Annotated in this window: 55 protein-coding genes and 1 tRNA gene (1 of these 56 only partly in view); 43 read left to right on the top strand and 13 right to left on the bottom strand. The window is 59.2% G+C overall.

Annotated features, from left to right (window positions below):
• The 4 genes from typA to dusA form a co-directional block, all read left to right on the top strand.
• On the top strand, positions 1-364 hold the final stretch of the coding sequence (gene typA, locus AB3X39_RS06405) for a translational GTPase TypA (RefSeq protein WP_369416529.1). It extends 1,466 nt beyond the left edge of the window; 364 of the gene's 1,830 nt are visible here — the last part of the coding sequence; its start codon lies off the left edge, out of view; it ends in the stop codon at positions 362-364.
• A gap of 481 nt (positions 365-845) precedes the next feature.
• The gene (locus AB3X39_RS06400) at positions 846-2,096 is read left to right on the top strand and encodes an AAA family ATPase (protein WP_369416528.1); all 1,251 of its coding nucleotides are present in this window, start codon (positions 846-848) and stop codon (positions 2,094-2,096) included.
• Positions 2,093-2,824 (top strand): RloB family protein, encoded by a 732-nt coding sequence (locus AB3X39_RS06395; RefSeq protein ID WP_369416527.1) that lies wholly within the window; start codon positions 2,093-2,095, stop codon positions 2,822-2,824. The genes AB3X39_RS06400 and AB3X39_RS06395 overlap by 4 nt, the downstream gene beginning before the upstream one ends.
• A gap of 112 nt (positions 2,825-2,936) precedes the next feature.
• Positions 2,937-3,959: a tRNA dihydrouridine(20/20a) synthase DusA gene (dusA, locus tag AB3X39_RS06390; RefSeq protein WP_369416526.1), complete on the top strand. Its 1,023-nt coding sequence runs from the start codon at positions 2,937-2,939 to the stop codon at positions 3,957-3,959.
• 6 nt (positions 3,960-3,965) lie between these two features.
• Here the strand turns inward: dusA and AB3X39_RS06385 are convergent, their stop codons facing one another.
• The 3 genes from AB3X39_RS06385 to AB3X39_RS06375 form a co-directional block, all read right to left on the bottom strand.
• Positions 3,966-5,621: a PhoH family protein gene (locus AB3X39_RS06385; RefSeq protein ID WP_369416525.1), complete on the bottom strand. Its 1,656-nt coding sequence runs from the start codon at positions 5,619-5,621 to the stop codon at positions 3,966-3,968.
• A gap of 134 nt (positions 5,622-5,755) precedes the next feature.
• Positions 5,756-6,235 carry a peroxiredoxin gene (locus AB3X39_RS06380; protein WP_369416524.1) on the bottom strand — a complete coding sequence of 160 codons (480 nt, stop codon included), beginning with the start codon at positions 6,233-6,235 and terminating at the stop codon, positions 5,756-5,758.
• 136 nt (positions 6,236-6,371) lie between these two features.
• On the bottom strand, positions 6,372-6,746 hold the full coding sequence (locus AB3X39_RS06375) for an Mth938-like domain-containing protein (RefSeq protein ID WP_369416523.1): 375 nt from the start codon (positions 6,744-6,746) through the stop codon (positions 6,372-6,374).
• Positions 6,747-6,814: 68 nt separating this feature from the next.
• On the opposite strand from AB3X39_RS06375, the gene AB3X39_RS06370 reads away from it, so the two are divergent.
• The 4 genes from AB3X39_RS06370 (at position 6,815) to AB3X39_RS06355 (ending at position 14,451) form a co-directional block, all read left to right on the top strand.
• Complete coding sequence (locus AB3X39_RS06370) at positions 6,815-8,044, top strand: pyridoxal phosphate-dependent aminotransferase (RefSeq protein ID WP_369416522.1); 1,230 nt, start codon at positions 6,815-6,817, stop codon at positions 8,042-8,044.
• 32 nt (positions 8,045-8,076) lie between these two features.
• On the top strand, positions 8,077-9,408 hold the full coding sequence (locus tag AB3X39_RS06365; protein WP_369416521.1) for a homoserine dehydrogenase: 1,332 nt from the start codon (positions 8,077-8,079) through the stop codon (positions 9,406-9,408).
• The gene (gene purL, locus AB3X39_RS06360; RefSeq protein WP_369416520.1) at positions 9,405-13,463 is read left to right on the top strand and encodes a phosphoribosylformylglycinamidine synthase; all 4,059 of its coding nucleotides are present in this window, start codon (positions 9,405-9,407) and stop codon (positions 13,461-13,463) included. Before AB3X39_RS06365 ends, purL begins: the two co-directional genes overlap by 4 nt.
• 163 nt (positions 13,464-13,626) lie before the next feature.
• Positions 13,627-14,451, top strand: a complete 825-nt coding sequence (locus AB3X39_RS06355) for an undecaprenyl-diphosphate phosphatase (protein WP_369416519.1) — start codon at positions 13,627-13,629, stop codon at positions 14,449-14,451.
• Here the strand turns inward: AB3X39_RS06355 and trmB are convergent.
• Positions 14,435-15,139 carry a tRNA (guanosine(46)-N7)-methyltransferase TrmB gene (gene trmB, locus AB3X39_RS06350; RefSeq protein ID WP_369416518.1) on the bottom strand — a complete coding sequence of 235 codons (705 nt, stop codon included), beginning with the start codon at positions 15,137-15,139 and terminating at the stop codon, positions 14,435-14,437. The two genes, AB3X39_RS06355 and trmB, sit on opposite strands and share 17 nt — an antisense overlap.
• Before the next feature lie 141 nt (positions 15,140-15,280).
• Here trmB and AB3X39_RS06345 point away from each other — a divergent pair.
• Positions 15,281-15,354: transfer RNA gene (locus AB3X39_RS06345), tRNA-Gly, on the top strand.
• A 3-nt stretch (positions 15,355-15,357) separates the two neighbouring features.
• Here AB3X39_RS06345 and mnmC1 read toward each other — a convergent pair.
• Positions 15,358-17,118 (bottom strand): FAD-dependent 5-carboxymethylaminomethyl-2-thiouridine(34) oxidoreductase MnmC1, encoded by a 1,761-nt coding sequence (mnmC1, locus tag AB3X39_RS06340; RefSeq protein ID WP_369416517.1) that lies wholly within the window; start codon positions 17,116-17,118, stop codon positions 15,358-15,360.
• Between the two features lie 191 nt (positions 17,119-17,309).
• On the opposite strand from mnmC1, the gene AB3X39_RS06335 reads away from it, so the two are divergent.
• From AB3X39_RS06335 to AB3X39_RS06315, 5 genes are all read left to right on the top strand, one after another.
• Positions 17,310-18,467, top strand: a complete 1,158-nt coding sequence (locus tag AB3X39_RS06335; protein WP_369416516.1) for a GNAT family N-acetyltransferase — start codon at positions 17,310-17,312, stop codon at positions 18,465-18,467.
• A gap of 302 nt (positions 18,468-18,769) precedes the next feature.
• The gene (locus tag AB3X39_RS06330; RefSeq protein ID WP_369416515.1) at positions 18,770-19,096 is read left to right on the top strand and encodes a hypothetical protein; all 327 of its coding nucleotides are present in this window, start codon (positions 18,770-18,772) and stop codon (positions 19,094-19,096) included.
• Positions 19,097-19,400: 304 nt separating this feature from the next.
• Complete coding sequence (locus AB3X39_RS06325) at positions 19,401-20,972, top strand: DEAD/DEAH box helicase (RefSeq protein ID WP_369416514.1); 1,572 nt, start codon at positions 19,401-19,403, stop codon at positions 20,970-20,972.
• 349 nt (positions 20,973-21,321) lie between these two features.
• A complete protein-coding gene (locus AB3X39_RS06320) occupies positions 21,322-22,548 on the top strand; it encodes an ammonium transporter (protein WP_369416513.1) in 1,227 nt (408 codons plus the stop codon).
• Between the two features lie 3 nt (positions 22,549-22,551).
• Complete coding sequence (locus AB3X39_RS06315) at positions 22,552-23,385, top strand: hypothetical protein (RefSeq protein ID WP_369416512.1); 834 nt, start codon at positions 22,552-22,554, stop codon at positions 23,383-23,385.
• A gap of 36 nt (positions 23,386-23,421) precedes the next feature.
• On the opposite strand, the gene tgt is transcribed toward AB3X39_RS06315, so the two are convergent.
• The gene (gene tgt / locus AB3X39_RS06310; protein ID WP_369416511.1) at positions 23,422-24,561 is read right to left on the bottom strand and encodes a tRNA guanosine(34) transglycosylase Tgt; all 1,140 of its coding nucleotides are present in this window, start codon (positions 24,559-24,561) and stop codon (positions 23,422-23,424) included.
• Positions 24,562-24,688: 127 nt separating this feature from the next.
• On the opposite strand from tgt, the gene AB3X39_RS06305 reads away from it, so the two are divergent.
• The 17 genes from AB3X39_RS06305 to AB3X39_RS06225 all read left to right on the top strand — a co-directional run bounded on the left by AB3X39_RS06305 (position 24,689) and on the right by AB3X39_RS06225 (position 38,191).
• Positions 24,689-25,849: a GNAT family N-acetyltransferase gene (locus AB3X39_RS06305; protein ID WP_369416510.1), complete on the top strand. Its 1,161-nt coding sequence runs from the start codon at positions 24,689-24,691 to the stop codon at positions 25,847-25,849.
• Entirely contained in the window at positions 25,837-26,496 is a 660-nt protein-coding gene (locus AB3X39_RS06300) for a LuxR C-terminal-related transcriptional regulator (protein ID WP_369416509.1), read from the top strand. The genes AB3X39_RS06305 and AB3X39_RS06300 overlap by 13 nt, the downstream gene beginning before the upstream one ends.
• 86 nt (positions 26,497-26,582) lie before the next feature.
• A complete protein-coding gene (locus AB3X39_RS06295) occupies positions 26,583-28,628 on the top strand; it encodes a S8 family peptidase (protein WP_369416508.1) in 2,046 nt (681 codons plus the stop codon).
• A 69-nt stretch (positions 28,629-28,697) separates the two neighbouring features.
• Positions 28,698-29,291: an imidazoleglycerol-phosphate dehydratase HisB gene (gene hisB, locus AB3X39_RS06290; protein WP_369416507.1), complete on the top strand. Its 594-nt coding sequence runs from the start codon at positions 28,698-28,700 to the stop codon at positions 29,289-29,291.
• Position 29,292: 1 nt separating this feature from the next.
• Entirely contained in the window at positions 29,293-29,988 is a 696-nt protein-coding gene (hisH, locus tag AB3X39_RS06285) for an imidazole glycerol phosphate synthase subunit HisH (RefSeq protein ID WP_369416506.1), read from the top strand.
• Between the two features lie 49 nt (positions 29,989-30,037).
• Complete coding sequence (hisA, locus tag AB3X39_RS06280) at positions 30,038-30,784, top strand: 1-(5-phosphoribosyl)-5-[(5-phosphoribosylamino)methylideneamino]imidazole-4-carboxamide isomerase (protein WP_369416505.1); 747 nt, start codon at positions 30,038-30,040, stop codon at positions 30,782-30,784.
• A 2-nt stretch (positions 30,785-30,786) separates the two neighbouring features.
• Entirely contained in the window at positions 30,787-31,218 is a 432-nt protein-coding gene (locus AB3X39_RS06275; RefSeq protein WP_369416576.1) for a nucleotidyltransferase substrate binding protein, read from the top strand.
• Between the two features lie 37 nt (positions 31,219-31,255).
• Complete coding sequence (gene hisF, locus AB3X39_RS06270) at positions 31,256-32,035, top strand: imidazole glycerol phosphate synthase subunit HisF (protein WP_369416504.1); 780 nt, start codon at positions 31,256-31,258, stop codon at positions 32,033-32,035.
• Positions 32,036-32,230: 195 nt separating this feature from the next.
• Positions 32,231-32,485, top strand: coding sequence for a hypothetical protein (locus tag AB3X39_RS06265; protein WP_369416503.1), 255 nt, complete (start codon positions 32,231-32,233; stop codon positions 32,483-32,485).
• Positions 32,486-32,559: 74 nt separating this feature from the next.
• Entirely contained in the window at positions 32,560-33,150 is a 591-nt protein-coding gene (locus AB3X39_RS06260; protein ID WP_369416502.1) for a tetratricopeptide repeat protein, read from the top strand.
• A 466-nt stretch (positions 33,151-33,616) separates the two neighbouring features.
• The gene (locus AB3X39_RS06255; RefSeq protein WP_369416501.1) at positions 33,617-34,618 is read left to right on the top strand and encodes an NADP-dependent oxidoreductase; all 1,002 of its coding nucleotides are present in this window, start codon (positions 33,617-33,619) and stop codon (positions 34,616-34,618) included.
• A 146-nt stretch (positions 34,619-34,764) separates the two neighbouring features.
• Complete coding sequence (locus AB3X39_RS06250; RefSeq protein ID WP_369416500.1) at positions 34,765-35,334, top strand: DUF1697 domain-containing protein; 570 nt, start codon at positions 34,765-34,767, stop codon at positions 35,332-35,334.
• A 131-nt stretch (positions 35,335-35,465) separates the two neighbouring features.
• Entirely contained in the window at positions 35,466-36,113 is a 648-nt protein-coding gene (locus AB3X39_RS06245; protein ID WP_369416499.1) for a dihydrofolate reductase family protein, read from the top strand.
• 46 nt (positions 36,114-36,159) lie between these two features.
• On the top strand, positions 36,160-36,717 hold the full coding sequence (locus AB3X39_RS06240) for a pyridoxamine 5'-phosphate oxidase family protein (protein WP_369416498.1): 558 nt from the start codon (positions 36,160-36,162) through the stop codon (positions 36,715-36,717).
• Between the two features lie 28 nt (positions 36,718-36,745).
• Positions 36,746-37,498, top strand: a complete 753-nt coding sequence (locus AB3X39_RS06235) for a L,D-transpeptidase family protein (protein ID WP_369416497.1) — start codon at positions 36,746-36,748, stop codon at positions 37,496-37,498.
• A gap of 6 nt (positions 37,499-37,504) precedes the next feature.
• Positions 37,505-37,720: a DUF4287 domain-containing protein gene (locus tag AB3X39_RS06230; RefSeq protein ID WP_369416496.1), complete on the top strand. Its 216-nt coding sequence runs from the start codon at positions 37,505-37,507 to the stop codon at positions 37,718-37,720.
• A 33-nt stretch (positions 37,721-37,753) separates the two neighbouring features.
• Complete coding sequence (locus AB3X39_RS06225; protein WP_369416495.1) at positions 37,754-38,191, top strand: PaaI family thioesterase; 438 nt, start codon at positions 37,754-37,756, stop codon at positions 38,189-38,191.
• A 14-nt stretch (positions 38,192-38,205) separates the two neighbouring features.
• Here the strand turns inward: AB3X39_RS06225 and AB3X39_RS06220 are convergent, their stop codons facing one another.
• Positions 38,206-39,141 (bottom strand): class I SAM-dependent methyltransferase, encoded by a 936-nt coding sequence (locus AB3X39_RS06220; RefSeq protein ID WP_369416494.1) that lies wholly within the window; start codon positions 39,139-39,141, stop codon positions 38,206-38,208.
• Between the two features lie 27 nt (positions 39,142-39,168).
• Entirely contained in the window at positions 39,169-39,687 is a 519-nt protein-coding gene (locus AB3X39_RS06215) for a TlpA family protein disulfide reductase (RefSeq protein ID WP_369416493.1), read from the bottom strand.
• 71 nt (positions 39,688-39,758) lie between these two features.
• Here AB3X39_RS06215 and AB3X39_RS06210 point away from each other — a divergent pair, with 71 nt between their 5' ends.
• The 8 genes from AB3X39_RS06210 to AB3X39_RS06175 all read left to right on the top strand — a co-directional run bounded on the left by AB3X39_RS06210 (position 39,759) and on the right by AB3X39_RS06175 (position 48,143).
• Entirely contained in the window at positions 39,759-40,175 is a 417-nt protein-coding gene (locus AB3X39_RS06210) for an SRPBCC domain-containing protein (protein WP_369416492.1), read from the top strand.
• 33 nt (positions 40,176-40,208) lie between these two features.
• Positions 40,209-40,487 (top strand): hypothetical protein, encoded by a 279-nt coding sequence (locus tag AB3X39_RS06205; RefSeq protein ID WP_369416491.1) that lies wholly within the window; start codon positions 40,209-40,211, stop codon positions 40,485-40,487.
• 259 nt (positions 40,488-40,746) lie between these two features.
• The gene (locus AB3X39_RS06200; RefSeq protein ID WP_369416490.1) at positions 40,747-41,163 is read left to right on the top strand and encodes a nuclear transport factor 2 family protein; all 417 of its coding nucleotides are present in this window, start codon (positions 40,747-40,749) and stop codon (positions 41,161-41,163) included.
• Entirely contained in the window at positions 41,160-43,214 is a 2,055-nt protein-coding gene (locus AB3X39_RS06195; RefSeq protein WP_369416489.1) for a di-heme-cytochrome C peroxidase, read from the top strand. Before AB3X39_RS06200 ends, AB3X39_RS06195 begins: the two co-directional genes overlap by 4 nt.
• A 35-nt stretch (positions 43,215-43,249) precedes the next feature.
• Positions 43,250-44,581 carry a cytochrome P450 gene (locus tag AB3X39_RS06190; protein ID WP_369416488.1) on the top strand — a complete coding sequence of 444 codons (1,332 nt, stop codon included), beginning with the start codon at positions 43,250-43,252 and terminating at the stop codon, positions 44,579-44,581.
• An 81-nt stretch (positions 44,582-44,662) separates the two neighbouring features.
• Positions 44,663-46,498, top strand: a complete 1,836-nt coding sequence (edd, locus tag AB3X39_RS06185; protein WP_369416487.1) for a phosphogluconate dehydratase — start codon at positions 44,663-44,665, stop codon at positions 46,496-46,498.
• Between the two features lie 27 nt (positions 46,499-46,525).
• The gene (gene eda, locus AB3X39_RS06180) at positions 46,526-47,149 is read left to right on the top strand and encodes a bifunctional 4-hydroxy-2-oxoglutarate aldolase/2-dehydro-3-deoxy-phosphogluconate aldolase (protein WP_369416486.1); all 624 of its coding nucleotides are present in this window, start codon (positions 46,526-46,528) and stop codon (positions 47,147-47,149) included.
• Positions 47,150-47,273: 124 nt separating this feature from the next.
• Entirely contained in the window at positions 47,274-48,143 is an 870-nt protein-coding gene (locus AB3X39_RS06175) for a formylglycine-generating enzyme family protein (RefSeq protein WP_369416485.1), read from the top strand.
• Positions 48,144-48,151: 8 nt separating this feature from the next.
• Here AB3X39_RS06175 and minE read toward each other — a convergent pair whose 3' ends face one another.
• The 4 genes from minE to queA are packed head-to-tail and all read right to left on the bottom strand — an operon-like array spanning position 48,152 to position 51,155.
• The gene (minE, locus tag AB3X39_RS06170; protein ID WP_369416484.1) at positions 48,152-48,415 is read right to left on the bottom strand and encodes a cell division topological specificity factor MinE; all 264 of its coding nucleotides are present in this window, start codon (positions 48,413-48,415) and stop codon (positions 48,152-48,154) included.
• Positions 48,416-48,419: 4 nt separating this feature from the next.
• On the bottom strand, positions 48,420-49,235 hold the full coding sequence (gene minD / locus AB3X39_RS06165) for a septum site-determining protein MinD (protein WP_369416483.1): 816 nt from the start codon (positions 49,233-49,235) through the stop codon (positions 48,420-48,422).
• A gap of 43 nt (positions 49,236-49,278) precedes the next feature.
• Positions 49,279-49,995, bottom strand: coding sequence for a septum site-determining protein MinC (gene minC / locus AB3X39_RS06160; RefSeq protein WP_369416482.1), 717 nt, complete (start codon positions 49,993-49,995; stop codon positions 49,279-49,281).
• Between the two features lie 47 nt (positions 49,996-50,042).
• Positions 50,043-51,155 carry a tRNA preQ1(34) S-adenosylmethionine ribosyltransferase-isomerase QueA gene (gene queA / locus AB3X39_RS06155; RefSeq protein ID WP_369416481.1) on the bottom strand — a complete coding sequence of 371 codons (1,113 nt, stop codon included), beginning with the start codon at positions 51,153-51,155 and terminating at the stop codon, positions 50,043-50,045.
• Positions 51,156-51,168: 13 nt separating this feature from the next.
• On the opposite strand from queA, the gene recG reads away from it, so the two are divergent.
• The gene (gene recG / locus AB3X39_RS06150; protein ID WP_369416480.1) at positions 51,169-53,283 is read left to right on the top strand and encodes an ATP-dependent DNA helicase RecG; all 2,115 of its coding nucleotides are present in this window, start codon (positions 51,169-51,171) and stop codon (positions 53,281-53,283) included.
• 5 nt (positions 53,284-53,288) lie between these two features.
• Here recG and AB3X39_RS06145 read toward each other — a convergent pair whose 3' ends face one another.
• Complete coding sequence (locus tag AB3X39_RS06145) at positions 53,289-54,086, bottom strand: hypothetical protein (protein ID WP_369416479.1); 798 nt, start codon at positions 54,084-54,086, stop codon at positions 53,289-53,291.
• 119 nt (positions 54,087-54,205) lie between these two features.
• Here AB3X39_RS06145 and AB3X39_RS06140 point away from each other — a divergent pair, with 119 nt between their 5' ends.
• From AB3X39_RS06140 to AB3X39_RS06130, 3 genes are all read left to right on the top strand, one after another.
• Positions 54,206-55,180, top strand: a complete 975-nt coding sequence (locus AB3X39_RS06140) for an ABC transporter ATP-binding protein (RefSeq protein ID WP_369416478.1) — start codon at positions 54,206-54,208, stop codon at positions 55,178-55,180.
• The gene (locus AB3X39_RS06135; RefSeq protein ID WP_369416477.1) at positions 55,177-55,974 is read left to right on the top strand and encodes an ABC transporter permease; all 798 of its coding nucleotides are present in this window, start codon (positions 55,177-55,179) and stop codon (positions 55,972-55,974) included. Before AB3X39_RS06140 ends, AB3X39_RS06135 begins: the two co-directional genes overlap by 4 nt.
• A gap of 67 nt (positions 55,975-56,041) precedes the next feature.
• Positions 56,042-56,793 (top strand): urate hydroxylase PuuD (locus tag AB3X39_RS06130; RefSeq protein ID WP_369416476.1); only part of this gene is annotated, 752 nt, incomplete at its 3' end.

The raw sequence follows: 56,793 nt of genomic DNA, 5'->3' as shown, positions 1-56,793 counted from the left end.
CGGCGTGTTGATCTCCATGGACGACGGTGAAATCTTCACCTACGCCTTGGGCAAGCTCGACGACCGTGGCCGCATGTTCGTCAAGCCGAACGATCCCGTCTATGAAGGCATGATCGTCGGTATCCACAGCCGCGATAACGATCTGGTGGTCAACGCTACCCGCACCAAGCAGCTGACCAACTTCCGCGTGAGCGGCAAGGAAGACGCGATCAAGATCACGCCGCCGATTGAGTTGACCCTGGAATACGGCGTTGACTTCATCGACGACGACGAACTGGTTGAAATCACGCCCAAGTCGATCCGTGTGCGCAAGCGCCACCTCAAGGAACACGACCGCAAGCGCGCTTCACGCGAAAACAGCTGAAGTGTGATGCCGGCGCAGCACCTTCGCTGCGCTGGTCTTGGGCCTTGGCCTGCCGCTGCTGCGCGGTGGTGGGTTCAAAGCTTTGGCCCGTTCTCTCTTTGCGATGGGGGCCGTCTCCCGGCTCCGCCAAGACGTCCTCCCGCTCCGCAGGGCAAGACGCGGCATCTTGCCCCCGTGCACGCCTTGTGCAAGGGCCGCACACCGCTACTCACCCCTGCAACGCCAGCATGTTGCCCCCGCGCAGCCGCATTGCGCCCCTGCAATCTGACGTCCATCCCCCACAACACCGCCTCCGCGACCTGCGCCGCCGCATCTTCAAGCCCGGAGACAGCCGTGTTGGGTTGCTATGCGGTGTTGTAGGGGGGCGGACGTCGCGTTGTATGGGCTGGAATTGTGTGATTGATGAGCCAGTGTTGAGAATTAACTGCAATATTGCTTTTTATCTGCAAAAATTGTCCATTCATTTGATTGGAGACGAACCATGCTGCTCGAATTCCGGGTTAAAAACTACCGGTCGATTCGTGACGAGCAAGCGCTCAACTTGGTTGCTTCGAGTGATAAGGAACTTGCAGCAACACATCTGGCGCCAACAGGGCTGAAATCTCTACCCAGTGCTGTGCGCAGTGCGGTGGTGTACGGGCCGAACGCGAGTGGCAAGTCCACGCTGTTGCAAGGTTTGGACTACTTGCGTGCCGTGGTGGCTGAGTCCGCCACCGTGATCCAACCTGGGCAGACCTATAACGTACAGCCTTTCCGGCTTGATGCGGCTTTTGCCCTGCAACCGAGCGAGTTCGAGATCACGTTCTTGCTGGGTGGGGTGCGGCACCAGTACGCTTTTTCGATGACAGCACAGCGTATCGTCAGCGAGTCTCTGCTGGTCTATCGCAGTAGCAAGCCGACCCAGCTCTTCAGTCGTCGTGTTGATGGCGATACCTATGCATACGAATTCAGCGCGTACTTGAGCGGACCACGCAAGCTTTGGCAAGAAAGTACCCGTCCCAATGCCCTGTTTCTTTCGACGGCGGCCCAGCTCAACAGCGAACAACTTGGCCCGGTGTTTCACTGGATCGTGCGCAACATCGTGTTCTTACCGGCAGGGGTCAGGGTGTCTCCGGACATCACAACAGCGATGCTGGCAACCGAAGAGGGGCGCACCACGATTCGCGAATTTCTCTCAGGGGCTGACATCTCGATTGCCGACGTGCAAGCTATCCCGCGCAAGGGTGTTCGGGCGCAGTGGGTGATGAGTGCCACCGGGTTGCAGGCTACCCAAGAAGAACACGAGATTCTTTTCCCGGTTTTCGAACACACCACGTTGCATGGTTCGGCCAAGTTTGAACTGCACGAAGAGTCTGAAGGCACTCAGCGGCTCTATGGCTTGATCGCTCCAGTGCTGGATTGCCTGCGCGATGGCCGGGTTCTGGTGGTTGATGAACTTGAAAGCAGTTTACACACCCTGCTGGTTCGCCGCCTGATGGAGATGTTCCATTCGCCAGAGCTCAACCCGAAGGGCGCACAGCTCATTTTCACCACGCACGACACGTCGCTGCTCGACCATCATCTACTCCGACGTGACCAGATCTGGTTCACTGAAAAGGACACTGCTCAAGCCACCCAGCTGTACCCCTTGTCCGATTTCAGCCCGCGCAAACTTGAAGCCTTAGAGCGTGGGTACTTGGCTGGGCGTTATGGCGCAGTGCCGTTTTTGGGTGTGTTGTCCGTGGGTCTATGAACGAAAGCTCTGCCAGATCTATGGGAAAAGACCATCAGCCCAAGCACCGCCAAGTGGCGCGTGTCTTAACCCGACGTGCAGCGGTGCGTCAACCTTACGACCGATTGCTGATCGTTTGCGAAGGGGAGAAGACCGAGCCGAGGTACCTGCAGGCGATCCAACGTGAATACAGATTGTCAACCGCCCATGTGCAAGTGTTGGCCAGTCACTATGGAACGGCACCGATGCAAGTGGTGGAATATGCCGAGCGGATTTTTCGGCAGGGTGATCGCGACATGGGTATTCAAGCAGGTGCGTTTGACCGAATCATGGCGGTATTTGATCGTGATGATCACCCCACTTATCACGCAGCACTTGCCAAAGCGGATGCGCTGAATGGCAAACTGAGCAACGACGATGGCATGCGAATTCCTTTCGAGGTTATCGCTTCTGTGCCGTGCTTCGAACTCTGGTTGCTGCTGCATTATGAAGATGTGCAGGCATCGCTGAGCCCGCGTGAGGCAGTTGACCGCTTGTGGGGACATCTGCCTAGCTACCAGAAGGGGCAGGGCGATCACTGGGCAGTGACCAAAAACAGGCTCGAAGCAGCCATCGTGCGTGCCATCCGTCTAGCCGCATCCACCACAGCCTACGATGGCACCGAACCTTACACCGCCATGCATGAACTGGTTTTGCGCTTGGTGCATCTGAAAGACTGCCACCCCTTAAGAGGGAAAGCCAACGGGTAGCGTGCTGCTGAGAATGCGGTCTCGTTCATCTCTTGTGAGCCGGCCAGCATGGTGGTGCTGTATAGGGTGGTGTGCTGGTTGAACGGGGGCGGATGCGACAATCTGCCCCCTCATGAATCAGCAGCCGAATCCCTCTGAACCCGACATCCTCAGCCCTTGGCGCCTTTCGGTGGCGCCGATGCTCGACTGGACCGATCGGCATTGCCGCTATTTCCATCGCTTGCTGACCCGCAAGACCCGGCTCTATACCGAGATGGTGACGACCGGGGCTTTGCTGCACGGCGATCAACCTCGGCACCTTGACTTCAACACGCAAGAGCACCCCGTGGCGTTGCAGCTTGGGGGCAGTGAGCCGGCCGATCTGGCCGCCTGCGCCAAACTGGCCCAAGCTTGGGGTTACGACGAAGTCAATTTGAACTGCGGCTGCCCCAGTGAGCGGGTGCAGCGCGGGGCTTTTGGCGCTTGCCTGATGGCTGAGCCTCGGCTGGTGGCCGATGGCGTCAAGGCCATGCTCGACGCCACGGGTGGGCACAGCGTCTTGCCGATCACGGTCAAGCACCGCATCGGCATCGACCGGATCGAGAACTACGCTTTTGTGCGCGACTTTGTCGGCACGGTGGCCGATGCTGGCTGCCAAGTGTTCATCGTCCATGCGCGTAACGCTTGGCTTCAAGGCTTGAGCCCGAAGGACAACCGCGAGATTCCGCCCCTGCGCTATGAACTGGTCCACCAGCTCAAACGCGAGTTGCCGCACCTCACCATCGTCATCAACGGCGGCATCAAAACTGACGAAGAAATCGCCGAGCAGCTCCAGCATGTGGACGGCGTGATGGTTGGGCGTCAGGCATACCACGCGCCGTGGCAGATGGCGGCTTGGGACGAGCGCTTTTACGGCGTGCCCGGCCCAGCCACAGCGGCAGATCGCCCGGCCGTTGAAGCCGCTTGGATGCTGTACCTAGAGCGGCTCCACCAAGCGGGCATCCCGTGGACCAGCGCCATGCGCCACGCCTTGGGCTTGTGGCACGGCCAGCACGGGGCGCGGGCGTGGCGGCAGTTCTGGTCAGACCACCGCCACCGCGAGAGCTCGCCCTTGGCCTTGGCGGCGCAGTTTTGGTCGCGCGTGGACAACCTCTAAAGCGCGTTAAAGCACGTCGGAGGCGAAATCTGCCAAGCGTGAACGCTCGCCGCGTGCCAGCATGATGTGGCCCGCATGCGACCAGCCCTTGAAGCGATCGACCGCAAAGGTCAGCCCGGAAGAACCCTCGGTGAGGTAGGGCGTGTCGATCTGCGCCAAGTTGCCAAGGCACACGATCTTGGTGCCCGGGCCCGCCCGCGTCACCAGCGTCTTCATCTGCTTGGGCGTGAGGTTTTGGGCCTCGTCGATGATGACGAACTTGTTCAAGAAGGTTCGCCCGCGCATGAAGTTCAAGCTCTTGATCTTGATCTTGCTGCGCACCAGTTCTTGGGTGGCAGCTCGGCCCCATTCGCCCGCAGCGGAGTCGGACCTCGCCAAGACTTCAAGGTTGTCGTCCAGCGCGCCCATCCACGGGCCCATCTTTTCTTCTTCGGTGCCCGGCAAAAAGCCGATGTCTTCGCCCACCGGCACGGTCACGCGGGTGACGATGATTTCTGAGTAGCGTCGTTCATCCATCACCTGCGCCAAACCCGCAGCCAAGGTGATCAACGTTTTGCCGGTCCCGGCGGTGCCGGTCAGGGTGATGAAGTCGCACTCCGGGTCCATGAGCAGATTGAGGGCGAAGTTTTGCTCACGGTTGCGCGCGCTGATGCCCCAAACCATGTTTTTGGCGTGGGTGTAGTCCTTGAGCGTGCGTAGCACGGCGTTCTTGCCAGTGATCTCGGTGACTTTGGCGTAGAGCGGTGGGTTGCCAGGGGCTTCGAGGTAGACGAACTGATTCACCGCCATGCTCGGCACCACCGGGCCGCTGATGCGGTAGAAGGTGAAGCCACCTTGGGTCCAGCTTTCCATCGACTTGCCGTGGCGCTCCCAGAAGTCCGGGGGCAGGGCCATGGCACCGGTGTAGAGCAAGTCACCGTCTTCAAGGGTCTTGTCGTTGAAGTAATCCTCAGCCGCCAAACCCAGAGCCCGGGCCTTGATGCGCATGTTGATGTCTTTGGACACCAGCACCACTTCGCGGTCTGGGTGGCTTTCTCGCAGGGACTGCACCACGCCCAGAATTTGGTTGTCGGCCTTGCCTTGGGGCAAGCCAGCGGGCAGCTTCACGTCCAAAAACGTGGTTTGAAAGTAGAGCTTGCCGCCCGCTTCGCGGTGGCCGGTCTTGGCCAAGGCAATGCCAGCGTTGACGTCAAAAGCGGCGTTGCTGTCGCCAGCACTGGCGGCCAAGGCGTCGAGTTCGCGGCTGACTTGGCGCACGTTGCGTGAGACTTCGCTCATGCCCTTTTTGTGGCCGTCGAGCTCTTCGAGCGTGATCATGGGCAGATAGACATCGTGTTCCTCAAAGCGGAACAGCGACATCGGGTCATGCATGAGTACATTGGTGTCGAGCACAAAGATCTTGGGTGGGCCGGTGCGGACCTTGGGGGCTGCGGCCGCTGCGGGCGTGGCGACAACAACCGCGTCTGGAGCGCTGGCGACGACCGGCATCGGGAGCTTTTTCGACGGGCTCTCGTTGACGTTGCTGACGTTGGCGGTACGGCTTGGTTTCGCGGCCGTTTTCTTGGTCGCGGCTCGCTGTTTGGGTCGGGCGGTGGCCTTGAGATCGAAGGCGGCCGGATCGACGACATCGGCACGTTTGGCAGGCGGTTTGGGCAGCGGCATGTGGATGGCAGTCGAAAAAGAAGGGTTAAGGGCATGAAAAAAGCCGCACGGAAACCGTGCGGCTTTTGGGGAGGGGGTCATGCAAGAGGATCGTCACACGCATGGTGCTGACGATTATGCCTCCTCAAACACGGTCAAACGACGGCTTGCTGCAAACCTTTGACAGCGTCCAAGACCTCATCGACATGGCCTGCGACCTTGATGCCACGCCATTCGGCACGCAAGATGCCGTCGGTGTCGATCAAAAAGGTGCTGCGTTCGATGCCTTTGACCTTCTTGCCGTACATGATCTTGTTCTTGACCACGCCGAACATGTGGCAGAGCTTTTCTTCGGTATCGGCGATGAGCTCAAAGGGCAAGGCCAAGGTTTCCTTGAACTTGTCGTGTGAGGCCATGTTGTCGCGCGAGACGCCGAAAACGATGGCACCGGCGTCGACAAACTCCTGATGCCGTTCACGGAACTGCATCGCCTCGGTCGTGCAACCGGGTGTGTTGTCCTTGGGATAGAAGTAAAGAACGACGGTTTTCCCTGCGAACGCCTGCGGTGTGAATTTCACACCACCGGTTGCATTCGCTTCAATTTCCGGGAGTGGTTTGTGGAGAGCTGGCGTCATGCAATGGCTTGATGTGTACGCCCTCGTGAGGGTGGGGCGCTAAACCGTTAATTATAAGTCCCCCGGACTTCGGGTTGGCGGTGGCTCAGTGTGAACATCTGTAGAACACCTGTACAACACCCGGAGAACACCTGCGTTAAGCATCGAGCAATGCCGCCAAAACCACGCGACGGTTTTCACTGACAAGCACGTTGTACGTGCGGCAGGCCGCGATCGTGGTCATGGTTTCAACGCCAATGCGCCGGGCAAAAAGCGCCGCCATCAGCGCAGGTGAGACAAAGCGCATGCGCTGGCCCGAACCAAAAATCACCAACTCAGGCTCAAGCGCCAGCAGTCGATCGAAATGCTCGGCCCGCAGGTCGTCAAAACGGTTGACACCCCAAGCCGACACCTCGCCTTGAGAGGGAATCACCAAGCTTTGGGTCCATGTTTCGGTGTTGATGGTGATGCTGTGGGCATCACAGGCCTTCACCGCATTCAGGCCGTCGATTCGTTCAGGTTGAAGCTTCACGGGTGGGGTGCAGTGGTCTGCGAGAGTCTTGCTATGGTTAAATTCTACTTTTGCACCCAGGAGGCCTTGTGCTCAAGAAAATCGTCAAGTCCAGCAAGCTCGCCAATGTCTGCTACGACGTCCGTGGACCGGTGGTCGAGAAGGCGAGCCAGATGGAGGAGGACGGACACAAGATCATCAAGCTCAACATTGGCAATCTGGCCGTGTTTGGGCTGGAGCCGCCGGAAGAGATTGTGCAGGACATGATCCGCAATCTTTCCCGCGCTGCTGGCTATACCGACAGCAAGGGCTTGTTTGCCCCCCGCAAGTCGGTGGTGCACTACACCCAAGAGAAGAACATCGCCGGTGTGACGGTCGATGACGTCTACTTGGGCAACGGCGCTTCTGAATTGATCGCCATGAGCATGAATGCCTTGCTCGACGATGGCGACGAAGTCCTGATCCCTTCGCCCGATTACCCGCTCTATACCGCTGTGGTGTCCCTGTCGGGCGGCACGCCGGTGCACTACATCTGTGATGAGCAGAGCGAGTGGATGCCCGATATCGCCGATATCCGCGCCAAGATCACGCCGCGTACCAAAGCGATTGTGGTGATCAACCCGAACAATCCGACCGGCGCGCTCTATCCGGAAAGCTTGTTGCAAGAGATCGTTGACGTGGCGCGTCAGCATCAGCTGATCGTCTTTGCCGACGAAATCTACGACAAGACGCTCTACGACGGCAACACCCACACCAGCATCGCTTCCCTGGCCGATGACGTGCTGTTTGTGACCTTCAACGGCCTGTCGAAGAATTACCGTTCCTGTGGCTACCGTGCCGGCTGGATGGTGGTCTCGGGCGAAAAGCGCCATGCACGCGACTACATCGAAGGCCTGAACATGCTGGCCACGATGCGTCTGTGCGCCAACACACCGGGGCAGTTGGCCATCCAGACCGCTTTGGGCGGCTACCAAAGCATCAAGGATTTGGTGGCGCCGACGGGGCGGCTGTGCCGCCAGCGCGATCTGGCCCACAAGTTGTTGACCGAGATCCCGGGCGTGAGTTGCGTCAAGCCCAAGGCGGCGCTCTACATGTTCCCGCGCCTCGACCCCAAGATGTACCCCTTCGAGGACGATCAAAACTTTGCCTACGAGCTCTTGGCCGAGGAAAAGGTCTTGATCGTGCAGGGCACCGGCTTCAACTGGGCCAACCCGGATCATTTCCGCTTGGTCTTCTTGCCCAATTCAGACGACCTTGCCGAAGCGATCGGACGCATTGCGCGCTTCCTTGATGGGTATCGCCGTCGGCACGGCACCTGATTTTTTCTTCTTTTTGATTGATCTGCGTATCCATGAAACCCATTCAAGTTGGCCTTCTCGGCATTGGTACCGTTGGTTCGGGCACGTTCAATGTGCTGACTCGCAACCAGGAAGAAATTCGTCGCCGTGCGGGCCGGGGCATCGAGATCACCATGGTGGCCGACCTCAACGTCGAGCGCGCCCGTGAGATCGTTGGCTCCAGCGCCCGCGTGGTGGCGGATGCCCGTGAAGTCATCGCCAATCCCGAGATCGACATCGTCATCGAGCTGATCGGTGGCTACGGCATCGCCAAGGCGCTGGTGCTCGAAGCCATTGCCGCTGGCAAGCACGTTGTCACCGCCAACAAGGCTTTGCTGGCCGTGCATGGCACGGAGATTTTTGCCGCCGCCCGCGCCAAGGGCGTGGTGGTGGCGTTTGAAGCGGCTGTGGCCGGGGGCATCCCGATCATCAAGGCGCTGCGTGAAGGCTTGAGCGCCAACCGCATCGAGTGGGTGGCCGGCATCATCAATGGCACCACCAATTTCATCCTGAGTGAGATGCGCGACAAGGGCTTGGACTTCGACGTCGTGCTCAAAGAAGCACAACGCTTGGGTTACGCCGAAGCCGACCCGACCTTCGACATCGAAGGCGTGGACGCCGCGCACAAGGCCACCTTGATGAGCGCGCTGGCCTTCGGTATTCCGGTGCAGTTTGACAAGGCTCATATTGAGGGCATCACCAAGCTGGGCGCGGCGGACATTCGCTATGCCGAACAGCTCGGCTATCGCATCAAGTTGCTCGGCATTGCCAAGCGTCGTGACGATCTGAAGGACGACGGTGCCAGCGGCATTGAGTTGCGCGTGCACCCGACGCTGGTCCCGGCCAAGCGCCTGATCGCCAACGTCGAAGGCGCCATGAACGCCGTGATGGTCCATGGCGACGCTGTGGGCACGACGCTTTACTACGGCAAGGGTGCCGGCTCCGAGCCGACCGCTTCAGCCGTGATCGCTGATTTGGTGGACATCACCCGCTTGCACACCGCTGATCCGGATCACCGGGTGCCGTATCTGGCCTTCCAGCCCGATGCGCTGCACGCCACGCCGATCCTGCCGATTGAGCAGGTCCAGACCGCCTTCTACCTGCGCTTGCGCATTGCTGACCAAAAGGGTGTGCTGGCGGCCATCACAGCGATCTTGGCCGAAGGCGATATCTCCATCGACGCCGTGCTGCAACGCGAGCCCAGCGAAGGCGAGGATCAGACCGATCTGATCATCCTGACGCACCAGACCGTGGAAGGGCGCATGCGCGCGGCCATCGCCAAGATGCAAGCCCTGCCGACCGTGCTGGCACCCATCGTCAGCCTGCGCAAGGAAGAGTTGGCATGAGTAAGCACATCCTGTCGTTCCAAGGCGGCAACGCCTTGTCGAGCTTCAAGGCGCAAGCTCTGCTGAGCGCCTTGCAAGCTGTGAGCCCGCGCATCACAGCGGTGGCGGCGCGTCATGTGCATTGGGCTTGGACCGATGCCGCTTTGGCGCCGACCGAGACCCAGCGCTTGGCGGCTTTGCTGGATTACGGCGATCCGTATCAAGGTGGCGTGGGTGACGCAGGCGGTGATGACGGTGTGCTGATCGTGGTGATGCCGCGTCTGGGCACGGTCTCGCCGTGGGCCTCGAAGGCGACCGACATCGCGCACAACTGCGGCCTGTCGATCCACCGTGTCGAGCGCGTGACCGAGTTCCGTCTCAGCTTGAAAAGCGGCTTGCTGGACAGTCTGTTGGACAGCTTCACGGGCGGGGCCAAGGCGCTCAGCCGTGAAGAGCTGCAAGCGTGCGCACTTCTGCTGCACGACCGCATGACCGAATCGGTGGCTTTTGAGCACGAGGCGGCGCACCACCTCTTTGACGAACAGCCGGCCCAAGCGCTGGAGCATGTGGACGTGTTGGGCCACGGCCGGGGTGCCTTGGAAAAAGCCAACAAGGACTTCGGCCTGGCGCTTTCGGGTGACGAGATCGACTACCTTGTCAACGCCTTCACCGGCTTGGGGCGCAACCCCAGCGACGTCGAGTTGATGATGTTTGCGCAGGCCAATTCGGAGCACTGCCGCCACAAGATCTTCAACGCCGAGTTCAGCATCGACGGTGAGCGTCAGCCGCTCAGCATGTTCGGCATGATCCGCAACACCGAAAAGCTCAGCCCCCAGCACACGGTGGTGGCCTACAGCGACAACGCTTCGGTGATGGAAGGCGGCAGGACACAGCGCTGGTTGCCGCAGGGTTACACCGCTGCACCGCAGTACGGTCAACGCGATGAGATCGTGCACGTGCTGATGAAGGTTGAAACGCACAACCACCCAACGGCGATTTCGCCCTTCCCGGGGGCTGCAACCGGCGCCGGTGGTGAGATCCGCGACGAAGGCGCCACTGGCCGGGGTTCTCGGCCCAAGGCGGGCTTGACGGGTTTCAGCGTCTCGAACCTGAATCTGCCCGGCACGTCCGAGCCTTGGGAACAACGGGTGCTGGGCAAGCCCGAGCACATCGCCAGCCCCTTGCAAATCATGATCGACGGTCCGCTGGGCGGGGCCGCGTTCAACAACGAATTTGGCCGACCCAACTTGGCCGGTTACTTCCGCGTCTATGAACAAGACGTGGCGGGTGTGACGCGCGGCTATCACAAGCCGATCATGATCGCTGGCGGTCTGGGCACCATCAGCGCTGATCAAACCCACAAGTTGCCGTTTGCCGCTGGCACCTTGCTGATCCAGCTCGGCGGCCCGGGCATGCGTATCGGCATGGGTGGTGGTGCGGCCAGCTCGATGGCAGCGGGCACCAACGCCGCATCGCTCGACTTTGATTCGGTGCAGCGGGGCAACCCCGAAATCCAGCGCCGGGCGCAGGAAGTCATCAACCATTGCTGGAGCTTGGGTGCGGCCAATCCGATCGTGGCGATCCACGACGTTGGCGCGGGCGGTATCTCCAACGCTTTCCCGGAACTGGTCGATGGTGCCGAAAAGGGCGCGACCTTCGATATCCGCAAGGTGCCGCTGGAAGAAACTGGCTTGGCCCCCAAGGAAATCTGGTGCAACGAGAGCCAAGAACGCTATGTCTTGGCGATCTCGCCGGAGAGCTTGGGCGTGTTCACCGCCATGGCCGAGCGTGAGCGCTGCCCGTTTGCGGTGATCGGTGTTGCCACCGACGACCGTGAGCTGATCTTGCAAGACGGTCCAGGCGCAGATGGGGCCATGACGCGACCCATCGACATGCCGATGAACGTGCTGCTCGGCAAACCGCCCAAGATGCACCGTGACGTCAAGCGCGTGGTCCGCAGCGAACAAGCCCTTGATCTGACCGGCGTGAAGCTCGATGAGGTGGCTTTGAGCGTGTTGCGGCATCCGACCGTGGCCTCGAAGCGCTTTTTGATCACCATCGGGGATCGCAGCGTGGGTGGCTTGAGCCACCGCGACCAGATGGTGGGGCCGTGGCAAGTGCCGGTGGCCGATTGCGCCGTGACGCTGGCCGATTACGTCGGCTTCCGTGGCGAAGCGATGAGCATGGGCGAGCGCACCCCGCTGGCGGCCCTCGATGCACCGGCTTCCGGGCGCATGGCGGTGGCGGAAAGCATCACCAACTTGCTGGCCGCGCCGATTGATCTCAGCCGCATCAAGCTTTCCGCCAACTGGATGGCCGCTTGCGGTGAAGCGGGCGAAGACGCCGCGCTCTATGAAACCGTCAAGGCGGTGGGCATGGAGCTGTGCCCGCAACTGGGCATCGGCATCCCCGTCGGCAAGGACAGCTTGTCGATGCGCACCAAGTGGAGCGATGGCGGCCCGAATGGTCCGGTTCACAAGCAAGTGGTGGCACCGGTCTCGTTGATCGTCACCGCTTTTGCCACGCTCGACGACGTGCGTGGCACGCTGACGCCCCAGCTCAAGACCGATTCGGCGGACGGCTTGGACACCAGCTTGATCCTGATCGATCTGGGCAACGGCAAGAACCGCATGGGCGGTTCGATGCTCGCGCAGGTGCTGAATCAGTTTGGCCATGAAGTACCGGACGTGGACCGCCCTGAGCAGCTCAAGAGCTTGGTGGCGGCCATCAATCAGCTGCGCGCTGAGGGCAAGTTGCTGGCTTATCACGACCGCAGCGACGGTGGCCTGTGGGCCTCAGTCTGCGAAATGGCCTTTGCGGGTCATGTGGGTGTGAGCCTGAATGTGGACATGCTGGTCACCGAAGGTGACGGCATCACGGACAGCCGCGCCGACACCGGTGACACCAAGAACTGGGCCACTCAAGTGGCTGAGCGCCGCAATGAGTTGACGCTCAAAGCGTTATTCAACGAAGAGCTGGGTGCGGTGATCCAGGTGCCGACCGCCGTGCGCGATACGGTGCTGCAAACGTTGCGCTCGCATGGCCTATCGAAGCACAGCCACGTCGTCGGCAAGACCAACGACCGCGCTGCGGTCGAAGTCTGGCGCGACGCGAAGTCGGTGTTTGCCGCGCCGCTGCAACAGCTCCACCAAGCTTGGGACGATGTCAGCGCACGCATCACCGCCTTGCGTGACAACCCGAGCTGCACGGCCAGCGAACACGCCGCTGCCGGTGCGCCGGACAACACCGGCTTGCATGTGCACCTGAGCTTCGATCCGGCCGAGGATGTGGCCGCGCCGTTCCTCAATCTCACTCGTCCCAAGGTGGCGATTCTGCGTGAGCAGGGCGTCAACTCGCACGTTGAGATGAGCTACGCCATGGCCCAAGCGGGCTTTGATACCTTCGACGTCCACATGAGCGATCTGCAAGCCGGTCGGGCTCGCTTGGATCAGTTCCAAGGCTTTGTGGCTGCGGGGGGCTTTTCTTATGGCGACACCCTGGGTGCCGGTGAAGGCTGGGCGCGCTCGATCATGTTCAACGCGGTCTTGGCCGAGCAGTTCAAGGCCTTCTTCGGTCGCAGCGACACCTTTGCCTTGGGCGTGTGCAACGGCTGCCAGATGATGGCGGCGCTGTCACCGATCATCCCCGGTGCGCAAGACTGGCCGAAGTTCACGCGCAATCAAAGCGTGCAGTTCGAAGCGCGCCTCTCCCAAGTTGAGATCTTGGCCAGCCCCTCGATCTTCTTCCAGGGCATGGAAGGCAGCCGCCTGCCGATCGCGGTGGCCCACGGCGAAGGCTTTGCCGACTTCTCGCAGCGTGGGGATGCGCTGAAGGTGCAGCGCGCCATGCGCTTTGTGGATCACACCGGCGCGCCGACCGAGGTTTATCCGTTCAACCCGAACGGCAGCCCCGAAGGTCTGACCTCGGTGACCACGGCGGATGGCCGTTTCACGGTCTTGATGCCGCACCCGGAGCGGGTTTTCCGCAACGTGCAGATGAGCTGGACCTCCGGCGATGTCAGCGCCTCCAGCCCGTGGCAACGCATGTTCGGCAACGCACGTCGTTGGGTCGGATAAGTCAGCAAGCTGTGGACGCATACAGCGCACACAGCTTGTTTCCGACGTAAATCACGCGATTCGCGCGAATTAGAAACCCCTTGCAAAGGCACCACAGGGCCATCGAAGCCCTGTGCTAACTTGTCTCGCAGGCAAGGGATGTCAGCACTTTTGGGAGCGCATTTTGGACGTTTTGATGTTAGGCAAAGCTGCGGTGATGGGCTTGGTCGAAGGCATGACCGAGTTTTTGCCCATCTCCAGCACGGGGCATTTGATCTTGACCGGGGCTCTACTCGGGTTCAACGATGAAAAGAGCAAGGTCTTCGATATCGCCATCCAAACGGGAGCGATCTTTGCGGTGATTCTGGTCTATTGGCATCGATTGCGCGAAACCATGGCGGGCCTGGGTTCCGATTCCCGCTCGCAGCGCTTCGCCATCAATGTGGGTATTGGTTTTCTGCCCGCTGCTTTCTTTGGCTTGCTCTTGGGCAAGATGATCAAAGAACACCTCTTCACGCCGTGGGTGGTGGCTGCGACCTTCATCTTGGGCGGTTTCATCATCCTCTGGGCCGAGAAACGCACCGCAGCCACGGTGCGTATCGCTGAAGTGGATGACATGGAACCGATGGATGCCTTGAAAGTCGGCTTGGTGCAGTGCTTGGCGATGGTGCCGGGCACGAGTCGCTCCGGGGCCACCATCATCGGCGGCATGCTGCTCGGGCTTTCACGCCAAGCAGCGACTGACTTCAGCTTCTTCCTTGCCATCCCGACCCTGATCGGTGCCGGGGGCTACACCCTCTGGAAAGAACGGGCGCTGCTGTCGATGGCGGATGCGCCGATCTTTATCGTCGGCTTGGTCATGTCCTTTGCGGCCGCTTGGCTGTGCGTGCGCTGGTTGCTGGACTATGTCGCTACGCACAACTTTGTGCCCTTTGCTTGGTACCGCATCGCCTTCGGTGTGGTGGTGTTGGTGACAGCCTCAACCGGCGTGATCAACTGGCACGATTGAAGACCAGATCCCAGACTCCGTGGCCCAGGCGCAAGCCTCGGGCCTCGAATTTGGTCAAGGGGCGGTAGTCTGGGCGCGGCGCGTAGCCACCATCGGCCACACTGTTGACCAAACCGGGCTCGGCGCTCAACACCGCCAGCATCTGCTCGGCGTAATCTTGCCAATCGGTGGCGCAGTGCAAGTAGCCACCGGGTGCCAACCGGGACACCAACTTGGCGACAAATTCGGGCTGGATCAGGCGGCGCTTGTTGTGTTTCTTCTTATGCCAAGGGTCCGGGAAGAACACATGCACCCCGGCAAGCGATGCTGGGGCAATCATCTGGTCCAAGACTTGAACGGCGTCGTGATTGAGGATGCGCAAGTTGCTCAACTGGCGCTCTTCAATGAGCTTGAGTAGCGCACCCACGCCCGGAACATGCACTTCTACGCCGACAAAGTTGGTGTCGGGTCGAGCTTGGGCAATCTCTGCCGTGGCTTGGCCCATGCCAAAGCCGATCTCCAGCACCCGAGGGGCTGTGCGCCCGAAGATGGTGTCCCAGTTCGCGGGGGTGGCTTCAAAGGGCACCACAAAACGCGGCCCCAACTCTTCAAGTGCCCGTTGCTGACCGCTGCCCATGCGGCCGGCGCGCAAAACATAACTGCGGATCTGGCGCATCGGGTGCGAGGTGGGCTGGACGGGATCGGTCATGGTGCCAAGGATGGAATGCGAAGGGCCGCCATTTTGCCGGAGGCCTGATTGAGCGTTGCCCATGCTGTGATTTTTTTGCGCCATCCGCACCCAAGCAGCGCTTATCGACGGATCGCCATGGCTATAATCTGCGGCTCTAAAGCGGGCGTCGTTCAATGGTAGGACCTGAGCTTCCCAAGCTCAAGACGTGGGTTCGATCCCCATCGCCCGCTCCAAATTCAGTCGGTCATGTGCCCCACATCCACGGCGTCACGCAGATCGGATGGAATCGGAAACGGGGCTCCGGTGACCCAAGCCGCGAGCACCTGACCTGCCAGCGCCGCGCTGGTCAATCCCCTTGAGCCCAAGCCTGTCAGCACATAAAGCCCTTGGTGCGCGTTGTGGCAGCGTGGTCGCATGCGCGGGCTGTCGAGCCGGGCATGACGCGCTTGAGCTTGTGCCAAGGCGATGGTGTCCAGCGGTGGGCCGATCAGTGGCAGGCGTTGGGTGCTCATGGCGCGCCAACCGACCCGGCCGCTCAAATTCAGCGCTGGATGGGTGAGGGCGGTGTGAGCATCGTCGATGACCCCCAAACCCATGGCGCGCTCCAAGTTGAGTTGATGGTCCAGCAAGCGCAGCTTGGGGTCGAGATCGTTCTCCTGACTCGTGGCGCCCGCCAAGACACGGCCATCGGGCAGGTGCAAGGCGTAGCCCTGTCCCGAAAGCGGCACTTTGGGCGGATGTAGCCCCGGCGTTGCCCCTCCAAGCACGCTGGTCTGACCACGTACGCGCATCAAACGCGGGATTCGTGCGTGACTGGGCAGCAGTCGGTGAACATCCCAAGCATTGGCTACCACCACCACCGGGGCTTCAGCCAGCAAGCGGTCCTCGGCGTCAAAAGCTTGCCAAGGCGCGTTGGGACTCAGGTCAGCGCGTTCAAGACGCGCAACGTGGGTTTGGCCGATGAACTGCGCTTGGCTGCGACGTTTGGCTTGAGCCAGCAGCCAGCGTGCCCAGCTTTGCGGCGCCAGCCAACCGGCTTGGGTGTACCACCAGCCGCCGCTGGCGAGATTCAACCCTGTGCGCGTGCAAGCTTGGTCGCGATCCAGCCAGCGGATGTAGTCCGTCGGCAGCCCCACGTGATCAAGCTGAGCTTGGGCTTGGGCCGCGTTGAGCCTCGGTTCAAGCCGCAACAGACCGTCCAGTTGGCCTTGGATGTCCCCAGCGGCCAAGGCGGGGGCGGCCAAGCGATGGGTGAGGATAGCAGCGGCCCGAAACCAGCGGGCATGCAAACTGTCCGGGGCGTTGAAGGTGCCGTGCATCAAGCCGCCCAGATTGCCGGAGGTGGCTTGGGCCGGCTCGGCCTCCCTGTCGAGCACGGTGCTCGTCCAACCTTGCTCACTCAAGGCCCAAGCCGCAGCACAGCCCGCCAAACCGGCACCGATGATCAGCGCATGTCGATGACCTCGATGGGACGGGCGAAATGCCGCAGGGGAAGGGGGCAAGAAGCGTTGTGTCAGCTGCCTCGTTGGGTGCTCATGGTGGTTGGGGGTCAGCAACAAAGCGTTGGGCACCGCCAGCTTGGCGATCGATTTGAAAAGATCCCGATGTTCGGGATGGGTCTGCGTCATCTCTGGGCTGAGGTAGAAAGCGTCCACCTTGGCATGCAACTGCCGCAGAGCTTGGCGTAGATCTTGGCCCCAGAGCAGCAGCAGGACGTGGACGTGACCCTCGTCGAGGGACACCCGATGGCTATCAGGGGTGGTGGGAGGCCATGGCCCCAGGGGGTGCTCTTTGAAAGATTGGGCGAAGGTGGCGGGATCTTGCGGTCGGGTGATGAAGATGAGCTGCTCGCAGCGGTGTGGATCGGCTCGCCAAGCTGCCCACGTGCTGAAAAAGTTTTGGGTGTGATCGCTGCTTGCAAGATCAAGGATCACAAAGCATGCGGCCTTGGCCCATGCTTGTTGGAGGGCAGTCAGCTCAGGAGTCAGCGTGGTCATGGCACATCAATCGCTTGAGGGTTTCGGGGATATTGGGCACGCAGAGCCTTGATCACGCTGCGATTGTGTCTTTGTGGATACGTTCCCCGCAGAAGGCTGCGTTACTCTGGGGACCTAAGTTTGGAGGGGTCACGGTCAGATCAAACAATCTGAGAGTGATCGGTGGTGTTTGATTCAGAACAGATTGATGCATGAACAGTTCAACATCTGAAGAGATTGCGGCTATTGACGTTTTTTTAGGCCCAATGCCTGCGTTAGCCGAGCTAGAAGCAGAGTGGCAAGCGTTGGAGGTCTTCGCTGAGCCAAGTTTTTTTACCTCGTGGTCGTGGATCGGCTGCTGGCTTGCCTTGTTACCCGCGAACGTGAAGCCTCAATGGCTTCGCGCCCGCCAATCGGGGCGTACGGTCGGGTTGGCGCTGTTGGTTCGTCGGACTCGGCAGCGTTTTGGCCTGCCTTTTTGTGACAGTTGGCATCTGCACGAAACGGGTGATCCGGACTACGACATCTTGACCATTGAGCACAACGGCTTCTTGCTCGATACCGTGCTGGCGGACGTCGTGCGCGAAGCCATGCTGGTGCATTGGGTGAAGCACACCTCTGGGGCCAGTGAACTGCTGCTTCCTGGGCAAGCGGGATCGGGTTTGTCTGAGCAGACTTTGCCGGCCTTGTATCGTGGCAATCGCACCCGCACCTCGTATGGCGTCAATCTCGAAGCGGTGCGCGAGCGGCAAGGTGATTATTTAGCGTTGCTCAGCAGTAACACACGCTCCCAAATTCGACGCAGTATCAAGGAATACCAAACCATCGGTCCGCTGGTCGTTCATGAGGCTCAAGATGTGGCCCAAGCGCATCATTTCTTGTCACGCTTGGCAGAAATGCATCAGCAGCATTGGGTGGAGCGGGGGGAGCCTGGGGCTTTCAGTAATCCGTTCTTCAAACGATTTCATGAACGCTTGATTGAAGAGAATCTACCGCGCGGGCAGATTCAGATCCTTAGAATTTCAGCAGGTGAGCGAGACATGGCTTATCTGTATAGCTTCGTGAAATCAGGGCGCATCTATTTCTATCAATCTGGATTTGACTATCGGCTGATTGAAAAACATGGCCGACCGGGGTTGGTTGCCCATGCCTTGGCTGTTCAGCACAATGCGGCTTTGGGTCACATGGTCTATGACTTTATGGCCGGGGACTCGCGCTACAAGCTCAACTTGGCCACCATCAATGAACCGATGACATGGAGTACCCTGCGCAAGCCAGCGTGGCGTTTTCGTATGGAGCATGCTTTGCGGGAGTGGCGCTATCGGATGAAGGCAAAAAAAGCAGCGAAGTGTGAAGAAGTCGAGGCTTGACGCTGACGGAATTGAAGGGGTGCGTTGTTGCTAAGTTTTTACAAAGGTGAAGATCTTAAATTTCCATCCGTTCGAAGGTCTGCGCTCAGCCACCCCGTCTATTGTCAAAAGGTCTCGTGATGAATATCAAGTGGATTGCTACCAGTCTTCTTTCTGCGGTGCTCGTGGCTTGTGGGGGTGGTGGTGAGGGTGGTGAGGCTTGTGAGCACGGTGGCTGCACAACCACGACGACCGGAGGCACGACCGGTGGTGGAACAACGACAACGGTCACAGCGACTGTGACGATCACGTCAACGACCCGTGTGACAGCCTCGGTCCCGGTCAATACGGCGGCAACGTTGGCGGCGTTGACAGGAACTTGGGCGGTCAGCGGGGCAACGGTGACCACCTTGCCGTGCATCACCTTGTCAGATTCAGCGGGTTACTTCACGCAGGTCCGGTTGCTTGCACAAGCCAGCAATGGCGCCTTTTCTGTGGCGCCTGATTTGCCACCGCTTCCGGCGTTTCCGGGCGTGATCCCGGGCGTCCTGAGCGGCATTTTGACGGTTCAAGCGTATTCGGATGCCAACTGCACGACACCGTATGCGGGGGGTTCAACCACCGTGCCTTATACCGTGACGGTGAACTGATTGTTTAAGTTGTTATAAGTGATCACCAGCTCCACAAAAGCTGGTACAATCCCACTCTTGCGCTGCACATGCGGCAGCGTTTCGTTCATCCCCTCTGACCTTTTCAGGATGGGCACCCCAAGCGGGTGAGCTACCCAAATCCCGAGCCCGGTCGGCGGCGATGCCGTCGCTATCGGCCCTTGGGCGATTTTGCGAAGCGACCCACCCTATCCCGCACCATCTCTGGTGCGGCTGGTGGCATTTGGTTCAGTCATCGATTGAGCCGCTGCTGCCTTGCCTGAAAAATATGTCAGAAGGACCTTTGATGAAGTTTTCCGATTTGAATTTGGCCCCCGCAGTCCTCGAAGCCGTGGAAGCCTCTGGCTACACCACACCGACGGAAGTGCAGCTGCGCGCCATTCCTGCCGCGATGGCCGGTCATGATTTGCTGGTTTCTTCCAGTACTGGTAGCGGCAAGACGGCTGCTTTCGTGATCCCCTCGTTGCAACGTATCTTGGCCATCCGCGCAGCTCAAGAAGCTGCCCACGCTGCGGCGCGTGCTGCTGCCGGTCAAGAAGGCGCTACTCCGGTTGAACAAGCTGAGCCCGCCGGTGCCCGTCGTCGTCCGGGCCGTCCGGGCCCTGGCGGTCGTCGTTTTGGCGAGCGTGACAACGCCCAAGGCAACGGTGCCCGTGGAACGGGTCCCCGTGTTTTGGTGCTGGCCCCGACCCGTGAGTTGGCGCTCCAAGTCTCCAAAGCTTCGGTCACATATGGTCGCGGTATCCGTGGCCTGCGCGTGGCCAGCGTGGTGGGTGGTGTGCCTTACGGCTTGCAAATCAATGCCTTGCGCAATTCGCCCGACATGTTGATCGCGACCCCGGGTCGTCTGCTTGACTTGCTCAGCAGCGGTCAAGCTGTTTTGAGCGATGTGGAAATGCTCATCTTGGATGAAGCTGATCGCATGCTCGACATGGGTTTCATCGACGACATCTCGGCCATCGCCGAGCAAGTGCCTGAAGGTCGCCAGACCCTGATGTTCAGCGCCACTTTCGGTGGTCAGGTCGGTGGCTTGGCTCAACGTCTGACGCGTCAAGCACAGCGTATCGATGTGGCCAGCCACACCGATCGTCACGCCAACATCGAACAGCGTCTGCATTGGGCTGACAGCATTGGTCACAAAAATGCCCTGCTTGACCATCTGCTGACCGGCGAAGAGCTGGATCAAGCCGTGGTGTTCACCAGCACCCAGCGCGACGCCGATGAATTGGCCGACCGTTTGGCCGATGCTGGTCACGCTGTGGCTGCGTTGCACGGTGGTCTGCCCCAAGGCCGTCGTAACCGCGTGCTGCAAGCCTTGCGCCAAGGTGAGTTGCGTGTCTTGGTGGCCACCGATGTGGCTGCTCGCGGTATCGATGTGCCGACCATCAGCCACGTGATCAACTACGGCCTGCCGCTCAAGGCTGAAGACTACGTGCACCGTATCGGTCGTACCGGTCGTGCCGGTCGCAGCGGTTTGGCGGTCACCTTGGCCGAGCGCCGCGATACGCCGATGATTCGTCGCATTGAGCGCTATACCACGCAGCCAATCCCGACCACGGTCGTGGCCGGTCTTGAGCCGAAGATGCCGTCGATGGAAAAACGTCGCGAGGGTCGTCCCGGTGGCTTCTCTGGTGGCCCTGGTGGCAACGGTGGCGGTTATCGCCCGGGGGGCAACAGCCGTCCTGGTGGCTTCGGTGATCGCCCGTCCTTTGGGGATCGTGGTGACCGTCCTGCCTTTGGCGATCGCCCCGCTTTCGGCGACCGCCCATCGTTTGGTGACCGTCCTGCCTTCGGTGATCGCCAAGGTCGTCGTCCGCCTTCGGGTCGTCCCGGCGCTCCGCGTCGTAGTGATCGTTGATCGTTGATGGGGTGAGCTGATTCAATCAGCTGATCCCTGCATCGAAAAGGCCGAGCTAGCTCGGCCTTTTTTTATGGCCGCTTGAGATTGGGGTGCCGGGATACATGCTGGTGCGGTATGGGATGATTTTGCATGGTTGTGGTGCATCAGAAAAGTTGCATGCACCAAATATATAACTGTTGTAATTTGCCACTTTGAGACATTTATCGCGAAATTCAAATATCCAATCGATATCAGTTGTGATGATTTTTGCACTTCTTTCATATCCATAAGATATAGATTTTTACATTCGACTTGGCATGAATCATGAATAAGTAGAAACACCTAGTCAACCTTAAGAGGTGTTTTCATGTCTCCTTCAGCCGTTGATTTAATCAACTTGGCATGGGTCGCAATATGCTCGGCCCTGGTGTTTTTCATGCAGTCGGGTTTCGCTTTGGTCGAGGGTGGATTGTCCAGAGCAAAGAACTCGATCAACGTGATCATGAAGGTGTATCTCGGGACCTGTCTGGTCGGGATCATTTTCTGGGCCACAGGATGGGGTTTGGCTTTTGGACCGAGCTTCAACGGTCTGTTTGGGGTAGGCGACTTTGCTTTGGTGCAGTCCAAGCCGGCTCAAGGTATCGCCATGATCTACCAGATGATGTTCGCCACCACCGCGGTGTCGATCGTGTCGGGTGCCGTGGCTGAACGGATGCGCTACGGCGCCTATCTGGCTTTTGCGGCCCTGATGTCTTTGGTCATCTATCCGGTCTACGCCCACTGGGTTTGGAACGATGCTGGTTGGCTCAAGAAGATGGGTTTTGTCGATTTCGCCGGTGACGGCGTGGTGCACTCGATCGGTGCTTGGTGTGCGTTGGCGGGTTTGCTGGTGCTTGGCCCGCGTCTGGGACGCTACAGCAAGAGCGGTGAAGCACACGATATTCCCGGGCACAACCTGCCGATGGTGGCTTTGGGTGGTTTCATCCTCTGGCTGGGCTGGTTTGGGTTCAACGGCGGCAGCGTCAGCGGACTTGATAGCGCCAATTTGGGCACCGTCTTGATCAACACCTATTTGGGTGCTTGTGCCGGTGGTGTGGGTGCCTTGGCCTTCCAGCGTTTCACGGGTCGCCCGGTGCTGATGAGTGCTTCGATCAACGGTAGCCTTTGCGGTTTGGTGTCGATCACTGCGGGTGCCGGGACGCTCAATCCGGTCACGGCCATGGTCACGGGCATCGTGGCCGGTGTCTTGTGTGTCTGGGGTGCTGAACGCATCCGTGCCTTGCGGATCGACGATGCTGTGGACGCAATTGCCGTTCACGGTATCGGTGGTACATGGGGGCTGATCGCTGCGGGCTTGTTCTTTGAAGGCGATCTGTTCAGTGCTCAACGCGTTGGGGTCCAGCTGGTCGGTGCTTTGGCCTCCTTGGCTTGGGCTTTGCCGGTGGCTTGGTTGATGTTCAAGGGCCTCGACAAGGTCATGGGTCTGCGGACTTCGACGTTGAATGAACAACGTGGCCTTGACTACACCGAACACAACGAGTTGGGCTATCCCGAATTCCAGAATTCACCCGCTCAACTGAAGATGGGGGAGTAAATCATGGCACTCGACAGCTCTTCTGTTCGTCGTCGGGCCGCTGTGGCGGTGCTCTCTGAAGTCCTTGACGAAGCTGCCTTGCTCGATGCCTTGTTCGTGCTGCACGACTCTTTGCGCAGCGACAACGTGACCGATGTGATCCGCTACATCGACACAGTGGTGCGCAAAAACGGGCTGGATGCGGGGACGGCCAAGCGGCTGTATCCGGGGTTTTTCGGGGCGCTCAAAAAGGCGGAGGATGAGCTGCCGCTTGATCCGCTGCCGATGATGATGGCGGCCCGCCAGCATCTGCGCCAACCCGTCGTCGCACCGGCGGCGTGGTCGGTGCCGGTGCCGCCGCCGCCGCCCCTGGTGGTGCCAACGCCGGTGCCCATCCCTGTGCCTGTTGCCGTACCGGTGATCCCGCTCGTGGCGTCGGGGGTGGCGGAGACAACGCCTGTTGCGGTGGAGCCCGTGGTGATGGAGCCGCCCCAAGTGCCCAAAGCGCCCGAAGTCGAGGTCTTTGCCGCTTTGATGCACGACTTGGTTGAGCGACTTCAAAGTCATCACGCCGCTGACTTTGGTCCGGTGCGCAGTGATGTGTTGCTGGAGCTGGAACGTTCACGCCTGCCCACGGGTTTGCGTCAGCAAATCCGTGAGGCTTGGGCCGAGCCTGAATTCAAGGCTTGGAAGGTCGATGCTCAAGCCAAAGAACTTTCCGAATTGGTTCACCAAGTTTATGTGGCGGTGTGTGAAAACCTTGGCCCCGTCAACGCGGATCGGATCATGACGGCGGCGGTGCAGACGGCGGATCGTTTGCCGCAGGCTCGGCAGTTCTCACCCAAGAAGTTCATGTAAGGCGCTGTCATCCCGTGGCATGGCTGCGGGATGACTTCAAATCCCGCGCGCCCGATCCGCCTTGAACTGAGCCCTGAAGGCGGCGAACTGCCCCCCATCGAGCGCGTTGCGCACTTCTTGCATCAGGTTCAGGTAGTAATGCAAGTTATGGATGCTGGTCAGCATCGGGCCCAGCATTTCGTTGCAGCGGTCGAGATGGTGCAGGTAAGCGCGTGAGAAGTTTTGGCAGGTGTGGCAGGTGCAGGTTTCGTCGATGGGGCGCTGATCGCTTTTGTGGCGGGCATTGCGCAGTTTCAGATCGCCAAAACGGGTGAACAGATGGCCGTTGCGGGCGTTGCGCGTGGGCATGACGCAATCGAACATGTCCACGCCAGCGGCCACGCCATCGACCAGATCTTCCGGTGTGCCCACGCCCATCAAATAACGCGGCTTGTGGGCCGGCAACAGGTGGGGCGTGTGGTTCATGATGCGTAGCATCTCGTCTTTGGGCTCTCCCACCGAGACCCCACCCACGGCGTAGCCGGGCAAATCCAAGTCCACCAAGGCGTTGAGCGACTCTTCGCGCAAGCTCTCGAACATGCCGCCTTGGACGATGCCAAAAAGGGCGTTCGGGTTGGCAAGGCGCTCGAACTCGGTCTTGGAGCGCTTGGCCCAGCGCAGGGAGAGTTCCATCGACACCCGCGCTTCTTTTTCGCTGGTGATATGGCCGCTGCCTTTGCCGCCTTGCCAGTAAGGCGTGCATTCGTCGAACTGCATGACGATGTCGCTGTTCAGCACGGTTTGGATCTGCACGCTGACTTCGGGCGTGAGAAAGAGCTTGTCGCCGTTGACGGGTGAAGCGAACTTGACACCTTCTTCGCTGATCTTGCGCATTTCGCCCAAGCTCCAGACCTGAAAACCGCCCGAATCGGTCAGGATCGGTTTGGACCAGTGCTCAAACTTGTGCAGGCCGCCGAACTGCGCCATCACATCAAGACCCGGACGCATCCAGAGGTGAAAAGTGTTGCCCAGAATGATCTGGGCCCCCATCTCTTCGAGCGAGCGTGGCATCACCCCTTTGACGGTGCCGTAGGTGCCCACGGGCATGAAGATCGGCGTCTCGATGACACCATGGTTAAGAGTCAGGCGGCCGCGCCGGGCGTGGCCTTCGGTAGCGAGGAGGTCGAATTGCAGCATGGGGTGGATTGTCTCAGGCTGCAACAACTTGGTCTTGTGTGATGCATGAACGGCTGAAGCGTTGTATCGATGCTGATTCATCTCTGACTAAGGCACTTCGACATGGGGCTGCCTTAGTCTGGGTCGCATGAAAGCGTCTGACCTATCGACCCATATCATCCAAACCCAAGCTGGGATGGCTGCTTTGCGTGTTGAATGGCAAGCAGCCGCAGCCGCAGCGGTGCCGTCAAGCCTGTTTTTGACGTGGGACTACCTCCATCTGGTCTGGGCCCATACACGGCAATCGCGTGATGAACCCTATTTGATCGTGGTGCGTCGTGCCGGTCGCTTGGTGGGTTTGCTGCCCTTGGTGCGCTCACATCGTTCTCGTCATGGGGCTTCCGTGCGGTTTTTGCGTCACATGGCGGCTTGGGATGGCGGGCGGGCGGGAGTGCTGGCGCTGATTCCTCCAGAGCGCATTTGGGCGGCAGTATTTGAGGCTTTACGCCGTGACCGGCATGGTTGGCAAGTGATGGACTTGCGTGGTATGGATGAATCCGATGGGCTGCTGGGGCATCTGCACAAGGTGGCGCGTGGTTTTCGCTGTGAAGTGATGCCAGACGGAGCTTCGGGTCATCTGCGGTTGCACGGATCGTGGGATGCGTATCTTGCGTCGCGGCCTAAAAGTGTGCGTCAGGCTTTTTTGCGACGTCAACGGGCTCTGGAGCGAGATCATCCGCAAGCGATGGTTGAAGTGGCTGATTCGCCAGTCGCCATTGCGGCGGCCTTTGAGCGCTTCTTGGCTTTAGAGCAGCGTAGCCGTAAGCACGAAGCCGGAGCATCTCTTGCCCGTAGTCGGCGGCGCGTTGCTTTTTACCGTGCCGCTTTGCCGTTGTTGGCAGCTCAGCACAAGGCCTCCGTTTGGCTGTATCACGATCCTCAGACCCAAACCGACATGGCCGGTTTGATTCGGCTGTCTTATCGGGGGGTGCTGTATGAGCGGGATTCGGCCTTCGACGAAGCCTATGCGCGCTATGCCCCCGGTACAGCCCTTTGTGCTGAGGCTGTTCGGCGTAGTTTGGAGACGGGTCGGTGGCGCGAATCAAGCGTGCCAACGCGTTCGATGCCTTTTGACGAGCGTCCGACGGTCTCGGGTTGGTATGACCAACGCCGCTATACCTGCCGGTTGATGGTTCGCAATAGCCCCAGAGCCTTGCCATGGTTTTCATGGGGGATTCATGGTTTTTGGCGTTCTTGGCGTCAGGACCCCGTGATGATCGGGGTTAGCATGCCGGCATGGAAATTTTGATGGTCGATGACCATGTGCTTTTTAGAGATGGTTTGGCGCTGATGATGACGCAGTGTTTCCCGCACGTGGTGTTGCGGGAGGCCGCCAGTCTGAGCAGCGCCATCAAGCAACTGCGTCGTCCCCCTGCGGTGGAAATGGTCCTGCTTGACCTTGGTTTGAGCGATAGCTCTGGGCTCGACAGCATTGACCGACTGCGCAAAATCGCACCCGATGTGACATTGATTGTGCTTTCCGGTGACGACCGACCGGAGACGGTGGTGGCCTCGATTGAGCGCGGTGCTGCCGGGTTCATCCCCAAGACGGCGCGCTCTGGCGTGATTGAAACCGGTTTGCGCACGGTGATCGAAGGAGGGGTGTACATCCCCCGCGCTGCTGTGCAGTTGGTGCGTGGCGTCGCTCCCGGGGAAGGCAAGGGCTGGGCGGAAGTGGGTTTGTCACAACGCCAGATCGAGGTGCTTTACGGCTTGTCAGCCGGGGACGCCACCAAAACGATCGCCAGACACATGAATGTGGCTGAATCGACCATCAAAACCCACTTGGTGGGGATTTATCGCAAGTTGGGGGTGACTTCGCGTACAGAGGCCGTCTTGGCCGCTGCTCGATACGGGTTGCTCGACAACCTCTTGAGTACCCAACGGCACCCCTAAGACACCAGAAGCAGACGATGACTCTCGGCTAGGACACAATGGTCCTCTTCCCTTGTGTCTGCGCTCGGTTGGAGCGAACCGCACCCATGTTGCGCACTACGATATTTTCCAAGTCTGCCGCCCTGCGCTTGTTGAGCGCAGCCGTGTTTGGATGCTTGATGACCCAAACGCCCGTGGCTCAGAGCGGTGTCGCTGCTGAGCGTGGGCGGGTGATCGTGCACATGCAAAGCCCAAGCGCTCATGGACGTCTAACGACGTTGGCCACGACCTCTGGGTCGGGGGCGGCGGTGGCGGTGCAGCACGCCCAAGCCCTGGGTGTGCGGTTGGGGCTGGCGTTGAAGGATGGTCGCACCTTGGGTCCAGACACCCAAGTGATCTTTGCCCAAGGGCTGAGCAGCGAAGCCTTGGCGCAGCGTTTGCGGACAGACCCTGCGGTGGCGTGGGCGGCCCCTGATCAGCGCCGATTCCTCGCCGTAGCTCCCAATGATTCGCTCTACGGCCCCGGTCAGCCAAGCCCCGTGACCCCCACTGTGGGTCAGTGGTACTTGCGAGCACCCACAAGCGCTGAACCTGCGGGCATCGATGTTGAGACCGCTTGGGACATGGCCTTGCCGCTCTTATCGAGTCGCCCCGCCGTGGTGGTGGCGGTGCTTGACTCTGGGGTGCGGCTGGATCATCCCGACTTCAGTGGCAAGCTTTTGTCGGGCTACGACTTTGTCGATCAAGACTACGGCCCCACAGGGAACCCGCTGGGAACTTTCATCACCGCTGGGGATAACGACGGCTGGGATGCCGATCCTTCGGACCCCGGTGACTGGGTCACCTCGGCAGACAGTTTGGGCTCGGGGGTCTTGTCGGGTTGCCCGGTCAGTGACAGCAGCTGGCACGGTACGCAAACCACCGGCATCGTTGGCGCTGCCACCAACAACGGCATCGGCATGGCCAGCGTGGGCTCCAGCCTTCAGGTGTTGCCGGTCCGAGTGATGGGCAAGTGCGGCGGCTGGGACAGCGACATCATCGCGGGCATGCGTTGGGCTGCGGGTTTGTCGGTCCCCGGCGTACCCCAAAACACCCATCCCGCACGGGTTCTCAATCTGAGCTTGGGCTCGGCAGGGGCTTGCGCAGCGTCTTATCAAGCGGTGGCGGCTGAACTCAATGCCTTGGGGGTGATGATTGTTGCCTCTGCGGGTAACGACAGTCTGGCTGTCAATGCACCGGCCAATTGTCCGGGTGTTTTGGCTGTGGGTGCGTTGCGCCAAATGGGGTCGAAAGCGGGTTATTCCAGTCTTGGGCCCGAGGTGGTGGTGAGTGCCCCGGGGGGCAATTGCGTCAATGCGACCGGCACCTGCCTCTATCCGATTTTGTCCACCACGAATGGGGGCAAACAGACGCCCGGACTCAACGGCTACAGCGACGGTGACCTTGCACCTGCTTTGGGGACCAGCTTTTCTGCGCCGCAAGTCGCCGGCACCGTGGGGTTGATGTTGAGTGTCAATCCGGCTTTGGATAGCGCGCAAGTGGCGCAAATCTTGGGCCAAAGTGCCCGCACTTTTCCCGCCAGTGGTGACCCCACGATCGTGGCCTGTACGGCACCGGGAACGCTGGCGGGCCAAGAACAGAATGAGTGCTACTGCACCATCAGCACCTGTGGGGGTGGGATGCTGGACGCCGGTGCGGCAGTTCAAAACGCCATGGTGATGATCTCTCACCAGCCCTTGGCCCGGATCGGGTTGCTGCCCTCTCCCTTGTTGGTGGGGCAAAGCGTGGTGTTGAATGGCACCACGTCCATCGCTCCGGTCGGGGCCACCATCACGTCGTATCGATGGCAGATCACCGATGGGCAAAACCGGGTGCAGTGGCTGACTGCCCAAGCTACAACCACCGCGACGCCCACCCTGAAAATCCTCTCGGCGGGGGCTTTCAGCATCAGTTTGACCGTGACCGATTCGACCGGTGCCACCCACACGGCCACCCGCAGTGGTGATGCGCAGTTGACCGTGGTGACGGGGGTGTTGGATCGCACACGGCCCACCGTTCGTACGGGGATGGCCTTGGATGGCCTCGATCTGCTGGCGCTGATGGGGGTGTTGCTGTTCTTTGGGATTCGCCGCTGGCGTCAGTCCGCATCTTGAACGCGTAATATCGCGCCCCTGAAACTTGTTCTGCCTTTTCCAAAGGCTGTGTCCCCGTCGGAGTCCGTCATGAAAGACCGTGTAGCTGAGATCCAGCGTTACACCAAGGAAACCCAGATCCGTGTCCGCGTCAACCTTGACGGCACCGGCCAAGCCAACCTGAAAACCGGCATCGGTTTCTTGGATCACATGCTCGATCAGATTGCCCGCCATGGCCTGATCGATCTTGACGTTGAAGCCACGGGTGATTTGCACATCGACGGCCATCACACGGTCGAAGACGTCGGCATCACGCTGGGCATGGCGGTGGCCAAGGCGGTGGGCGACAAGAAGGGCATTTCGCGCTACGGCCACAGCTATGTGCCGCTCGACGAAGCCTTGTCGCGGGTGGTGATCGACCTCTCGGGTCGGCCCGGCTTGGCGATGGATGTCAAATTCACCTCCGGCATGATCGGCGCGCTCGATACCCAGTTGGTGTTTGAGTTCTTCCAAGGTTTTGTGAACCACGCTTTGGTGAGCTTGCACGTCGATAACCTCAAAGGCCACAACGCGCATCACCAGTGCGAAACGATCTTCAAGGCCTTTGGGCGCGCCCTGCGCATGGCCCTGACGCCCGATCCGCGCGCCATCGGCGTGATTCCTTCGACCAAGGGAGTGCTCTGAGATGGCTGTACAGACGACAGCACCGACGGCACCACGGACCGTGGCGGTGGTCGATTACGGCATGGGCAATCTACGCTCGGTGTCGCAAGCGGTGATGCATGTGGCGCAGGGCTCGGGCCTGACGGTGGTGGTGACTTCGCGTCCTGAAGACGTGCGCGCCGCCGAGCGCGTCGTGTTGCCGGGGCAGGGCGCCATGCGCGACTGCATGCGTGAGTTGCACGATTCCGGCCTCAAAGAGGCGGTGCTCGAAGCGGCGGTGAACAAGCCCTTGATGGGCGTCTGTGTGGGCATGCAAATGCTGCTCGACCACTCTGAAGAGCAAGACACCCCCGGCTTGGGCCTGATCCCCGGCCAAGTGCGGCGCTTCCGTCTGGAAGGTCAGCATCAGCCCGATGGCAGCCGCTTCAAGGTGCCGCAAATGGGTTGGAACCAAGTGCGGCAGATGGCACACGCCCATCACGGTGGCCGGGTGCATCCGGTCTGGGCCGGGGTGCCGGACGATGCTTGGTTTTACTTCGTCCACAGCTATCACGCCTGCCCGACAAACCCCGCGCACAGCGCTGGCGAAACCGACTACGGGCTGCGATTCAGCTCAGCTGTGGCGCGAGACAACCTGTTTGCCACCCAGTTTCACCCCGAGAAAAGTGCCGAGCACGGCTTGATGCTGTATCGCAACTTCTTGGCTTGGCGGCCCTGATTGAGCCCTGAAACTCGTTTTTCTCTCTAACTTTTAACTGCTTTTTGCCATGCTCCTGATTCCGGCAATCGACCTCAAAGACGGCCAGTGTGTGCGTCTCAAGCAAGGCGACATGAATGTTTCCACCACCTTTGGCGCGGACCCCGTTGCGGTGGCGCGTCGCTGGCTGGACGCGGGCGGCCGCCGCTTGCATCTGGTGGACTTGAACGGCGCTTTTGCCGGCAAGCCCGTCAACGAGCCCGCAATCAAAGGCATCTTGGCCGAGGTGGGCCGCGATATTCCCGTGCAACTGGGCGGCGGTATCCGTGACTTGGCCACCATCGAGCGCTACCTCAACATGGGCCTGCATTACGTGATCATCGGCACCGCTGCGGTCAAGGACCCAGCGTTTTTGCGTGCCGCTTGTGCCGCCTTCCCCGGCCACATCATCGTGGGCCTAGACGCCAAGGACGGCAAAGTCGCCACCGATGGCTGGAGCAAGCTCACCGACCATGACGTGGTCGATATGGGCCGCGCCTTTGAAGATGACGGCGTCGAAAGCATCATCTACACCGACATCGGCCGCGACGGCATGCTCACCGGCATCAACGTGGACGCCACCGTCAAGCTCGCCCAAGCCGTGCGCATCCCCGTGATCGCCTCCGGCGGCCTGTCCAACCTCGCCGACATCGAAGCCTTGTGCGCCGTCGAGAAAGAAGGCGTCGAAGGCGTGATCTGCGGTCGCGCCATCTACACCGGCGACCTCGACTTCGCCGCCGGCCAAAAGCGCGCCGACGCGCTCAACGGCCGGGCTTGAACGTGTCTGCCGGGCCGCAAGACATCCGCTGGCACCAGCGCCTAGACAACTATGGTCGGGCGTTGGCGCAGTTGCAGTCCGCTGTCGCCCTGAGTCAGGCCCGTGCGCTTAGCGAGCTGGAACAGCAAGGCCTGATCCAAGCCTTTGAGTTCACCCACGAGCTGGCTTGGAACGTGATGAAGGACTACTTTGTTTATCAAGGGCAGACCCAAATCACCGGCTCCCGCGACGCCACCCGGGCAGCTTTTGCGGTTCAGTTGATTGAAGACGGTGAAGGCTGGATGGAAATGATCGCCAGCCGGAATCAGGCTTCGTTGTCTTATGACCGTGCGGTCACCCAGACCCTGTTTATTCAAATCAAGCAGGCGTATGAGGCGCTTCTTGCCGCCTTTGCTCTCAAGATGGAAGCGCTGCACGGTAGCCGTGTCTTGTGACCGCCGCTCGCTTCATCTCAGTTGCTGAAAGTTCCCCATGCTTGCCAAACGCATCATTCCTTGCCTCGATGTCACCGGGGGTCGGGTTGTCAAAGGTGTCAATTTCGTCGAGCTGCGCGATGCCGGGGATCCGGTGGAGATTGCGGCGCGGTACAACGACCAAGGGGCTGACGAGCTGACCTTTTTGGACATCACAGCCACCAGCGATGGCCGTGATGTGATCCTGCACATCATTGAGGCGGTCGCTTCCCAAGTGTTCATCCCGCTCACCGTCGGTGGCGGGGTGCGGGTGGTGGAGGACGTGCGTCGGCTGCTCAACGCTGGGGCGGACAAGGTCAGCTTCAACTCGGCGGCGGTGGCCAATCCGCAGGTGATTCGTGATGCGAGCGAGAAATACGGCGCGCAGTGCATTGTGGTCGCCATCGACGCCAAACGCCGCGTCGGCGAAGACCTTGCCACCAAAGGGCCGGGCTGGGATGTCTACACCCACGGCGGGCGCAAGAACATGCACATCGACGCCGTGGCTTGGGCGCGCCAGATGGCCGAATACGGCGCAGGCGAGATTCTGCTGACCAGCATGGACCGCGACGGCACCCGCATCGGCTTCGATTTAGAGCTGACCCGCGCCGTGGCCGACGCTGTCCCCGTGCCCGTCATCGCCTCCGGCGGTGTCGGCAACCTCGACCACTTGGCCGACGGTGTCCAGCAAGGCGGTGCCGACGCCGTCCTTGCCGCCAGCATCTTCCACTACGGCCAACACACCGTCGCCGAAGCCAAAGCCCTCATGGCCGCCCGAGGCATCCCGGTTCGCCGCTAAGCCAACCCGCCTCAAACATTGAGGCAATCTATCCGCCCCCGGAAAATCTCTTTCGCAACCCCGCAGAGAGCTCTTTTCCGTGCGCTTTTCATGGTTTACGATGCCACCTCAGGGAGCATCACCAGCGCAATAGACCGCATCGTGCGGGTCGGCGGGTGATGTTGGAGTTGGGGCACAACAGCATAGGAGATCAATATGGCAACGCACGATCCAAAACCAACAGGTGAATTAGTCCTTGTTGACTATTTCTATGAAACATCTAGCGCTCACTATGACAAGAGCAGGAAAGTAAAGTTATATGTTGATGAAGATGGAGGAGTCATTCTTGACGAGTTTGAAGATGAATGTGATCAATTTAGTGGCCCCCGCACAGAATACTCTAGAAAATGGAAAATCAAGCGAGATGATTTAATAGCCATAATTAAGAGTGGGGCAAATCAAATAAAATAATGTCAGTAAATGCCTCGTGTTTTTAAGGCCTCATCTAATAAATCCAGACTTGCAATTATATAAGGTGAATAAATATGGAAATTGTAATTGGCATTATTATTCTGGCAATAATAATCTTCGTAGTTGGTGGTATTGACAATGATCGCCCCGTATCAAAATGGTCAGATGAAAAACTCGCCCGCATGCGTGATAAATTACAAAGAGCAGCAAGTTTGAATTTCGATGCAGGCAACATGAACGCGTACAAGAAGCATGCTGACAAAAAGAAAGAAGTTGATGATGAAGTTGTAAAGAGAGAGCGTGCGTATCATAAAAAGCAAGCGAGTGAATTCAAGAGCCATTCAATTCTTCCTGAAGATATGGTTGTCATAGATAAGGCAATGCAGGCCGCAAATTCTGGAGATGCAGAGGCACAAGCGTTGGTTGGTACTGCTTACCTGTCCGGCGCTAATGGTTTGCCGCAAGATTTAACGAAAGCCGGAAAATATCTTTTGATGGCGGCAGCTCAAGGAAATGCGTATTCATCGTTTGTTGTTGCAGGTTTGTATATTGAAGGCATGGGGTTGCCTCAAGACAGAGACAAAGCCAGAGCATGGGCGTTTAAAGCTAAGAATTTAGGCTACCCAGATGCAGATGCCATGATAAAGGCGATAGATGCAAAATAATAGGTTTAGCCTTCTATAAGGACTTCCCCATCCATCAACTTGAGTTAACCCTCAAGACGAATTCAATTCATTGATCAAATCCCACAGAGAACAGACTGCACATCAATCAACGGTCTTGTTGCACCTTTCTTCGGCGCGGATCCAGATTCGAACCGCTCAGCAGGACGCCATTCGCACGTCATCGACGGCGTGAACCTGAATGAGGCGGTTGGCCAGATCGACCCCAACTTGTGTAATCTCGCTCACGGTCTTTTCCTGTTCGATTTCAGATGGACTCTCGCGCCTTCATCTTGGCACTCGATGCCGTTCTTCGAATGGGAGAAGTCCTTTCGAATTCGCTTGAGCCGATGTCCCTCGGCAAGGCTCGGTCTGCGGCTCAGCTTCAACATTCGGCGACGGAAGGCGCCGCTGCGAATCTGGTCCAACGAGGAAAGCGATACTTCCCGAAAATTTCCAAGGAAATCCAATGAAGGCTGCGGTGCTCAGGCGCTATGGTGACAACAGAATGATCGATGTGGCAGATGTTTCACTGCCGCCGGTCTCCGATACAGAGTTACTGGTTGAGGTTCGCTCTGCCAGCGTGAATCCGCTGGACGTCAAAACACGCGATGGCAAAGTACGGATCCTGTTGAAGTACCACCTCCCGCTCGTGTTGGGCAACGACCTTGCGGGTGTCGTACGTCAAGTGGGAAAACAAGTCCGGCGTTTCAAGGTTGGCGACGAAATCTATGCACGCCTCGACAAAAGCCGGATCGGATCTTTTGCCGAGTTCGTTGCAGTTCGAGAAAGTGATGCAGCTCTTCGGCCCAAGAACACGACGTTTGAGGAGGCAGCGTCGCTGCCCTTGGTCGCTTTGACCGCATGGCAGGCGCTTGTCGAAATTGGCAAGCTCCAAGCGGGTCAGCGGGTTCTTGTTCACGCTGGTAGCGGGGGCGTGGGAACTGTGGCAATTCAGATCGCTCGCCACCTTGGGGCTGAAGTGTTCACTACGGTTGGACACCGCAACTTCGACTTGGCCAAGAGGCTCGGGGCCGACACTCTCATTGACTATCGAACCGAGCGCTTTGAAGACGTCGCGAAGAACTGCGATGTGGTACTGGATAGCGCCGGCGGCGACACGCTCGTGCGCTCATTCCAGTGTGTGAAGCCTGGAGGCGTCGTCGTCAGTATTGGAGACACACCGTCTGCTGCCTTTGCCAAGCAGTGGGGGCTCAACTCGCTTTTGGTCTTCATCATCGGATGGATGTCGAGAAAGGTCTCGGCTGCGGCACGAGCAAGCAAGGCACGCTATGAATATCTCTTCATGCGACCTGACGGTGACCAATTGGAACGGATCGCAGGGCTGGTGGAACGTGGAATCATCAAACCGCAGATCGACAAAGTGTTCGCACTTGAACAAGTGAGAGAGGCACTTTCGTACTCGGAATCAGGGCGGGCAACTGGCAAGGTTGTCGTCAAAGTTTCTTAACCCATAGCCTGTGAGGCGTCATCGGGCGACCTACGAAAGGAGTTCGCAATGACCCTGTGATCGTCGTCATCGGTCCCGGGTCGATCTGGCGCCTACGGGGTGTCAGCGTGCTCAAAATGAATATGCTGTTTAACGAATAAGGTGAGGTGCCGCAAGTGCCAAAGTTTGTCGCCCTGTTGCGCGGAATCAATGTTGGCAAGGCCAAGCGAATCCCTATGGCTGAGTTGCGTGCCTTGCTGAATGAACTTGGATACACAGGTGTTTCCACACTGCTCAATAGCGGCAATGCCGTGTTCTGCGCGCCCAACGGAGCCGCAGCCAAGCATGCATCGGATATCTCGGCTGCAATCGCACGCAAACTTCAGATGGAGGTTCCCGTCGTCGTCAAGTCCGCGAAGGAACTGACCGCCATCGTGTCTGAGAACGCACTGGCCAAGCATGCGCCAGAACATTCGCGTCTCTTGGTGGCGTTCGTTCAAGGCGCCCAAGCGCTGCCAGAGCTTGCGGCGGTCGAGCGTTTAGCTGTGCCGCCAGAGGAATTCCTTCTCGGCAGTGGCGCGGCCTACCTTCACTGCGTAAGCGGCATACTCGAAAGTAAGGCGGGCGAGGCTCTGCTCGGCAAAGCCGGCAAATCAGTCACCACGAGAAACTGGGCAACCGTCCTTAAGTTGCAGGCGTTGATCAGTGAACCAAGTATCAGCAGAGCCGAAGGTTAGATCGATATCGAATGCGGAGAAGGCATGCCCATCGCGCAGAGTCTTTTGCCGCTTTCTCTCTACCGCTTCGAGCCGCCTTGCCTAGGCATGGCGTTCATCGATAGGCGTCACTCACACATCAGAGAGTCAGCATGTCCAAGCTTCGCGTAGAGAGTTTCACCCTATCGCTCGACGGTTTTGGTGCTGGCCCGGACCAAGATATCAATCATCCCTTGGGCGTGGGTGGTACTTCGCTTCATGGTTGGGCGATTCCCACTCGGACCTTTCAGCAAAAGCTGTTTGGCAGCGATGGTGGGGAAACGGGTATCGACGATGAGTTTGCCGCGCGCGGTTTCCAGAACATCGGCGCATGGATCCTTGGCCGGAATATGTTCGGGCCGGTTCGTGGACCTTGGCCGGACGAGAGCTGGCGGGGTTGGTGGGGCGAGAACCCGGTGTATCACGTCCCCGTCTTCGTGCTCACGAACCACCCACGCCCACCGCTTGTGATGGACGGCGGAACGACCTTTTACTTCGTGACGGAGGGTGCTGCCGTCGCTCTTGAGCGCGCCCGGCGAGCCGCCGCAGGCAAAGATGTTCGCGTGGGTGGCGGGGTCCATGTCATCCAACAATATCTTCGCCAACGCCTGATCGATGAGATGCACATCGCCATATCGCCCGTCCTGCTCGGCTCCGGTGAGCGCCTCTTCGAAGGTGTGAATCTTCCGGCCTTGGGCTATGCCTGCATCAAGCACGCAGCCACGGCACGGGCTACGCATTGTGTGGTGTCTCGGCGGTGATGCCCAAAACGAATAAAGTTAGACATATCTATTTTCAAGGAATTTCATGGGCAAGCAATACGAAGCACTCTCTGAACGATGGATTGAATTCATCGCAGAACAGAAGATTTTTTTCGTTGGTACGGCAACGACTGATAGTCGTGTTAATGTTTCACCCAAAGGAATGGACTCCTTTCGAGTCCTAAACAATAACCGGGTTATCTGGCTTAACGTCACGGGTAGCGGAAACGAGTCATCGGCTCACGTTCAGCGAGACCCACGCATGACCATCATGTTTTGCTCATTCGAAGGACCCCCTCTTATTCTTCGACTTTACGGCGCAGCAAGAGTCATCCACAAGAACGATCATGACTGGGAAGAGCTTTTTGCCCATTTTAATCCGTTGCCAGGCGCACGCCAAATTTTTGATCTTTCAATCAATCTAGTGCAAACATCTTGCGGGATGGCCACACCTTATTATGCCTATACAGGCGATAGGGATCTGCTTTCAGACTGGGCAAGGAGAAAAGGCGATGATGGCCTGAAGCAATATTGGGAAGAAAAAAACCAATCAAGTATCGACAACATTCCAACTCACATTGTTGAGAATAATGTTAGATCGTGATCGTCAAGCGCCACGATTTAAATAATCCATGCGCACGGCGTTTGTCTTGGTGGCTCTGGCGGCTGTCATCGGTGGCTTGAGTACAGCTGTCAAATACACCGATCACGGTGAGGCGTTGGCGGGTTATCTGTTGGCGAAAGCTCGGGGTGGCTATTCGCTTGAAGAACGGCTCTCTTCATGGCGTGCCAAGCTTCATGAACCCATGCGGCAAGAATTCGCAGCTGCTCATCTTTTGTTTCCGCCCGAAGAAATCAGCCTTTTGGCCTTCAAAGATCGGCGTGTGATCGAGGTTTACGGCCGATCTCAGCCTTCCTCAGCGTGGCAGTTCATCAAGTCTGTTCCTGTGTTGGGCCTGAGTGGTCAACTGGGACCGAAACTCCACGCGGGCGATCTCCAAGTGCCGGAAGGGTTTTATCGCGCCGAGTTTCTCAACCCCAACGGCCGTTTCCATGTCTCGATTCGGTTGAATTACCCGAACTCCTTTGATCGGCAGCAGGCTCAGATCGAAGGCAGAACCAACCTCGGTGGCGACATCATGATCCATGGTACGGCTTCCTCTGTGGGCTGTCTTGCCGTCGGCAACCGTTCAGCCGAGGAACTTTTTTATTTGGCGGGCCTTGTGTCCAAAGAAAAACTGCGCATCATCATCATCAGCCCCACCGATTTCCGCTCAGCATCCATGCCGACAAGACAGCCCGGTCAGCCAGATTGGCTTCCAGCGCTTTACGGCAAGCTTCAGCTTGAGTTATCAGCGTATCCTACACATCCAACTCTTCGTTGATCGATCATGACTACAGATGAAAAAACCAAAGGTCCGGCCTCGTATTTTCCATCCATCGAGAAAAAATATGGTCAGCCTATTGATTATTGGCTAGAACTGGTTGGTTCTAGAACAAGCATGAAACATATGGAAATCGTGTCTTGGCTTAAATCAGAGCATGGTCTGGGTCATGGTCATGCCAATGCAATTGTTGCCTATGTATTTGCTACCCAAAGCAAATAAACGACCAAGGTGGATGAAGCGAGATAAGTATCTATGAATCCCATCGAAGAACGCATTGCCAGCAGTTTTGCGGCTCAAGGGTTGATGACGACCTTGGGTGCGAGGCTTGTTCAGGCCACGGCTGGGGAGGTGCAGATTGAATTGCCGTTCAGCAAGCATTTGTCGCAACAGCATGGCTACACGCATGCCGGGGCGATCACGAGTGTGGTGGACAGTGCGTGTGGTTATGCGGCCCTGACCGTGGCACCACCGGACCATGAGGTGGTCACGGTCGAGTTCAAAGTCAATTTCATGCGTCCGGCCCTTGGGGAACGGTTTTTGGCCATCGGCAAGGTTGAATCCGCTGGACGGCAACTTTGCGTTTGTTCTGGGCGGGTGGTGGCGTTCAACGGCACAGCGCAAAAAGTGATTGCCCTCATGCAGGCCACGATCATCAACGTCAGAACCGACGGCCCACCGAAAAAGCCCTGAACCGCGCCGCACCCTTACGCGCCACCGTCTTGCCGATACACCATCACCTTGAGCGCTCGCTCGGGGGCGATGTCGGCAAAAGTGGCAGGGTTGGCGAGACGTTCGACGAAGGTCAGGCTGGGGGCTTCGGTCTGCACGAGGTGGTGCAGAAAGTCGGGACCGAAGCGCGGGGCGTTGAGGCAGAGCAGGGCGTGACCGTCGGGGGCGAGCAGATCGGGCAGGCGGCGGATCAGGCGGGCGTAGTCTTTGTCGGCGACGAAGCTGCCTTTTTGGTAGCTGGGCGGGTCCATGATGACCAAGTCATAGGGTCCGCTGCGGGTGATCTTGCCCCAAGAGTTGAAAATGTCGTGCGGCAAATAGCTGGCACCGTGCTTCAAATCATTCAGGTCGTGGTTGCGCTTGCCGATGGCCAACGGCCCGCGCGCCATGTCGAAGTTCAACACCGTAGCCGCACCGCCTTGCAGCGCCACTGCCGAGAAGCCACAGGTGTAAGCAAACAGATTCAGCACTTGGCCGCCCCGATGTTGGTGCGCCCAATCGCGCACCCAGCGCCGGCCCTCGGCCATGTCAAGAAACAAACCGTGGTTCAGGCCGTGCGGCAGATGCACCAAAAAGCGCGTGCCGTTTTCGCTCACCACATGCGGCTCGGGCACCGATCCGGCCATCAGGCGGTTGGTGGCGCGGACCTCGTCGCGTTGCTGAAAGAGCCAGTTCAGGGGCTGATCAGGGGCTGGCGCTATCTGCGCCCAGCGCGCGGCCAGGGCCTCCCCCACGCGGGCCAGCTCGTCTTCAGCCAAGGGTTGAAAGCTGGTCAGCAACCAGACCGGCGGGTAGAAATCCAGGCTCAGGTGTTCGCAGCCCGGAGATAGGCCCCCTCGGCCATGGAAGAGGCGGCTGGCGTCGGTGGGCAGGGTGGTGATCGCAGCGATGGTGTCGAGCAGAGCTTGCATGGGGGGGCGTGTGCGTATGGTGGATGCTTATGGTTGATGAAAGGCTTGTTTGATCAGCTGGATGGAAGCAGCGCTGTCCCATTCACGCGCGCCTTGAACCTTGGCGACCACCCGGCCTTTGGCATCGACCAGCACGGTCAGCGGAATCCGCGAGGCCCCGAGCAGATTTTCGAGCACCAATCCAGCGTCGATAAAGTGGCTCAAGGTGGCGTTGGAGGCCGTGAGCCACTTCTTGGCGGCGTCTGGGTCGTCATCGGTCGAGATGCCGATCACCGTGAAGCCCCGACCGGCATCACTCCAGGTCAGGCGCTCCAGCGAGGCGGCTTCAGCACGGCACGGTCCGCACCAACTGGCCCACACGTTGATGATCAGCGGCCGGCCGACATAGCTCGTGAGCAGGCGTGAGCGGCCATTGAGGCCGGCCATGCGCACATCGGGCAGAACTTGGCCGACGTCGATGGGTTTGGCTTCGCGAGGTGGGGCGGCGTATAGCCCCCCGTGCAAGGCGATCAAAAGACCGCAGGCAAATGGTTTCAAGGCATGCATGGGCTGAAGTATCGGTCCCAATCCGTATCATCCGGGCTTGGATCGAGTCCGAAACACACACGAGTTGCACCATGAAAATCACCGTTGAAACCTTGGTTCATGCCCCGATCGACGCCGTTTGGCGCGCTTGGACGACGCCGGAAGACATCAAGCAGTGGAACGCGGCGTCGGACGACTGGCACACCACCGCTGCTGCGGTGGACTTAAGGGTCGGCGGGGGTTTTTCCTCTCGCATGGAGGCCAAAGACGGCAGCATGGGCTTTGACTTTGCCGGGACGTACACCCAAGTGGTGCCGCACGCCTTGCTGGCATGCGCCTTCGGGGATCGGACGATGCAGGTTGAGTTTGTGGCTGGCGTGGGCGGGGTGGAGGGCGTGACGGTGCGTGAAACCTTCGATGCCGAAGCAACCCATTCGGTCGAACAACAACGCGCCGGCTGGCAGGCGATCCTTGATCGGTTTGCCCGGCACGTTGAGGGTCAGCGCTGAGGTGAGCGACGACCTAGCGACTACCATTTGCACATGAACTCTTCCCCTGTTGCTCCTGTTCCCCCTTCGTCCAAACACGCACTCTGGCAAACCCGCTGGGATATCGACCAAGTCGGTAACTTGGCGGTCCATGATTCGGGCCTGCGTGTGCGGCTTCAAGACGGTTGCGGCGTGGCCGAAAACGCTGCCGAAGTGATCGAATCCTTGGTCCCCAAACATGGGGCCCACAACGCCCAAGCCATGGTCCAGCGCTTGGTGCGCGAAGGGGCGCAGTTGATCATTGATCCGTATTCGCGCGGCTGGCGCGGTTGAGGATTTCAACGGCGCAGACGCCGGCCACCACATCGCCAACGCTCCGGCTGCCCTTGGCGCCGGAGCGCGTGGGCTTTCGCATCTAGGCGAATCGATTGGCTGTGAATATAACCATGTAGGGAAATCACCAGTCTATATATGGCTGGACATGGTTATATAAAAAGAGCAGCATGCCACTGAGGTGGGAAAACATGATGCATCCCAATAAAAAATTATTCAGCAATTCTATACCAGCTTCAATCGACGTGATTACGTTGGTATGGCGGATTGTTATGCTGAGAATATAGAATTTTCCGATGCTGTTTTCTCGCTCAAAGGGCAGCAGGTGCATGCGATGTGGCACATGCTTTGCGAGAAGGGGGCTGACCTGAAGATCATTCTCGGTGATGTTGATGCCGATGAAAAACATGGCAAAGCGCACTGGGAGGCCGATTATATTTTCTCGGCCAGTGGGCGACGTGTCCATAATGCCATTGATGCGAGTTTTCTATTCCAAGACGGACGCATCATCAAGCATCATGATGCATTTAATTTTTGGCGATGGTCCCAAATGGCTTTTGGATCGGTCGGTTGGGCATTGGGTTGGACGCCTTTGATTCAAAAAAAGGTACAGCGTCAAGCCAAGAAACGGCTTGATCAATTTATGGCTGACCATCCGGAGTACTTGTCATCATGAATATATCCGCTGAGCGTCGTCAAAAAATCATCCATAGGGCGATCAAGGTTGGGTTGTTCGTGGCTGTCGGTCTGGTTTTTGCTGGCGGTATTTCGCGCGTTTATCAGTTTTGGGATGACGATCCCGACCGTGGTGCTTTGGCGATGCCTGAGCCCGATCATTGGGGCGAACATTTTGACCATGTCGTCTATCTGCCTGATCAAGGTTGGAGTGCGGCCGATAGTCTGTGGTTCTATACCACCACGCAGGGGTCTGATCTGATGCCCTACGATTTCTTTTTGGCGCTTGAGCAAATGGATACGGCTAAGCCATTTCGCGATAATGCGCATATGAATAAATACCGCTACTTACCGCAGAAACCAACCTTTAGCAATCCGGATGGTTTATCGGTTGGTTTTGTGCTTGATAATTACAAGGGTCAAAATTATGTGGGTTTGACTTGTGCCGCCTGCCATACCGGCCAAGTTAATTATAAAGGTACCGCGATACGTATTGATGGTGGTCCGGCTGGTGCCGATATGGAAAGTTTCATGGAAGACATCGGCCGTGCTTTAACGCTGACCATGCATGATGGGGTTAAACGGGCCCGTTTTATCAAGGCAGTGCTTGCCCGTGGGCACTATCGCAACGAGTCAGATATCGTTGCCGATCTTGATAAGTATGCTCAACGGGTAAGCACGTATGCAGTCATCAATCACCCGACAACGCCATATCGCTATGGTCGATTGGATGCTTTTGGGCGCATCTACAACCGGGTGCTCGAACATGTGATGAGCGCTGAGCAGTTGCGTGATATTTTGGCGCGCACGCTCCCTTTGGACGATGTCGATCGTGTGATGAAGGGTGTTCAAAACGTCATCTCGGCCGATGATCGTGACCATATTCTTGAACGTATCCGGCCTTTCTTATCGGTCAAACAGCAACTGCGCTTGGGTCAAGCCATTTACAACCCGCCCAATGCGCCGGTGAGTTATCCCTTCTTGTGGGACATTCCGCAGCACGACTATGTGCAATGGAATGGCTTGGCAGCCAATGCTGGGGTCGGTCCCATCGGCCGCAATGCGGGTGAAGTGATTGGCGTGTTTGGCACGCTCGACTGGCGATCACAGCGGCATAGCACCTTGTCCACACTGATTGGGGGTCAAGATAGCAGCGAGGCCACAGTCAATTTTGAATCGTCGATCAATGTGCGCAACTTGCGCCGCATTGAGCGGCATTTGCAAAAGCTGAAATCTCCACGTTGGCCGCAGAAAATTCTCGGCCCGATCGACGCCGAGCGTGCTCAACGTGGCGACCGGCTGTTCGCCAAATACTGCGTCTCTTGTCATGATGAGATGGACCGTGATAGCGCCGATCGGCGGGTGATTGCGCAGATGACGGGGGTGGATATCGTCAAGACCGACCCCAAAATGGCCAACAACAGCGTTGCTTACAGTGGCTACAGCGGCATTTTGCGTAATCTCTACGTGGACACCAGCGTTGGCGAAATCATGCTCCAACGCACTGCGCCCGTTGCAGCTTTGCTGACCAAGGCGGATATCAATGTGGTGGCCACCCCGGATCCCGACAAGTGGCGGGTGCAAGCTTGGCTGGAGCGCCTCTACGATTTCGCCTCGGCATTCTTCGATAACGAGATCAAGCCTTCCATCAAGCAAGGCCAATACACGCCGGACACGACCGTTGAGCCTTTTGCATCGTTGCAGGCTTACAAGGCACGCCCGCTCAACGGCATCTGGGCGACGGCACCGTATTTACACAATGGCTCGGTCCCGACCTTGGATGATCTGCTGCTGCCAGTGAGACGCGAGGGTGATCCCAAAGACGGTGAATATCGTCCACAGACCTTCAAGGTGGGTTCGCGCGAATTCGATCCGATCAAGGTCGGTTTTCGTACCGATTTGGGGGATCTTTTCGAGACTCGCTTTTTGGGCAACACCAACGTGGGTCATGAGTACGCTGCCCGACCCACCCCTCAAAAAGACGGCACGGTCCTGCCGGCCTTGACCCGTGAAGAGCGTCAGGATCTCCTTGAATACCTCAAGACCCTGTAGGCCCGGTCCATCAACAGTCACGAAGGAGATCAATCATGACGGACTACATGGCCCAACTTGACGCCACCCCCGAGGTGGACAAGTTCAAACAAGTCCGCCAATGGATGGATCGCGAGCCGTTGCCGTTTTTTAAGGCTCTGCGCGAGAGGTGCCCGATCTTGGTCACGCCGACGGCGACCTTGGTGACGCGATTGGAGGATTGCGTTGAAGTGCTCAATCAACCCAAAGTGTTCACGGTCAAGCTCTATGACCCGAAGATGAGCGACTACCTGATGTCGCATGACGACGACGCGTTTCACACGCGGGAAAAGTCGATCATGCAAGGCTTTCTCAACCGCAATGATCTGAGTGATGTGCGTGTCATGGTGGCAAACATTGCCAAACGACTCATCGATGATGCGGGGGGACGTTTGGAAGCCATCCACGGCTACACCCGCAGGGTGCCTGCGACCCTTGTTCAGGACTATTTCGGTTTGACGGGGGCGGCACTGGATGACCTGATCGATTGGTCCTACTGGAACCAAGCCGATACGTTTTACAACCAGCCTTTTGACGATCACACCTCCGAGGAGCGGCAGCGGATTGTTGCTGAGCATGCGCGGACCTCGACCGCCCTTGGCACCTACATCGTTGAGCTGATGGCTCGCCGGTTGCTTGCTGTCAAGGCCGAGCAGGCGCGCGGCCTGTTGTTCGGGCTGTGGTACGGACTCAAGAAGCTCTTGGATCGATTGAGCGGTCGCAGGCGTGCTCCGCTGAGCGACGACATCGTGACTCGCATGTTGCGCAGTCATTGGGCCGATGCCGTGGACTTCGATCTGAAACGTATCGGGGTCAACGCAGGAGGCTTGCTGATCGGCGCCATCGAAACCACGTCGCAAGCGGTTGCACAGAGCGTGCAGTTCTTGCTCGATCACCCGGATCTGCTTGCTCAGGCCCGTACGGCCGCAGCCAAGGACGATCCCACCGAGTTCGATGCCATCGTGTTTGAGGTCTTGCGCTTCGTGCCGATCTCGCCGTATCTGTTTCGCCAAGCCAGCCAGGCTGCGGTGATTGCGCGTGGTACCGAGCGCGAAACCGTCATTCCGGCCGGTGCGTATGTGCTGATCCTGACCCAATCGGCGATGTTCGATCCGCGAGCCTTTGATCACCCGGACACGTTTGATCCCGGTCGTAATTGGTATCACCAGTTCCACTTCGGCTACGGCGCGCACGAGTGTTTGGGCCGCTACATCGGCGCGGTGATGATCCCGGAGATGGTCCGCCAGCTGGTGCTTCGCCCGAGTCTCAAGGCCGATCGACCGATCGACTACGCTGGCGGCCATTTGCCGCAGACCTACCCCCTCTCTTGGGCCGGACGAGCCGAATAGGTCGGGCTGAGGTCAAGCGTTGCAGCTTGACGCTGAAACTTAGTTTCATGATACTTGCGCTTCCGGTTTCAAAGGGGTGTCATGAAGTCAGCTGTGGTCGAAATCACTGAACGCATCCGTGAGCGCAGCCAAGGGTTGCGCTCGGCGTATCTGCGGCGTGTCGAGGCGATGGCGCAGCGCGCCCGTGGGCCGGAGCGCTTGGGCTGTGCCAACGTCGCACACGCCTTTGCGGCGCTGCCAGGCTCGGACAAGTTTCGGGTGGTGGCGGAGAAGGGCCCCAACATCGGCATCCTCACGGCTTACAACGATGTGCTCTCGGCCCATCAGCCCTACGAGGGCTACCCGGCACTGATCCGCGACGAGGCGCGCCGCCATGGCGCGACCGCCCAAGTGGCCGGCGGTGTGCCGGCGATGTGCGACGGCGTGACGCAGGGCTATCCGGGCATGGAGCTGAGCTTGTTCTCGCGCGACACCATTGCAATGAGCACCGCCATTGGCCTGAGCCACGACACCTTTGATGCGGCGCTGCTGCTGGGCATCTGCGACAAGATCGTGCCGGGGCTTTTGATCGGTGCTTTGCAGTTCGGCCATGTGCCCTGCGTGTTTGTGCCTGCTGGGCCGATGGCGTCAGGGCTGTCGAACGGCGACAAATCGAAGGTGCGCGAACAGTTCGCCCAAGGGCTGGTTGGACGCGACGATCTGCTCAAGGCGGAATCGGCGGCCTATCACGGTGCAGGCACTTGCACCTTTTACGGCACCGCCAATTCCAACCAGATGCTGCTTGAGGCCATGGGCCTGCATCTGCCGGGTGCCGCTTTTGTGCATCCGCACGACGGCTTGCGCGAGCACCTGACCCGCGCGGCGGTGCAGCGCGTGCTGGCGCTGCGCAACGAGCAAGCCCCCCTTGGCAAGATCGTCGATGAGCGCTGCATCGTCAACGCGATGGTGGCGCTCTTGGCCACGGGGGGCTCGACCAATCACCTGATCCACTGGGTGGCGGTGGCACGGGCGGCGGGCATCTTGATCGACTGGACCGATTTCTCCGAACTTTCAGCGGTGGTGCCGCTTTTGGCGCGGGTCTATCCGAACGGCGCAGCGGACGTGAATCAGTTCCAAGCGGCCGGGGGCCCGGGCTTTGTCATCCGTGAACTGCTGGACGCGGGTTGCATGCACGGCGATGTGCTGAGCGTGAACGGCCCAAGCTTGCGGGCCCAAACCAAGTTGCCGGTGGCTGCGGCTGACACGGACGGGCAAGGCCATGGGCAGGGCGGCGTGCGCTGGATCGAAGCGCCGATGCGCAGTGGCGATACCAGCGTGGTGCGCCCGGCCTCCGACCCCTTCAGTGCCAGCGGGGGCTTGAAGCTCTTGGCCGGCAATTTGGGGCGGGCCGTGATCAAGGCCTCAGCGGTGCCCGAGGATCGCCACATCATCGAAGCCCCAGCCATCGTCTTTGACACCCAAGACGCCCTGCAAGCCGCCTTCAAGGCGGGCGAATTGGAGCGCGACTTCATCGCCGTGGTGCGCTTCCAAGGCCCGCAGGCCAACGGCATGCCCGAGCTGCACAAGCTCACCCCACCGTTGGCGGTGCTCCAAGGCAAGGGCTTTCGGGTGGCGCTGGTCACCGACGGGCGCATGAGCGGGGCTTCGGGCAAGGTGCCCGCCGCCATCCACGTCAGCCCCGAAGTGTTGGCTGGCGGTGCGCTGGGCAAGGTGCGCACGGGGGATCTGCTGCGTCTGGACGCCGTGGCCGGCACGCTGGACGCGCTGGTGCCAGCGCAAATCTGGGCCGAGCGCGTGATCGCAGCCCTGCCCGACGATTTGGCTGAGAACAACGCCCACGGCTTGGGCCGGGAACTCTTTGGTGGTATGCGCCGTAACGTGCGCACCGCCGAAGAGGGCGCGGTGACTTGGCTCTGAATCTGCTTCGACTTCAAAGGAAACCCCATGAAAACCATTGAGCTGGCCCAGTACGGCCCGGTCATCCCTGTGATCGTTTTGGACCGTCTGGAAGACGCGGTACCTTTGGCCCGTGCGCTGGTGGCGGGCGGTGTGCGGGTGTTGGAGGTGACGCTGCGCACCCCGGTGGCGCTGGCGTGCATGGAAGCCATGATCCGCGAAGTGCCGGAGGCCATCGTCGGCGCGGGCACGGTGCGTTCGGTGGCCGATGCCGAGGCGGTCAAAAAGATCGGCGCACGCTTTGCCGTCAGCCCGGGCTACACCTCGGCCATCGGTGAGGCTTGCCTAGCGCTGGATCTGCCTTTGCTGCCGGGGGTGTCCACCGCCAGCGAGGTCATGACGGCCAACGCCGACGGCTATCACTTTTTGAAGCTGTTCCCAGCCACGGCGGTCGGGGGCTTGAGTCTGCTCAAAGCCTTTGCCAGCCCGTTTCACGACGTGTCCTTTTGCCCCACCGGCGGTTTGACACCCGAGAACGCGCCGCAGTTCCTTGCGCTGCCCAACGTCAAGGTCTGCGGTGGCTCGTGGCTCACGCCGGCCGATGCGGTCAACCACGGCGACTGGGCGCGCATCACGGAGCTGGCGCAGGCCTCACACGCTTTGCGGCGCTGAAACAACGGCTCTCTTCAGGGCTTTGGATGAAGCGTGTCTGAGCTTGGTCATGACATGTTCAGTGACCCATCACGCAAGAACGCATGACGGCCCTACGATGGCGGGCATCATGAAAGTTCAAACCATGAAGACGATGTTGTTGCATCACCATGCTTGGGGCCGGTTGCTCTCGGGCGTGGTCTTGGGCCTGATGTGTGCCCAGCCAAGTTGGGCAGATCCTTCGGGGACGCCGCCGCTTGGGGCTGTGTTCCACGATTGCGCCTTGTGTCCGCAGATGGTGGTTGTCCCCGCTGGCAGCTACCTGATGGGGAGCGCAGAAACGGAACTGGGGCGCGAGATCTATGAAAGTCCTCAGCACCGGGTGATGATCCTCAAACCTTTTGCCGTGGGGCGTTTTGAGGTAACCCGGGACGAGTGGCAGATCTGTGTGGCTGAAGGGCCTTGCCAAGCGCAATCGTCTCGAACAGGTATGGGTGCCGCCATGATTCCCGGTGCCGGTCGTTTACCCGTGGTCGATATCACATGGGAACAGGCTTCCCAATACGCCCAGTGGCTGAGCGAGCGTACCGGCCAGCCTTATCGGCTCTTGAGCGAATCGGAATGGGAATATGTGGCGCGAGCTGGGTCACAAAGTGCTTACGCAGGGGGAGATACGTTTGTGGCAGGCCGTGCAAACGTCAGTCCCGCCATGACCGAAAGCGACGCCGTCCCTGCAGCTTGGCATGTCGGCAGTTTTGCGCCCAATGCCTTTGGTCTTTATGACCTACAGGGTAATGTTTGGGAATGGGTCCAAGACTGTTTTCATGACAATCTTGCTGGCGCTCCTGCGGACGGGGCTGCTTGGACTGAGCGTTGCACCCACGCCGAAAGCCACATGGCGCGAGGTGGGTCGTGGAAAACGCCCTCGGTGCAAACGCGTCCAGCTCACCGCGCTTGGGCCCATGGATCCGAAGCAGATATCGGTTTTCGAGTGGCTCGGGCGTTGACGCCTTAAAGGCTGTTTTAACGTGCGTTGTCAGGCAACTCGATCTTGACCTCAAGCACTTCGAGGTTGTCTTGTCGTTCTCGGTGAACCTTGATGTCCCCAGGAGCGATCGTGACGTACCTTGAAATGACGGCCAGCAGCTCACGTTGCAACTCAGGCAGGTAGTCTGGTAAAGCATCGCCCCGGCTAGAGCGTTCATGCGCCAAGATGATCTGCAAGCGTTCCTTGGCAACGCTGGCTGTTTTATCTTTTTCGCCAAGGATGAATGACAGCAGTCCCATCGACTTATCTCCGGCTGAACAGTCGCTTGAACAGGCCCGGTTTGGCCGTTTCGATGAAACGCATCGGGCGTTCTTCGCCAAGAAAGCGAGCGACCAAGTCCTTGTAGGCTTCTGCCACGTCGCTCTCGCCCATGTGGATCACGGGCAAACCTTGATTGGAGGCTTGCAAGACGATCTCCGACTCGGGAATGACGCCGATCAGGGGAATGCGCAGGATTTCATGGATGTCATCGAGCGACAGCATTTGGCCCTCTTCGACGCGCGTCGGGTTGTAGCGGGTGATCAGCAAGTGCTCTTTGACGGGTTCACGCCCTTCCACAGCACGCAGCGTTTTGGAGCTGAGCATGCCGAGAATCCGGTCCGAGTCCCGCACGGACGAAACCTCGGGATTGGTGACCACCAAGGCTTCATCGGCATAGTGCATGGCCATCAAGGCCCCGGTTTCAATGCCAGCGGGTGAATCGCAGACGATGAACTCGAAGTCCATGTCCATCAATTCACGCAGCACGCGTCCGACACCGTCTTTGTCGAGGGCATCTTTGTCGCGTGTTTGGGACGCGGCCAAGACATAGAGCTTGTCGCAGTTTTTGTCCTTGATGATGGCCTGATTCAGATTCACCTCTTGGTGGATCACGTTGATCAGGTCGTACACCACCCGACGCTCGCAACCCATGATCAGGTCGAGATTACGCAGGCCGACATCGAAGTCGATGACGACGGTCTTGTGACCACGCAGGGCCAGTCCAGTGGCAAAACTTGCGCTTGTGGTGGTTTTGCCGACGCCACCCTTGCCGGAAGTCACCACGATGATTTTGGTCATCGCTTGGGTTCCTTTCTGTCCTTGTATTGTTTTGTAAATTTCTTCAGCACTTGATAGCTTCCATCAACAGACTTTCCCCGTCCAGCCAAATTTGGGCCGGTTTGCCCAAGACCTCCTCGGCCAAGGGGGATTCTGTGGTGCGATAGATACCCGCGATCGCGATCAGCGAGGGCTCCATGCTGGTGGCAAAGATCCTTGCTTGGGTGTTGCCACGTGCACCCGCGATGGCTTTACCGCGCAAGGGGCCGTAAACGTGGATATTGCCGTCAGCGATCAGCTCTGCACCGAAACTGACCATGCCCATCACGACCAAATCGCCTCCTCGGGCGTAGACCTGCTGCCCTGAGCGCAAGGGGCGATCGACAAACAAGGTGGGACCGGGTTGAGGTTGGGGGGCGACGGCTTGCGTGACTTGGGGAGGGGGAGCGGCATGTTCAGAAGCGTCAATCAGTCCAGCTTCGCGGGCGTCTGCCATCTGCTGAGGATTGCCGCTGCGCACGCCGACTACGATCAGATGAAAGCGGCGCAGCAACTCGGCCAAGGCCACGACATCCAGCACCTGATCGCTACTCGCGATGGCCGCCAAGTCAACGATCACGGGATCGTGATCAAGCAATTGGGGGCTGCCTTCAAACTGTCGGGCCAACGCCTCGGCCAAGGTCTGAAGATCCGTCGTTTTCAGGATCAAGGCGACCAAGGTCATCGAGGCACTCTTCAGTTCGAAAGGAGCGCTACTCTTTTTGGAAAGGACATCAGCCATGGGCGGGTCCGCACGATGTTGCACGCACGTTGAAAGAGTGAGGCAGTTTAATGGTCTGCGGAAGAGGCCTGTAACCGATCTAACAACATCGCATCACCGTAGCTGAAGAAGCGGTATTGCTGCTCGATCGCAAGACGGTAGAGCCTTTGGATCGCCTCAAAACCTGCAAAGGCGCTGACCAGCATCAGCAAGGTGCTGCGTGGCAAATGGAAGTTGGTGATCAGCCGATCCACCACCTGAAAGTCAAACCCTGGGGTGATGAAGATCTCGGTTTCGCTCGCTCCAGCCTGCAACACACCACTGCGCGCCGCTGATTCGAGCGCGCGCAAGGTGGTGGTGCCGACCGACACCACCCGTCCACCGGCTGCCTTGGTCCGGGCAATCGCGGCCACCGTGGCTTCAGGGACTTCAAAGCGTTCGCTGTGCATGCGGTGCTGGCTCAAGTCCTCGACGCGCACCGGCTGGAAGGTGCCCGCGCCGACGTGCAAGGTGACGTGAGCGCTTTGGACGCCGCGTGCAGCAAGCTGGTCGAGCAGGGTTTGATCAAAATGCAGCGCCGCTGTGGGGGCGGCCACGGCTCCGGGTTGGCGGGCAAAGACGGTTTGATAGCGCCGCTCGTCATCCGTCGTATCGGCATGCGTGATGTAGGGCGGCAGGGGCACATGGCCCAGGCGATCCAAGATCGGCAGCACCTCGCTGGGCAGGCGCAGGTGGAACAAGCCGTTATCGGGACCGCAGCGCCCAAGGACCTCGGCCTTGATCCGTTCCCCCGTGGCCTCGTTGTGGAACCAGATCCTTTGACCCACACGCGGTGATTTGCTGGCCCGCACATGCGCCCAGATGTCACCCGGGGTCGCGAGCAGGCGTTCCACCAAAGCTTCAACGGCACCGCCGGTGTCTTTGGTCCCATAAAGCCGGGCACGGATCACGCGGGTGTCATTGAAAACCAGCAAGTCCCCCGGGCTGAGCAAGTCGGGCAAGTCGCGAAAGATGCGATGCACAGGGGGATGGCTGCGGCCATCAAGCAGGCGCGAGGCGGTGCGTTCAGCCGCAGGACTTTGGGCGATCAGCTCTTGGGGAAGATCGAAATCGAAGTCCGCCACAGCATGATGGCGGGGGGTGGAAGACAGGGGCGTGGAGGAAGCATCGTTCAATAGCATGCAGAATTGTTTCATGCCTGAACAGCTTTTATCGCCATCACCTCTGTCAGCACCCCAGCGCGCTTTGCAAAAACTGGGCCTCGTCCGTGACATGGACTTGGCGCTGCACATGCCTTTGCGGTATGAAGATGAGACGCGCCTGAGCCTGATTGCCCAAGTGCGAGACGGCGAGACGGCTCAAATCGAAGCGCAAGTGCGCGAGGCCCGCATCGAAACGCGTACTCGCCGGCAATTGCTGGTGACGGTGCATGACGGCAGCGCCACCTTGCTGCTGCGCTTTGTGCATTTCTACCCCTCGCATCAAAAGACCTTGGCCGTGGGTGCGCGCGTGCGGGTGCGTGGCGAAGTCCGCATGGGTTTTGCGGGGCGGGAAATGATCCATCCCACCTTCAAAGCGGTCCAAGGGGATGTGCCGCTTGCCGCAGCGCTGACGCCGGTCTATCCGACGGTGGCGCAATTGCCGCAGGCTTATTTGCGTCGCGCCATCGACAACGCTTTGCAGCGCGCTGATCTGAGCGAGCTGATGCCGACGGAGCTGGTCCCTGCGGGTCTGCCGGCACTGCGTTCAGCGGTGCATTTTTTGCACAAGCCCCCACCCGATGCCCCGCTTGCGGCGCTGGAACAGCGGATGCACCCGGCGTGGCAGCGGCTCAAGTTTGAGGAGTTGCTGGCGCAGCAAATCTCGCAGCAACTGGCCCATGAGGCACGGGCGCAGCTCAAAGCCCCAGCGTTGCGCGCCGTGCCCGAGGGCTTGCCCACGCAATTGCTGGCGGTCTTGCCGTTCACCTTGACGGCGGCCCAGCAACGGGTGGTCGAGGAAATCGCCGGCGACTTGGCCGCCACCGCCCCCATGCACCGGCTGCTGCAAGGCGATGTGGGCTCTGGCAAAACGGTGGTGGCGGCTTTGGCGGCGGCGGTGACGCTGGATGCGGGCTGGCAATGCGTGCTGATGGCGCCCACCGAAATCTTGGCCGAACAGCACTGGCGCAAGTTGGTCGAGTGGCTGGCCCCTTTGCGCCTGCGCGATGCGCCGATCCAAGTGGCGTGGCTCACCGGCAGCCGCAAGGGCAAGGCGCGGGCGCAAGAGCGGGCGAGGGTGGCTTCAGGGGAGGCGCAATTGATCGTGGGCACCCATGCCGTGATTCAAGACGAGGTGCAATTTGCGCGTCTGGGGCTGGCGATCGTCGATGAGCAACACCGTTTTGGCGTGCAACAGCGGCTGGCGCTGCGCCGCAAGCTCACCGATGCCGGGCGAGGCCTAGAGCCGCACTTGCTGATGATGACCGCCACGCCCATTCCGCGCACCTTGGCCATGAGCTATTTCGCCGATCTGGACGTCAGCACCATCGACACCTTGCCGCCGGGGCGCAGTCCCATCGTGACGCGCTTGCTGCCTGAGTCGCGGCGCGATGCTTTGATTGAGCGGGTGCAGGCAGCGGTGGCGCAGGGGCGCCAGGTGTACTGGGTGTGTCCGCTGATCGAAGAAGGGGAAGCCACCGAGGATGACAAGCCCAAGACCGATCTGCTCGGCCGGCCACCGCTGGATCTGGCCAATGTGACGGCCACCCATCAAGAGCTTTCAGAGGCGTTGCCGGGGGTGGGGGTGGGTTTGCTGCACGGCCGTTTGCCGGCGGCGCAAAAGGCGGACGTCATGGCGCGCTTCAGCGCCGCCGAGCTGGCGGTGTTGGTGGCAACCACCGTGATCGAAGTGGGTGTCGATGTGCCCAACGCCAGCGTGATGGTGATCGAGCATGCCGATCGTTTCGGCTTGGCGCAGTTGCACCAGCTGCGCGGCCGGGTGGGGCGCGGTGCCACGGCCAGTGTGTGCATGCTGCTGCACGGTGCAGCGGTGTCGGCCACGGGGCGGGATCGCTTGCGGGCCATGGTGGAGACCCAAGACGGTTTTGAGATTGCGCGACGCGACTTAGAGATTCGCGGACCTGGCGAGTTGATGGGTGAGCGTCAATCCGGCGACAACTTGCTGCGCTTTGCGGATTTGCAGCAAGACGAGCCCTTGCTGGTCAAGGCGCGCCAAGCGGCTGCCACGCTTTTGAAGTGTCAACCTGCCAAGGCTCGGGCGCACATGCTGCGCTGGCTGGGGGAGCGGATGGAGTTGCTTAAAGCTTAAAGCGCTTAAAGCGAGAAGGGGATCTCGGTGATCATCTTCAGCGTCCACGTATCGGCCACCGGGGTCAGGCCCCGGCCGATGCCGAAGCTGAATTCCCACGGTTTGCGCTCCACGTCCAGCGTCAAAAACAATCGACGGTCCTGGTCTCGATCGACCACCGCTTGCCCGACTCGGCCTAAATCGGTGTAAAGCTCAACGCCGGGCGAAAAGGCGGGATGGTTTTTGAGCGCACGGGTGGCCTTGATGCTGAAGCTCATTTCTGGACGTTGCCCGGCATTGGGGCCCTCCACTTCTGTACCGATGTTGAGGTTGGTGCTGATCAGGCTGTGTGGGCCGCGATAGCCGCCAATCAGCTTGGTCTCGGTGGTGTACTTGGCTTGGTCGTATTCGGGTTTGACATGGGCCAGCTCGAAGTTGACCCCAGCAAACCAGCCTCCCAACGCTGTATCTGCTTGAATGGGCAACCACTTGATGCGCCCTTTCAGCCCGGCAAATTGGTAGCTTCCTTGGGCGTCCATGACGGTGGGTACATAAAGCCCCAACTCCACAGTTCGGGTCCATCCCCAAGAAAATTCGGGCGTCAGGCGCCAGCCGTGCAGCGAAACCACCTCGCCGGGGTAATTGGGCGTGGCCGAGCCGCTGGGGGTGGTGTTGATGTGCAGTTCAACCCCAAACTCACCGACCTCGTTGATGCTGTCGTCATAGACTTGGACCTCATCTTGCAACGCTGCTTGGGAAACAGGGCTGGTGATCAAACCTCCAAGCAGGGTCGCAGCCAAGATGACAGAGCGGGCGGAAAGCATGGGAGTGGGGCACATGGGGATCAAGATGACGGTGGCTTAAGGCTCCGAGCTTAATCGAATTCTTAATATTCGTTGATGAACCCCCTCCGATGGGCCAGCTACCTACAATCGCGTCCACCATGCCTCATCCACACTTATCTTTGCCCACGGTCACCGCTTCTGCGGCTGTTTCTTTTCATCGATTAAGCAAGAGCTTTGTGGGGCCACGTGGGACGGTGCAAGCCTTGTCGGGGGTGAGCTTCGACATTGAGCAAGGCGAATTTTTTGGCCTGTTGGGACCCAATGGGGCCGGCAAAACCACCCTCATCAGCTTGCTGGCCGGACTGGCCAGCGCCAGCTCTGGCTCGGTCACGGTCATGGGCCACGATGTGGTGCATGACTTTGCGGCTGCGCGCCGGGCCTTGGGCATCGTGCCGCAGGAGCTGGTGTTTGATCCCTTCTTCTCGGTGCGCGAGAGCTTGAAGATTCAAAGTGGTTACTTTGGTGTGCGCCACAACGACGCTTGGATCGACGAGTTATTGCACAGCTTGGGGCTCACCGACAAAGCCGACACCAACATGCGCCAGCTCTCCGGTGGCATGAAACGCCGGGTGATGGTGGCCCAAGCCTTGGTGCATCGTCCACCCGTGATCGTGCTCGATGAGCCGACGGCTGGGGTGGATGTGGCCTTGCGACAAACCTTGTGGCAATTCATCGCCAAGCTCAATCGCGAAGGCCATACGGTGCTCCTGACCACCCATTACCTTGAAGAGGCCGAAGCCCTGTGCGGGCGCATTGCCATGCTTAAGCAAGGGCAGGTGGTGGCGTTGGAAACCACCTCACGATTACTCGCCGGTCGGGCAGCCACGATGTTGCGCTTTAAGACCGATCAGGCTCTGCCGGCGGCGTTGTCTGCGCCCTTGCGTATCACTGGGCGCATGGTGCAAATCACGGCCCACGATGCGGCCGAAGTGGAGGCGATCTTGGCGCAGTTGCGTCAAGCCGGTGTGGTTGTCGAAGACTTAGAAATTGGCCGTGCTGCATTGGAGGATGTCTTTCTTGACATCATGCAAGCCGCTCCGGCCGCCACTGATCACGCAGGGACACAACCATGAATAAGCACCATGCCCAACGCGGCTCAGCACCGGGTTTGTTGACGGGGGCTTCGGTTCTTTTCTACAAGGAAGTACTGCGCTTTTGGAAGGTCAGCTTTCAAACCGTGGCGGCCCCGATCCTGACGGCAGTGCTTTATCTGTTGATCTTCGGGCATGTGCTGGAAGATCGCGTCAAGGTCTACGACGCGGTGGGCTACACCCACTTCCTGATCCCCGGGCTTGTGATGATGAGCGTGCTGCAAAACGCCTTTGCCAACAGCTCGTCGAGCCTGATTCAAAGCAAGATCACGGGCAACTTGGTGCTGCTCTTGGTCACACCGCTGACGCACCGTGCTTGGTTTGTTGCCTATGTGGGGGCCTCGGTGGTGCGTGGTCTGGTGGTGGGGTTTGGGGTTTGGTTGGGTACCGTTTGGTTCGCCCCTCAAGGGCTGGTTGAACCGATGTGGGTGCTGGTTTTTGCCGTTCTGGGCGCAGCGATGCTGGGGGCCTTGGGCTTGATTGCCGGCTTGTGGGCCGAGAAGTTTGATCAGTTGGCCGCCTTTCAAAACTTCATCATCGTGCCGATGACTTTTCTGTCTGGTGTCTTCTATTCGATCCATTCGTTGCCAGAACGCTGGCAAATGGTCAGTCACTTCAACCCCTTTTTCTACATGATTGACGGCTTTCGCCATGGTTTTCTTGGGGTGAGCGATGTCTCGCCTTGGATCAGTTTGGCGGTGGTCAGCGGCAGTTTCTTGGTGATCAGTGCGGTGGCGTTGCGCCTGCTTGCAACGGGGTACAAGCTGCGGCAGTGAGATCGCCGCGCCCACCCGAAGGTGGGGAACCCTTGTTGATCATGTCTTCAAAAGCATCGGGGAGAGGATGGACACCTACTTGCTGGACTGGCTGCATGAGCTGCTGCGCTCTGTGCATATCGCCACAGCGATGATCTGGATCGGCACCTCGTTTTTCTTTGTCTGGCTGGACAACAGTCTTGTCCCTGCCGACGGCGAAGGCGATCGGGATCTGGGTGTGTCGGGCAGTTTGTGGACGCTCTACGGCGGGGCGTTCTACAACATACGTAAATTTCCTTTGGGCCCCCGTCGGGGCGCGGTCAGTCATCTGCACTGGCTTTACTGGGAAAGCTACGCCACGTGGTTGTCCGGCATGGCTTTGCTGCTGGGCACGCTCTATGTTGCGCAGGCCGGGTGGGTGGCTGGGGGTTTCATCCTTGTGGGCTGGCTGGGCTACGAGGTGCTTTGCTGGGCGTGCCGGTCGTCCTCTGGACGTTATGTGGCATGGTGGATCGCGCTAGGGGTGCTGTTGGCCGATTGGCTAGCGTGCCAATGGTTTTCGGGCCGAGTGGCCTTTTTGGTGGTCGGAACGATGTTGGGCACGATCATGACGGCCAATATCTTCTTTCGGGTGATCCCCGGTCAGCGGGCCTCGGTAGCGCACATGTTGGCCGGGCATCTTCCGCCATCGCATGGGGTGCAACGCGGCAAGATTCGCAGTCTGCACAACACCTACTTGGCTTTGCCTGTCTTGGTCACCATGCTCTCGCATCACAACCCGATGTTGTCTGAGCGCTCCGGCAATTGGGTGGTTTTAGCGGTGTTGATGCTGATGGCCGT

The sequence above is a fragment of the Leptothrix ochracea genome (assembly GCF_041083635.1).
Classification (GTDB): domain Bacteria; phylum Pseudomonadota; class Gammaproteobacteria; order Burkholderiales; family Burkholderiaceae_C; genus Sphaerotilus; species Sphaerotilus ochraceus.
This window is presented reverse-complemented; position numbering and strand designations above follow the sequence as displayed.

Bases quoted from the DNA above. Each gene is read 5' to 3' on its own strand.
- eda (WP_369416486.1), top strand. From the start codon at position 46,526: ATGAAAACCATTGAGCTGGCCCAGTACGGCCCGGTCATCCCTGTGATC.
- AB3X39_RS06225 (WP_369416495.1), top strand. From the start codon at position 37,754: ATGAATCCCATCGAAGAACGCATTGCCAGCAGTTTTGCGGCTCAAGGG.
- AB3X39_RS06315 (WP_369416512.1), top strand. From the start codon at position 22,552: ATGGCACTCGACAGCTCTTCTGTTCGTCGTCGGGCCGCTGTGGCGGTG.
- AB3X39_RS06220 (WP_369416494.1), bottom strand. From the start codon at position 39,141: ATGCAAGCTCTGCTCGACACCATCGCTGCGATCACCACCCTGCCCACC.
- hisH (WP_369416506.1), top strand. From the start codon at position 29,293: ATGGCTGTACAGACGACAGCACCGACGGCACCACGGACCGTGGCGGTG.
- dusA (WP_369416526.1), top strand. From the start codon at position 2,937: ATGAATCAGCAGCCGAATCCCTCTGAACCCGACATCCTCAGCCCTTGG.
- AB3X39_RS06365 (WP_369416521.1), top strand. From the start codon at position 8,077: ATGAAACCCATTCAAGTTGGCCTTCTCGGCATTGGTACCGTTGGTTCG.
- hisF (WP_369416504.1), top strand. From the start codon at position 31,256: ATGCTTGCCAAACGCATCATTCCTTGCCTCGATGTCACCGGGGGTCGG.
- AB3X39_RS06255 (WP_369416501.1), top strand. From the start codon at position 33,617: ATGAAGGCTGCGGTGCTCAGGCGCTATGGTGACAACAGAATGATCGAT.
- AB3X39_RS06245 (WP_369416499.1), top strand. From the start codon at position 35,466: ATGTCCAAGCTTCGCGTAGAGAGTTTCACCCTATCGCTCGACGGTTTT.
- queA (WP_369416481.1), bottom strand. From the start codon at position 51,155: ATGCTATTGAACGATGCTTCCTCCACGCCCCTGTCTTCCACCCCCCGC.
- AB3X39_RS06265 (WP_369416503.1), top strand. From the start codon at position 32,231: ATGGCAACGCACGATCCAAAACCAACAGGTGAATTAGTCCTTGTTGAC.
- AB3X39_RS06190 (WP_369416488.1), top strand. From the start codon at position 43,250: ATGACGGACTACATGGCCCAACTTGACGCCACCCCCGAGGTGGACAAG.
- AB3X39_RS06400 (WP_369416528.1), top strand. From the start codon at position 846: ATGCTGCTCGAATTCCGGGTTAAAAACTACCGGTCGATTCGTGACGAG.
- AB3X39_RS06200 (WP_369416490.1), top strand. From the start codon at position 40,747: ATGGCGGATTGTTATGCTGAGAATATAGAATTTTCCGATGCTGTTTTC.
- minE (WP_369416484.1), bottom strand. From the start codon at position 48,415: ATGGGACTGCTGTCATTCATCCTTGGCGAAAAAGATAAAACAGCCAGC.
- AB3X39_RS06295 (WP_369416508.1), top strand. From the start codon at position 26,583: ATGTTGCGCACTACGATATTTTCCAAGTCTGCCGCCCTGCGCTTGTTG.
- AB3X39_RS06215 (WP_369416493.1), bottom strand. From the start codon at position 39,687: ATGCATGCCTTGAAACCATTTGCCTGCGGTCTTTTGATCGCCTTGCAC.
- trmB (WP_369416518.1), bottom strand. From the start codon at position 15,139: ATGACCGATCCCGTCCAGCCCACCTCGCACCCGATGCGCCAGATCCGC.
- AB3X39_RS06135 (WP_369416477.1), top strand. From the start codon at position 55,177: ATGAATAAGCACCATGCCCAACGCGGCTCAGCACCGGGTTTGTTGACG.
- edd (WP_369416487.1), top strand. From the start codon at position 44,663: ATGAAGTCAGCTGTGGTCGAAATCACTGAACGCATCCGTGAGCGCAGC.
- AB3X39_RS06300 (WP_369416509.1), top strand. From the start codon at position 25,837: ATGGAAATTTTGATGGTCGATGACCATGTGCTTTTTAGAGATGGTTTG.
- AB3X39_RS06230 (WP_369416496.1), top strand. From the start codon at position 37,505: ATGACTACAGATGAAAAAACCAAAGGTCCGGCCTCGTATTTTCCATCC.
- AB3X39_RS06175 (WP_369416485.1), top strand. From the start codon at position 47,274: ATGAAGACGATGTTGTTGCATCACCATGCTTGGGGCCGGTTGCTCTCG.
- recG (WP_369416480.1), top strand. From the start codon at position 51,169: ATGCCTGAACAGCTTTTATCGCCATCACCTCTGTCAGCACCCCAGCGC.
- AB3X39_RS06385 (WP_369416525.1), bottom strand. From the start codon at position 5,621: ATGCCGCTGCCCAAACCGCCTGCCAAACGTGCCGATGTCGTCGATCCG.
- AB3X39_RS06320 (WP_369416513.1), top strand. From the start codon at position 21,322: ATGTCTCCTTCAGCCGTTGATTTAATCAACTTGGCATGGGTCGCAATA.
- tgt (WP_369416511.1), bottom strand. From the start codon at position 24,561: ATGCTGCAATTCGACCTCCTCGCTACCGAAGGCCACGCCCGGCGCGGC.
- minC (WP_369416482.1), bottom strand. From the start codon at position 49,995: ATGGCTGATGTCCTTTCCAAAAAGAGTAGCGCTCCTTTCGAACTGAAG.
- AB3X39_RS06260 (WP_369416502.1), top strand. From the start codon at position 32,560: ATGGAAATTGTAATTGGCATTATTATTCTGGCAATAATAATCTTCGTA.
- AB3X39_RS06195 (WP_369416489.1), top strand. From the start codon at position 41,160: ATGAATATATCCGCTGAGCGTCGTCAAAAAATCATCCATAGGGCGATC.
- AB3X39_RS06305 (WP_369416510.1), top strand. From the start codon at position 24,689: ATGAAAGCGTCTGACCTATCGACCCATATCATCCAAACCCAAGCTGGG.
- minD (WP_369416483.1), bottom strand. From the start codon at position 49,235: ATGACCAAAATCATCGTGGTGACTTCCGGCAAGGGTGGCGTCGGCAAA.
- AB3X39_RS06335 (WP_369416516.1), top strand. From the start codon at position 17,310: ATGAACAGTTCAACATCTGAAGAGATTGCGGCTATTGACGTTTTTTTA.
- AB3X39_RS06240 (WP_369416498.1), top strand. From the start codon at position 36,160: ATGGGCAAGCAATACGAAGCACTCTCTGAACGATGGATTGAATTCATC.
- hisB (WP_369416507.1), top strand. From the start codon at position 28,698: ATGAAAGACCGTGTAGCTGAGATCCAGCGTTACACCAAGGAAACCCAG.
- AB3X39_RS06210 (WP_369416492.1), top strand. From the start codon at position 39,759: ATGAAAATCACCGTTGAAACCTTGGTTCATGCCCCGATCGACGCCGTT.
- AB3X39_RS06325 (WP_369416514.1), top strand. From the start codon at position 19,401: ATGAAGTTTTCCGATTTGAATTTGGCCCCCGCAGTCCTCGAAGCCGTG.
- purL (WP_369416520.1), top strand. From the start codon at position 9,405: ATGAGTAAGCACATCCTGTCGTTCCAAGGCGGCAACGCCTTGTCGAGC.
- mnmC1 (WP_369416517.1), bottom strand. From the start codon at position 17,118: ATGACCACGCTGACTCCTGAGCTGACTGCCCTCCAACAAGCATGGGCC.
- AB3X39_RS06395 (WP_369416527.1), top strand. From the start codon at position 2,093: ATGAACGAAAGCTCTGCCAGATCTATGGGAAAAGACCATCAGCCCAAG.
- hisA (WP_369416505.1), top strand. From the start codon at position 30,038: ATGCTCCTGATTCCGGCAATCGACCTCAAAGACGGCCAGTGTGTGCGT.
- AB3X39_RS06145 (WP_369416479.1), bottom strand. From the start codon at position 54,086: ATGCTTTCCGCCCGCTCTGTCATCTTGGCTGCGACCCTGCTTGGAGGT.
- AB3X39_RS06205 (WP_369416491.1), top strand. From the start codon at position 40,209: ATGAACTCTTCCCCTGTTGCTCCTGTTCCCCCTTCGTCCAAACACGCA.
- AB3X39_RS06235 (WP_369416497.1), top strand. From the start codon at position 36,746: ATGCGCACGGCGTTTGTCTTGGTGGCTCTGGCGGCTGTCATCGGTGGC.
- AB3X39_RS06140 (WP_369416478.1), top strand. From the start codon at position 54,206: ATGCCTCATCCACACTTATCTTTGCCCACGGTCACCGCTTCTGCGGCT.
- AB3X39_RS06380 (WP_369416524.1), bottom strand. From the start codon at position 6,235: ATGACGCCAGCTCTCCACAAACCACTCCCGGAAATTGAAGCGAATGCA.